The sequence below is a fragment of the Paraburkholderia mimosarum LMG 23256 = NBRC 106338 genome (assembly GCF_000739815.1).
Taxonomy (GTDB): domain Bacteria; phylum Pseudomonadota; class Gammaproteobacteria; order Burkholderiales; family Burkholderiaceae; genus Paraburkholderia; species Paraburkholderia mimosarum.
In genome coordinates, this window is sequence record NZ_BBJJ01000033.1 from 1 (window position 1) to 56,509 (window position 56,509).

At 65.1% G+C, this 56,509-nt stretch carries 49 protein-coding genes and 2 pseudogenes; 22 read left to right on the forward strand and 29 right to left on the reverse strand.

Annotated features, from left to right (window positions below; genetic code table 11):
- Window positions 1–175: 175 nt before the first annotated feature.
- Window positions 176–2,737: a hypothetical protein gene (locus tag BMI01S_RS22620; RefSeq protein ID WP_028229952.1), complete on the reverse strand. Its 2,562-nt coding sequence runs from the start codon at window positions 2,735–2,737 to the stop codon at window positions 176–178.
- 656 nt (window positions 2,738–3,393) lie between these two features.
- Here BMI01S_RS22620 and BMI01S_RS22625 point away from each other — a divergent pair.
- The gene (locus BMI01S_RS22625; protein WP_028229953.1) at window positions 3,394–3,699 is read left to right on the forward strand and encodes a HigA family addiction module antitoxin; all 306 of its coding nucleotides are present in this window, start codon (window positions 3,394–3,396) and stop codon (window positions 3,697–3,699) included.
- Window positions 3,700–4,465: 766 nt separating this feature from the next.
- Here BMI01S_RS22625 and BMI01S_RS40990 read toward each other — a convergent pair.
- On the reverse strand, window positions 4,466–4,726 hold the full coding sequence (locus BMI01S_RS40990) for a hypothetical protein (RefSeq protein WP_154671133.1): 261 nt from the start codon (window positions 4,724–4,726) through the stop codon (window positions 4,466–4,468).
- Window positions 4,727–4,753: 27 nt separating this feature from the next.
- Here BMI01S_RS40990 and BMI01S_RS22630 point away from each other — a divergent pair, with 27 nt between their 5' ends.
- On the forward strand, window positions 4,754–5,293 hold the full coding sequence (locus BMI01S_RS22630; protein WP_154671134.1) for a 3'-5' exoribonuclease: 540 nt from the start codon (window positions 4,754–4,756) through the stop codon (window positions 5,291–5,293).
- Window positions 5,294–5,489: 196 nt separating this feature from the next.
- On the opposite strand, the gene BMI01S_RS44050 is transcribed toward BMI01S_RS22630, so the two are convergent.
- Complete coding sequence (locus BMI01S_RS44050) at window positions 5,490–5,999, reverse strand: plasmid mobilization protein (protein ID WP_407668922.1); 510 nt, start codon at window positions 5,997–5,999, stop codon at window positions 5,490–5,492.
- A gap of 26 nt (window positions 6,000–6,025) precedes the next feature.
- On the opposite strand from BMI01S_RS44050, the gene BMI01S_RS22635 reads away from it, so the two are divergent.
- On the forward strand, window positions 6,026–6,349 hold the full coding sequence (locus tag BMI01S_RS22635; protein ID WP_028229955.1) for a hypothetical protein: 324 nt from the start codon (window positions 6,026–6,028) through the stop codon (window positions 6,347–6,349).
- Window positions 6,350–6,673: 324 nt separating this feature from the next.
- Here the strand turns inward: BMI01S_RS22635 and BMI01S_RS22640 are convergent, their stop codons facing one another.
- Window positions 6,674–8,545: an FRG domain-containing protein gene (locus BMI01S_RS22640; RefSeq protein WP_161635513.1), complete on the reverse strand. Its 1,872-nt coding sequence runs from the start codon at window positions 8,543–8,545 to the stop codon at window positions 6,674–6,676.
- A gap of 308 nt (window positions 8,546–8,853) precedes the next feature.
- Between BMI01S_RS22640 and BMI01S_RS39230 the strand changes: the two are divergent.
- A pseudogene (locus BMI01S_RS39230) lies at window positions 8,854–9,327 on the forward strand (T6SS effector amidase Tae4 family protein); the annotation flags it as partial.
- 608 nt (window positions 9,328–9,935) lie between these two features.
- Window positions 9,936–10,598 (forward strand): SymE family type I addiction module toxin, encoded by a 663-nt coding sequence (locus tag BMI01S_RS43860; protein ID WP_306303732.1) that lies wholly within the window; start codon window positions 9,936–9,938, stop codon window positions 10,596–10,598.
- Between the two features lie 74 nt (window positions 10,599–10,672).
- Here BMI01S_RS43860 and BMI01S_RS22645 read toward each other — a convergent pair whose 3' ends face one another.
- The 3 genes and pseudogenes from BMI01S_RS22645 to BMI01S_RS22650 form a co-directional block, all read right to left on the reverse strand.
- Window positions 10,673–10,867 (reverse strand): hypothetical protein, encoded by a 195-nt coding sequence (locus BMI01S_RS22645; protein WP_174480127.1) that lies wholly within the window; start codon window positions 10,865–10,867, stop codon window positions 10,673–10,675.
- A gap of 16 nt (window positions 10,868–10,883) precedes the next feature.
- Window positions 10,884–11,187, reverse strand: a pseudogene (locus BMI01S_RS39245) (type II toxin-antitoxin system Phd/YefM family antitoxin).
- A gap of 151 nt (window positions 11,188–11,338) precedes the next feature.
- On the reverse strand, window positions 11,339–11,785 hold the full coding sequence (locus BMI01S_RS22650; RefSeq protein ID WP_028214617.1) for an SRPBCC family protein: 447 nt from the start codon (window positions 11,783–11,785) through the stop codon (window positions 11,339–11,341).
- Between the two features lie 160 nt (window positions 11,786–11,945).
- On the opposite strand from BMI01S_RS22650, the gene BMI01S_RS22655 reads away from it, so the two are divergent.
- The gene (locus tag BMI01S_RS22655) at window positions 11,946–12,239 is read left to right on the forward strand and encodes a hypothetical protein (protein ID WP_028214618.1); all 294 of its coding nucleotides are present in this window, start codon (window positions 11,946–11,948) and stop codon (window positions 12,237–12,239) included.
- A gap of 266 nt (window positions 12,240–12,505) precedes the next feature.
- Here BMI01S_RS22655 and BMI01S_RS22660 read toward each other — a convergent pair whose 3' ends face one another.
- The gene (locus tag BMI01S_RS22660) at window positions 12,506–12,814 is read right to left on the reverse strand and encodes a DUF4148 domain-containing protein (protein WP_028229957.1); all 309 of its coding nucleotides are present in this window, start codon (window positions 12,812–12,814) and stop codon (window positions 12,506–12,508) included.
- A 270-nt stretch (window positions 12,815–13,084) separates the two neighbouring features.
- Here BMI01S_RS22660 and BMI01S_RS22665 point away from each other — a divergent pair, with 270 nt between their 5' ends.
- The 6 genes from BMI01S_RS22665 to BMI01S_RS22690 all read left to right on the forward strand — a co-directional run bounded on the left by BMI01S_RS22665 (window position 13,085) and on the right by BMI01S_RS22690 (window position 19,276).
- Window positions 13,085–13,336, forward strand: a complete 252-nt coding sequence (locus tag BMI01S_RS22665; protein WP_028214620.1) for a BufA1 family periplasmic bufferin-type metallophore — start codon at window positions 13,085–13,087, stop codon at window positions 13,334–13,336.
- 43 nt (window positions 13,337–13,379) lie between these two features.
- A complete protein-coding gene (gene bufB / locus BMI01S_RS22670) occupies window positions 13,380–14,234 on the forward strand; it encodes an MNIO family bufferin maturase (RefSeq protein WP_042290662.1) in 855 nt (284 codons plus the stop codon).
- Entirely contained in the window at window positions 14,231–15,022 is a 792-nt protein-coding gene (locus BMI01S_RS22675) for an HvfC/BufC N-terminal domain-containing protein (RefSeq protein WP_051381293.1), read from the forward strand. Before bufB ends, BMI01S_RS22675 begins: the two co-directional genes overlap by 4 nt.
- Before the next feature lie 308 nt (window positions 15,023–15,330).
- Window positions 15,331–16,845 carry a sensor domain-containing diguanylate cyclase gene (locus BMI01S_RS22680; protein WP_036044208.1) on the forward strand — a complete coding sequence of 505 codons (1,515 nt, stop codon included), beginning with the start codon at window positions 15,331–15,333 and terminating at the stop codon, window positions 16,843–16,845.
- Window positions 16,846–16,936: 91 nt separating this feature from the next.
- Entirely contained in the window at window positions 16,937–17,560 is a 624-nt protein-coding gene (locus tag BMI01S_RS22685) for a DUF2239 family protein (RefSeq protein WP_028229958.1), read from the forward strand.
- A gap of 411 nt (window positions 17,561–17,971) precedes the next feature.
- Complete coding sequence (locus BMI01S_RS22690; RefSeq protein WP_028229959.1) at window positions 17,972–19,276, forward strand: solute carrier family 23 protein; 1,305 nt, start codon at window positions 17,972–17,974, stop codon at window positions 19,274–19,276.
- 82 nt (window positions 19,277–19,358) lie between these two features.
- Here the strand turns inward: BMI01S_RS22690 and BMI01S_RS22695 are convergent, their stop codons facing one another.
- Window positions 19,359–21,026, reverse strand: a complete 1,668-nt coding sequence (locus tag BMI01S_RS22695) for a Na+/H+ antiporter (RefSeq protein WP_028214624.1) — start codon at window positions 21,024–21,026, stop codon at window positions 19,359–19,361.
- Between the two features lie 530 nt (window positions 21,027–21,556).
- Here BMI01S_RS22695 and BMI01S_RS22700 point away from each other — a divergent pair.
- Complete coding sequence (locus tag BMI01S_RS22700) at window positions 21,557–22,822, forward strand: EAL domain-containing protein (RefSeq protein WP_028214625.1); 1,266 nt, start codon at window positions 21,557–21,559, stop codon at window positions 22,820–22,822.
- A 108-nt stretch (window positions 22,823–22,930) separates the two neighbouring features.
- Here the strand turns inward: BMI01S_RS22700 and BMI01S_RS22705 are convergent, their stop codons facing one another.
- The 7 genes from BMI01S_RS22705 to BMI01S_RS22735 all read right to left on the reverse strand — a co-directional run bounded on the left by BMI01S_RS22705 (window position 22,931) and on the right by BMI01S_RS22735 (window position 32,388).
- Window positions 22,931–26,554: an indolepyruvate ferredoxin oxidoreductase family protein gene (locus tag BMI01S_RS22705; RefSeq protein WP_028229960.1), complete on the reverse strand. Its 3,624-nt coding sequence runs from the start codon at window positions 26,552–26,554 to the stop codon at window positions 22,931–22,933.
- Window positions 26,555–26,850: 296 nt separating this feature from the next.
- On the reverse strand, window positions 26,851–27,789 hold the full coding sequence (locus BMI01S_RS22710; RefSeq protein ID WP_042290690.1) for an ion channel: 939 nt from the start codon (window positions 27,787–27,789) through the stop codon (window positions 26,851–26,853).
- Between the two features lie 332 nt (window positions 27,790–28,121).
- Window positions 28,122–28,367 carry a hypothetical protein gene (locus tag BMI01S_RS22715; protein WP_028229961.1) on the reverse strand — a complete coding sequence of 82 codons (246 nt, stop codon included), beginning with the start codon at window positions 28,365–28,367 and terminating at the stop codon, window positions 28,122–28,124.
- 94 nt (window positions 28,368–28,461) lie between these two features.
- A complete protein-coding gene (locus BMI01S_RS22720) occupies window positions 28,462–28,683 on the reverse strand; it encodes a hypothetical protein (protein ID WP_028214627.1) in 222 nt (73 codons plus the stop codon).
- Between the two features lie 217 nt (window positions 28,684–28,900).
- Entirely contained in the window at window positions 28,901–29,875 is a 975-nt protein-coding gene (locus tag BMI01S_RS22725) for a carbohydrate kinase family protein (RefSeq protein WP_028214628.1), read from the reverse strand.
- A gap of 4 nt (window positions 29,876–29,879) precedes the next feature.
- Window positions 29,880–31,208 (reverse strand): AGE family epimerase/isomerase, encoded by a 1,329-nt coding sequence (locus BMI01S_RS22730; RefSeq protein WP_238328105.1) that lies wholly within the window; start codon window positions 31,206–31,208, stop codon window positions 29,880–29,882.
- A 124-nt stretch (window positions 31,209–31,332) separates the two neighbouring features.
- Window positions 31,333–32,388 carry a LacI family DNA-binding transcriptional regulator gene (locus tag BMI01S_RS22735; RefSeq protein WP_042290667.1) on the reverse strand — a complete coding sequence of 352 codons (1,056 nt, stop codon included), beginning with the start codon at window positions 32,386–32,388 and terminating at the stop codon, window positions 31,333–31,335.
- Between the two features lie 229 nt (window positions 32,389–32,617).
- Between BMI01S_RS22735 and BMI01S_RS38685 the strand changes: the two genes are divergently transcribed.
- Window positions 32,618–32,773 carry a DUF3309 family protein gene (locus BMI01S_RS38685; RefSeq protein WP_036020952.1) on the forward strand — a complete coding sequence of 52 codons (156 nt, stop codon included), beginning with the start codon at window positions 32,618–32,620 and terminating at the stop codon, window positions 32,771–32,773.
- A gap of 137 nt (window positions 32,774–32,910) precedes the next feature.
- Here BMI01S_RS38685 and BMI01S_RS22745 read toward each other — a convergent pair whose 3' ends face one another.
- Together BMI01S_RS22745 and BMI01S_RS22750 are read right to left on the reverse strand one after the other, a co-directional pair.
- Window positions 32,911–34,761, reverse strand: coding sequence for an EAL domain-containing protein (locus BMI01S_RS22745; protein ID WP_028229962.1), 1,851 nt, complete (start codon window positions 34,759–34,761; stop codon window positions 32,911–32,913).
- 391 nt (window positions 34,762–35,152) lie between these two features.
- Window positions 35,153–36,199 carry a bile acid:sodium symporter family protein gene (locus BMI01S_RS22750; RefSeq protein WP_028229963.1) on the reverse strand — a complete coding sequence of 349 codons (1,047 nt, stop codon included), beginning with the start codon at window positions 36,197–36,199 and terminating at the stop codon, window positions 35,153–35,155.
- Between the two features lie 629 nt (window positions 36,200–36,828).
- Here BMI01S_RS22750 and BMI01S_RS38185 point away from each other — a divergent pair.
- From BMI01S_RS38185 to BMI01S_RS22765, 3 genes are all read left to right on the forward strand, one after another.
- Entirely contained in the window at window positions 36,829–37,407 is a 579-nt protein-coding gene (locus tag BMI01S_RS38185) for a hypothetical protein (RefSeq protein WP_051381295.1), read from the forward strand.
- 513 nt (window positions 37,408–37,920) lie between these two features.
- A complete protein-coding gene (locus BMI01S_RS22760; RefSeq protein WP_028229964.1) occupies window positions 37,921–39,018 on the forward strand; it encodes a porin in 1,098 nt (365 codons plus the stop codon).
- A 197-nt stretch (window positions 39,019–39,215) separates the two neighbouring features.
- Window positions 39,216–40,175 carry a LysR family transcriptional regulator gene (locus BMI01S_RS22765; RefSeq protein WP_028229965.1) on the forward strand — a complete coding sequence of 320 codons (960 nt, stop codon included), beginning with the start codon at window positions 39,216–39,218 and terminating at the stop codon, window positions 40,173–40,175.
- A gap of 39 nt (window positions 40,176–40,214) precedes the next feature.
- On the opposite strand, the gene BMI01S_RS22770 is transcribed toward BMI01S_RS22765, so the two are convergent.
- A complete protein-coding gene (locus tag BMI01S_RS22770) occupies window positions 40,215–41,180 on the reverse strand; it encodes an NAD(P)H-dependent flavin oxidoreductase (protein ID WP_028229966.1) in 966 nt (321 codons plus the stop codon).
- Window positions 41,181–41,470: 290 nt separating this feature from the next.
- Between BMI01S_RS22770 and BMI01S_RS22775 the strand changes: the two genes are divergently transcribed.
- The gene (locus BMI01S_RS22775) at window positions 41,471–42,364 is read left to right on the forward strand and encodes an alpha/beta fold hydrolase (RefSeq protein WP_028229967.1); all 894 of its coding nucleotides are present in this window, start codon (window positions 41,471–41,473) and stop codon (window positions 42,362–42,364) included.
- 46 nt (window positions 42,365–42,410) lie between these two features.
- On the opposite strand, the gene BMI01S_RS22780 is transcribed toward BMI01S_RS22775, so the two are convergent.
- Window positions 42,411–42,884 (reverse strand): Lrp/AsnC family transcriptional regulator, encoded by a 474-nt coding sequence (locus tag BMI01S_RS22780; RefSeq protein WP_028209234.1) that lies wholly within the window; start codon window positions 42,882–42,884, stop codon window positions 42,411–42,413.
- Window positions 42,885–43,043: 159 nt separating this feature from the next.
- On the opposite strand from BMI01S_RS22780, the gene BMI01S_RS22785 reads away from it, so the two are divergent.
- Entirely contained in the window at window positions 43,044–43,952 is a 909-nt protein-coding gene (locus tag BMI01S_RS22785) for a DMT family transporter (protein ID WP_028229968.1), read from the forward strand.
- Window positions 43,953–44,066: 114 nt separating this feature from the next.
- Window positions 44,067–45,368, forward strand: a complete 1,302-nt coding sequence (locus tag BMI01S_RS22790; protein WP_028209236.1) for a DUF445 domain-containing protein — start codon at window positions 44,067–44,069, stop codon at window positions 45,366–45,368.
- Between the two features lie 190 nt (window positions 45,369–45,558).
- Here the strand turns inward: BMI01S_RS22790 and BMI01S_RS22795 are convergent, their stop codons facing one another.
- The 7 genes from BMI01S_RS22795 to BMI01S_RS43135 are packed head-to-tail and all read right to left on the reverse strand — an operon-like array spanning window position 45,559 to window position 49,806.
- Complete coding sequence (locus tag BMI01S_RS22795; RefSeq protein WP_028229969.1) at window positions 45,559–46,491, reverse strand: MBL fold metallo-hydrolase; 933 nt, start codon at window positions 46,489–46,491, stop codon at window positions 45,559–45,561.
- Window positions 46,488–46,937, reverse strand: coding sequence for a MaoC family dehydratase (locus tag BMI01S_RS22800; RefSeq protein WP_028209238.1), 450 nt, complete (start codon window positions 46,935–46,937; stop codon window positions 46,488–46,490). Before BMI01S_RS22800 ends, BMI01S_RS22795 begins: the two co-directional genes overlap by 4 nt.
- Complete coding sequence (locus BMI01S_RS22805) at window positions 46,934–47,212, reverse strand: DUF1289 domain-containing protein (RefSeq protein ID WP_306303733.1); 279 nt, start codon at window positions 47,210–47,212, stop codon at window positions 46,934–46,936. The genes BMI01S_RS22800 and BMI01S_RS22805 overlap by 4 nt, the downstream gene beginning before the upstream one ends.
- 7 nt (window positions 47,213–47,219) lie before the next feature.
- On the reverse strand, window positions 47,220–47,723 hold the full coding sequence (locus BMI01S_RS22810; RefSeq protein ID WP_028209240.1) for a YbaK/EbsC family protein: 504 nt from the start codon (window positions 47,721–47,723) through the stop codon (window positions 47,220–47,222).
- Window positions 47,724–47,767: 44 nt separating this feature from the next.
- Complete coding sequence (locus BMI01S_RS22815) at window positions 47,768–48,691, reverse strand: hydroxymethylglutaryl-CoA lyase (protein ID WP_028229971.1); 924 nt, start codon at window positions 48,689–48,691, stop codon at window positions 47,768–47,770.
- A gap of 39 nt (window positions 48,692–48,730) precedes the next feature.
- A complete protein-coding gene (locus BMI01S_RS22820) occupies window positions 48,731–49,678 on the reverse strand; it encodes a 2-hydroxyacid dehydrogenase (protein WP_028209242.1) in 948 nt (315 codons plus the stop codon).
- Window positions 49,675–49,806 carry a hypothetical protein gene (locus BMI01S_RS43135; RefSeq protein WP_255217819.1) on the reverse strand — a complete coding sequence of 44 codons (132 nt, stop codon included), beginning with the start codon at window positions 49,804–49,806 and terminating at the stop codon, window positions 49,675–49,677. Before BMI01S_RS43135 ends, BMI01S_RS22820 begins: the two co-directional genes overlap by 4 nt.
- 223 nt (window positions 49,807–50,029) lie before the next feature.
- On the opposite strand from BMI01S_RS43135, the gene BMI01S_RS22825 reads away from it, so the two are divergent.
- Window positions 50,030–50,824: an RBBP9/YdeN family alpha/beta hydrolase gene (locus tag BMI01S_RS22825; protein ID WP_081723305.1), complete on the forward strand. Its 795-nt coding sequence runs from the start codon at window positions 50,030–50,032 to the stop codon at window positions 50,822–50,824.
- 5 nt (window positions 50,825–50,829) lie between these two features.
- Here BMI01S_RS22825 and BMI01S_RS22830 read toward each other — a convergent pair whose 3' ends face one another.
- Window positions 50,830–52,086 carry an acetate/propionate family kinase gene (locus BMI01S_RS22830; protein ID WP_028229972.1) on the reverse strand — a complete coding sequence of 419 codons (1,257 nt, stop codon included), beginning with the start codon at window positions 52,084–52,086 and terminating at the stop codon, window positions 50,830–50,832.
- Window positions 52,083–53,024 (reverse strand): bifunctional enoyl-CoA hydratase/phosphate acetyltransferase, encoded by a 942-nt coding sequence (locus tag BMI01S_RS22835; RefSeq protein ID WP_028209244.1) that lies wholly within the window; start codon window positions 53,022–53,024, stop codon window positions 52,083–52,085. Before BMI01S_RS22835 ends, BMI01S_RS22830 begins: the two co-directional genes overlap by 4 nt.
- A gap of 537 nt (window positions 53,025–53,561) precedes the next feature.
- Here BMI01S_RS22835 and BMI01S_RS22840 point away from each other — a divergent pair.
- Window positions 53,562–56,327: a DUF3141 domain-containing protein gene (locus BMI01S_RS22840; RefSeq protein ID WP_244145281.1), complete on the forward strand. Its 2,766-nt coding sequence runs from the start codon at window positions 53,562–53,564 to the stop codon at window positions 56,325–56,327.
- Window positions 56,328–56,509 lie beyond the last annotated feature (182 nt).

A 56,509-nucleotide genomic window follows, 5' to 3' on the forward strand; every position in this document is an offset into this window, starting at 1 on the left:
AGTCAATGCATTCCTTCTTCAGGAGGGCCAACAGCGTATCGCGAGTGCCGGCGGGTCCGCCGTCGACCAGTACATGGCGGGGCCGTTCCGGGTCCCCATAACTGACGAGCAACGCATCACCGTGCTCAGCTTGGATAGCTTTGATTCGAAACATGTAGGTCTCCGTTTCGCTCAATTACTCGCAGCCGAGCTGCATGTCTGCATCGCCGAATGCCACCAAGGCCAGTCCAAGCGCGATCTCGTCCGTCAGGAAAGCGCACCGCAGGGTGCGCATAATCTCCCCGACTAGGACTGGCGCCTTCGAATTGGCCGCCTCGCGAAATCTGACTGCAAGATCACGCGCCGCACGATTAGCATGGCGACCGAGCACCTCTGTCATCGCCGCTACGACCATTCGCGCGCCATGCCTCAACAACACCGCCGGCAACGTGCCACCGGGCAAGTCTCCGTGACCAGTACCACATCCAATCGCGATCGCCACTGGTGCGCCGTTCCCGACATGCTGCGGTTTTATACCGGCTAGGTTGAGGCCAGCCCGGTCCTCCAGAAAGAGTTGTGATTTGTCCATGTGGACCACGAGCAGCAGCAGCGATGGGGAATGCACGGCGACGTGTTTTTTCCAGTCGTCCCACGTGGGAATCCTTTCCACACCCAATGATGCCGCGATGTGATGGAGTCGCACCACCTCATGCGGAGCAACCTCCTCATCTTCGAATTCGTCAGCGCGGTCGTCGGCTGCGAAGGCGATTTTGGACAGGTCATTGATCTCCATGCGTGCCTGTGCTCGCGATGCGCCCGGCCTCCAAAGGGGCGTGCGTTGCTGAGGGTTCCATGTGTGTCGCTCGACAATCGCGGACACGCCGACAAAGCCCATAGGACACAACTGCACAGCGGCCTCGCGAATGGCACATCCAGGAATGGCACAACCATTCTCCAAGCACTGAGTCCGTTCTGAACACAGTTCCGCGTCGCTCGACTCCGGCACAGTGCCCTCGTAGAGATACTCAATCGGGAAAAAAGCATTGCTCTGCGTTACCAGCTGGACGCGTGTAAGTTTCTTCGGCCAAGTGGGCACGTGCTCGCGGAGGTGAGTCAACAGCAGAGAACCTTGATTCGCCAGATCAAGGAGCAACGGTGCTAGCGGCGCCTCGGGGTCGACAACAGCCTGTTGAAGGATAGTCAACAGCTTATGGCGGGCTTTCTCGGTGTCGGTGTCTGTTAGCGGGGAGAAAATCGGATCGCCTTCAGCGGGAATCAACGTAACGCTCGGCTGGTTCCCCAAGCTGTCGTTGACGAGCAAGGCCAAGTCGAAGGGCGCCTTCTCGCGATGAACTGGTGTCACCACATTCTCGACGAAGAAGTGGATCGCCCTTCCGGGCGCTGATTGAAGGCGAGCGGTTTGGAGAATTCGAGCGCCGTCGCTCACCAGTAGGCGGAGATCGACGGGACCGTTTCCGGCGGCGCGAGGAAACGCAACAGCCTCAGAGTCCCCTGTCCTTTTAATGGACATCGACCGGGTGACAGGAGCACTTCCGACCTCAAGCAGGTGGACCTTCAAATCCTTGCGGTCGCCATCCCATTCAACCTGCTGATCTGGAAAGTCCGGGCGAAGCCTATGTAGCGGCGTACGGCGGCGGATATCAACGACGATGTCCACCATGCCTTGACGAGGCCAAGTCGCGACCCGCTGATCCCCCTGCTGGACTCGGGCATCCAGTACCCTCTCCATTGGTGGGCCGGGGCGCTCGACATCGGACTCAAAAGGTTCGTCATCGGGGACTTCCAGTTCCCACAGCGGCAGTGCGGCGCGTTGCGCATCATATGGTCCAAGATCGTTACGGCGCGGAGCTTTATCCTTAGTTCGACTCTGACCCAAGAATCGGGCACTAGTCACGAAGAACGTTTGCGTTGATACCAAAATTCGGGCGCTGGAATTCGTTTGCGTATTCGCTTCAGAAATGGCGTCTGCGAGCGGCATTTCATGCTCCCCCCACGACGTCAGATGAAGTTGGAGCCAATTGGCAAACTGTTGGTCATTGGCGTCGACATGAATCACACACTGCGCGCGCAGCCGCTCTCGGAGACTTTCGACTTGGGCCAGCAGGTTCCCCTGGCTGCCATGGAGGATCACGACTCGCGCCGCGACCATGCTACCCAGCTCTGCCAATGATTTAGCAACGACGATGTCGGCAATCTTTGCATCAGGATGCAAGTCGACGTGGCGAGACAGCGCATCATCGCCGCGAAGGCGATCGAGTGCGAACGGGGTGCCGGCGATGACGCGCCGCGGCGCGTGATTCGCTGCCGCAGTCATTGGGAAACGCGGTCGAGAGTTCCGCGGCCAGTCCACGAAGACTCGATCGCTCACAACAGTCGAGAGTTCAAGGGCCACCGAATTGACGGTTTCGGCGTCTCCCGGCCAGCTCCATACCGACCTCACCACCTTTATGCTCAGTCTGAGGCGAGACAGATACAAACTCTCAAATGCTCGCGCAATCGAGACGGCGACCCACGGGTCAACCCACTGGTCGGCCTCCATCACGCTCGCGTCGCCCCCCCACTTAGCGACACCATTCGTCGGTACTACGCGGTTGAGCGCGTCAAATGCCGCGCTAGGGTCATCCCACCAAGTCCAATCGTTGCTCTCAAGCAGAATGCCGAGCCCTGCCAGCGCGGCGGGGCCAAGTTCGGCGTCCTCTTCGCCCAGCCATTGTATGTACTTGTCTTTGTTGTCCATTCTGAAGTACTAGAGATACGTCCGCCGAAATCCTGCGGGGAAAGTGGAGGCCAACTGGTCCCGGAAGTAGCGACTGGAACGCGTCGAACTCGCATGCTGTATTGCCACGAACAAATGGGCGGAACGGCGTTGCGCTACGAATCACTGCGCCGCGCAATCCGCCGCGGAGACGTGGCCAATGCGGCCGCAGCGTCGACTGCTGCAACAAACTGCTCCACACCTTATTCGATAACGGTTTCGTTCGCGCAAAATTTAGCCGCCTGAATATTTATCGTGTCCGGAGTCATGCGGATGGATCGGTCTCCGACTACAAGGTCCATCAGGTGCGGATGATAGGTTCTTACTGGCTGCGACTCCGCAGAATCTGAGGCGAACGGTGAAGTGATTGATGCCCAAGCAGGAGGAATTGGTGGCTGCGGCTGCTTGATATGCATTGCGGAGCGAACCCCAGAAAAACGGCACGATTGGAAGAAGCACTGAGCGCGTCGATTGGTTGTCATTCAAAGCCCTGCTTACGCCAGCGCTCAAAATGGCTGTCTGGGTATTGCAGGTAGGATGGGTTCAACTCGACGCCCAACTAAGGCCAACGTCAACGCCCAATCGTCAAGTGTCGCTTGTCACTTGACGAACAGGGAGCTCCCCGTTATTGTGTTCAGATGGTTGATTCCGATTTTCCTCATCCGGGCGAGCTGGTTCGTCAGCAGTGTTTGGTGCGCTTCGAATTGAGTGTCACGGATGGCGCACGCGTGCTGGGTGTCAGCCGTCAGGCATTAACGAACCTGATTACCGGCAAGGCTGGCATTTCCCCTGAAATGGCCCTGCGGCTGGATCTGGCTTTCGGTGGAGGGGCAGAAATCTGGCTACAGCGACAGCTGCTGCATGATCTTGCCTCGGCGCGCAAGCGGCTCGCCGAACTGAAAGTCATGTCGGTTGCCTTGGAGCGACAACACGCGCTCTTCTAGTTCTCGATGGTCGAGAGGTGAGGAGGCCGGTCTATGTGACTATTAAATTTAGGACTACGATATGCAATCGCCACCGAGATTGACCGATGACCATGTGGACGGACTATTCGATGCGAGTCATAGACCTGAAGACGTCGTGATGCCATGCGAGCGATGCGGAGCAATGCCAGCCGTCAAGGTGAATCTGACTGGCGAGGTCAAACGGCTGTGCGTGGCATGCAACCGGCGCTACTACGACAGCAACTGGGAGATTTGGGACAGCTAAGCCACACGAGGTGGACTTTCGACCGATCTAAGACGATCAGGGCAAGCCGATTCTGTGGTGTGCGGACGCCCAGCTGCCGACATTGCCTGACAGTGGCGGCCTGAGCTCAGGGTGTATGGTGTACAGAATCCCGGTTCCGCTTACCCAACAGGGATCGCTAGGCAGAGGTACGAGCGGGAATATGCATTCGCAGTCAAGCAACTACGGGAACGGGAGGGCCGCATTATGGATGAACTATGGCCCTATCTCGCTAAGATCGAGGCGCTAGAGAAAGAGGTGAGGAAGTTGGACCGCAAGATACGGAAAGCGCAGTCCGGTTCGAAGAAACATCCGATCGGACGACAGCCGATAGCATAATGTGGGCTCCACTCTCTTGTCACGTCTCCGCGGCGAGCGGCCGGCAGGTACGCACCGGGCTGTCCATATTTTCACTAGTGAAAATGGTGGAGAGGCGTCATAGCGCGTTTTTGTCGGATGCCACAGAACGTGAAGACATCCCGATTACACGTGCAAAACAAACGCCTGGCATGATCGGGCGTCACCTTTGATGGGCTGGCCGACAGCGTTGGAGTATGGCGTGGCCTGCAACGCCAGCAGTTCCGTCGTCGATTGATCGGCGGCGATCGACCTATTTCGTTGAAGGATCGCGGCTTCGCGCACGGGCGCGGTCATGTTTGGTAGTACGGCTTCTGCACATTGCGGCGGGCGCTGTCCACTGGATTTTGTCCCGCTGCTATTTTCACTGGTGAAAATGGTGGGCATCTTCACTACCACCCGGGAGCGTTGGGCATGCCCCCGGAGAAACCGCGGCGAGATCTGACAAAGGTAAAAATGATGACAACAACGACACATGGCAGACCGGCCCCACGTAGCCCGTGGAAAACCCGCTACTTTCTAGACACAGAGTTCACAGACTTCGATACAAGCGAACTCATCAGCGTTGCAATAGTCGGAGAGGATGGCCGAGAGTTTTACGGTGAGCGCTCGGACTTTGAGCGGAAGCATTGCAGCGATTTCGTCTGCGAGGTCGTGTTGCCCCAGCTCGGCAGGTTTCCGGGCCGATCAATGCAGTTGACACAGCTTCGCAAAGAGTTGCTGGCGTGGCTGCTGCTTGTGCCGGAAAAGCCCGTACCCGTTTTGTGCTACGACTTTGCTGGCGACTTTGAACTTGTCATCGATTTGATGGGAGGAGCGTTGCCGCGCGGCTGGAAGCACGAAAATGTGGTGCAAAAGCTCGATGTGATGCGCCGCCTCGAGTACATTGCCGCTCACGGTGGACAACATCACGCGCTGCACGATGCCCGCGCAAATGCCTATGCCTTTCGCTAACGTGTCCGTTGACACCGAGCGTCTACCGTCTTATTAGCTCGCCCGGATCCGCCACTCGCTTGCGAAGTACACAGGCGCTAGGCTTATCCGATCGCATTCGCTTACTCACGCGGTACATCTGCTTCGCAATCGTCGTCACACCATCCGTTCGAGTACCTTGACGCACTCGGCGCCAATGAGTCGAAAGCTTTCGGCGTCAAATTCTGCCTCCCCGGCTGCAATTGTGCTCCGTAGATGTCCGACCGTTTCTGCCAGTCTTGTTATCGCGAGAATTGCGTCGGTGTCGTAGCGAACAGCGATGCGACGTCCTAGCGCGCAGCGTCCGTCGGACATACTCTGAGGTAGTGAGCCCGGACTTTTTCGCTCTATGTCCAATATCCACTAGCTCTTCCGGCATTAACCGGAGTTCCAACCGCGCCTTACGCGCGTTGTCTACTTTTCCGAATCCCATTTGCCTGTACCTACCTCTACCTTTGAGTTCCCAATTGTTTTCGGCGAAGCCGGGGTCTCGGGGCGAAGCCCTGAGTATCCCCAGAGGGTTGCGACGGGCGCGAAGCGACCTAGTAATCACCCGTGTGTATGGACAAACTTTTGTTTGTCCGTACACCTGGCATCCTGTCCCGCAGTTGTCTCCGAGAATTGACATGTGTCGAAGGCGATTTGAAGACGTCTTGCATATGAAACGACGGCGTAGTGTAGATTGCATTGCTAGAAGTAAAACTTCCGACGACAATGGCTACCGCACAGAAAAAGCTTACCGCCGCCCAGCGAATTTGCATCCTTCGAGAGTTCGAAACATTGGACCCTTTCTCAATTCCGCTGGATGACTCCGAGAAGGTCGCGCGAGAGAGAGCGCTGTTTTGGATGCTGATGCCGGAGGTCCACGCCATGCGAAAAAGCAACATGGCGTTTGTCAAGATTGCCGTAAGGTTACGACGGCTGGGACTGGATTTGCCCATCGCGACCTTGCGGGAGAATTACTACGAGATGCTTCCGTCCCTCGAGACCCACTTGGAAGACGACGGCAAAACACCGGGACGAAATATTCATCAGTGATGGCCCGAGGTCGCCGAATTGCAACCTAACCAACAGGGCAACCGGTCCGAGTCAGCCACCGCTTGAGCTGCCCACCGCGATGGGCGGGTATTAGCCCAACTGGCTCCATCAGCCGGCGATCACCCATCGCGGAGCATCACCGTCTCCGTCCTGAACTGGCTTGATTTTCACCAGTGAAAATCACGGCCACACGTGGTGAAAAAATCCGACTGCTACTAAAAAGCAAAAACACCCGTGAAACTCGGGATTTGCCACTATGTTTTGTGGAAAGCGTGCCAGCGGTAACGACAGTCGATTTGCGTTCGATTACAGCCTGGCGGCGGTCTACACCTTGGGATGAAACCGAGTCACGTACTTCGCCCAACGATCATGGTCCGTCTCAGCAAAGTCGAGCATCAACTGATAGGCTGGGTCCTCAGCTGGGGGCGGGAACAGGCTCTTAAAGGACACATCTAACTCATAGTTGGCCGGTTGTAGTCTGAACACACAGACGACCGTTTCTGCCAGTCTGTTTTGATGGTCGCTGTGGCCGCCGTGGAAAAAGCGAGCGCTTTGCGCCTGCGGCCGCTTCGCTGAGAATCCGAATTCGGCAAGTTCTTGGCACTCGATCAATGACGGTGCAACGGTGTTCGTCACAGCTTGGCACACCACGACTATCGGATAATCTTCCTGGTTTGACGGCCAATCCGCAGCCTGGAGCGGGTCGTAACGGAAATCGCCAGTCGTCTTGTTTCTGTCGAAGACGTTGGTTGCAAACCAGATTGCCACCTCAGGCCGAAGCGTGACATCCAGCCCGTGGGTCGGGATTCCGTAGTGTTGCGCGAGTGCCATCACCGCATAGTCAAGCTTGCACGACGGCGACGATGCCTCTGCGCGCCAGCGCTCTGTGCGCTCAGCAATGCTCGCGCGATCTCCGGCATAAATTCGCTGCTCGAGAAATCGCCTTAGCGCGAAGTGGGCCTCCTCATATACGTAGGCGCGTTCGCGGGCGGCAGTGGTGATGAGCGAAGGCTCCGCAGAGCACGAATTTGAGAACAAAAAGCGTTGCACTGCTGGATCCCGGCGGATGAGATGCAGCTTGCGTTGACCACGAAAAAAGATCCCGCCATCGCCGCGCTGGGGGATGTGACTCAAGATCTCGATCAGTTCCTGTGTACTCGATACGTTGATAACCGGCGCACAGTAATGTTTGCATCTCACTTGGTCGGCGGCATCCAGATTTCTGTAGAAATCCGCGTAGTGATCCCTCAGTACATTGGCGGCACCATAGACTCCGCGATTATCCAAGTTCTGTGCGCGAAATGACATCCGATAGTACTTGTCGACCAGTACACCAGAAAAATTATTTGGATTGCCAAACGAATCTTCAACTTCCAATCCCATCGTCGCGGGCGGGTTGGACGAATTATATTCATCCAAGGGCAGCGAGCCAAACACAGTTTGGTCGCCTTGAGCGTCAACAAGTGACCGATAGAGCCTTTCTGGAACACCAATCAGACCGCTGCTGTCAATTGCAGCGATATCGGCTTCCATGCCCATCTGTTTTAGTTGGTTGTCGTTGACACTAGCATCACGGATCTGCTTGATCGTAGCGTGATACAGGAAGTACTGGACATTCATCGCTCCGCCCAGCCAGGCGCCCAGCGCCGCCATTGCATAGTGCTGGCTCGTCGGGAGATTGCGGGGATACTCGGCAAAGATAGATAAATTCTCCCTGGCAAATCCCTTCCGCTCAAGGTTCTCGCCGGCGGTGCTCAACTGGTCCTCAAGGATCGCCTTGTACAAGTAGAGCGTGTTTGTCAATTGCCCGAACCACGTGGCATATGCCATTGGCCAGACGCTGTCTGATCGCCACATAAGGTGTTTATAGACGACCGTTAGGCCAGACCTCGCGACGTGTCCTATGGGCTGTCGCTTGAGCATCCACCCTCGACCGGACCGCTGAAGATGGCGCTCAGGCTCTAGCGCACGTACAAACTCCGGCGTGATGTTCAATCCGGAAAGGAGACCTCCAAAGCTTGCGATGAGTGCCGCCCTCTTATGCGGCACAGCCTCCAGCCGCAGTCCGATATGCGATCCGTCTCTCTGGACGGTCGGAGCTCCGAGCGCTTTGTTCAGATGCCCGACATCGATTGCGCCCAAGGGCGTTTGTAAATCTCCAAACACTTTGAAGAACGTCAATTCTTGCTCGGTCATGCTTCCCCCTATGTAGGTGCCCATTGTCGACGATTATGGAATTGAGATCGAGGCCGCCATTTTGATCTCGCATTGTAGTTTTCCATAGCTGGAAAAGCGGGCAAAGGCCCAGCGGGCTGGTGCGCGTAACGCGGCGGGGGGCAACCGCTTGTAGTTTGTCCACCGGCCGTCAGCGGTGCGCGAAGCGCATTCTCCACAAGTCCACGGGCACCAACTACCGGTAGAAGTTACAGGAACCTTTACAAGCAAACCTTACAGGTTTAGGGGGGGGCCGATTTAACGCTGCAGAAGGGTCCGATTTAACGTGGTTGAGCGTCACGCTTCACCGCGTCGGAATCGAAATGAAGTCGTTTTCCGCCAAGCTGGTCAAGCCTATGTCGAGGCAGCCTGGCATCGGGCGTATTCTTCTCGATGGAAAGCCCACTGCGACGCGAGCGGACGAAATGGGGCAGTGGCTAAAAGCGCAGCCATTTGCTGGCTTATCGAAGCCTCAGGACATCACTGGTTCAGATTGGGAAAGCAAGGTTAAAGGCCGAACCGGGATTATCCAGTTCTCTCGCTATTGGACTCGTGCGGGTGAAAGCGCAGCGAATGCGAGCGGAGGGCACATTGATTTGTGGAATGGGTCGCGCTTGACGATTAGTGGTGGGTTCGATGCACTAGCAACGATCGGTCGACGACTCGGTGTGAGTTCGTTTAGACAAGGTGCAACTGTTGTGTCAGATGCTAGTTGGTCGGATCTTGGTGGATCTAAGTCAATTCTCTTTTGGGAAATCAAGTGAGGCGATGCGTAGCTGGACTGGGCGGATTCATTTATGGCATTGGCCTAACATGGATTTGCGTAGTCGCGTTGAGTCACTTTGATTGGTTTCGCGATCCACAGAAGGTCGCTACGGGGTGCCATGAGTTAGGAAAATGCGCTACGCCGTGGTGGGACGCTTTGTTTCTGTGCGGATATTTGTTTGGGCCGGCTACTTTGTTTACGGTATTGAATATTCGTGCGTGGCGCAGATGGAGCCTGAATTGTTGGGCCTATTCAGCGGCCGCACTGACCCTGGCGGTGGTAGCTTTATACTTTTTGGATGTACTCGTTCAGCGCCTCTAGCACTATTGCCCCGTTCGATCTGCGCAACTCAGACAACAGACCCGAGTAAGCGATAAGCCGCGGAGAAACGAGAGCCTCGCTCGCTAACGTGAGGTTCTTTCATTTCAACGCGATTCGTGAGCGTTGCGCTTACCGTCAATCTGTCATGCGTCAAATTAACCTAAAAATAGAATCTGGATAAGAGCAATGCAACATTTTTCCACTCCAATTTTTAGTACAATGAATCAATAAATCGACCTTCAGTCCATTTGGTGTCGGTTCATATGCTCTCGCGCGAGGAGCGATGTGAAAGATGAACAGTTTCACCGCGAGTTCGGAGAGCGAGTCGCCAGCGCGCGCAGAGCACATGGCATGACCCAGCAGGAGTTGGCCGATGTACTCGGCGTTGCGCAGCAAACGCTGGCGCACTGCGAAGGCGCGCGCTCGCGTGTGCCGGCATCCATGTTGCCAACGTTAGCGGAACTGCTGACGTTTACCTTCGAGGAACTGCTGGACAGCCCGGCCGCTCTGCCGCGGACCAAGAACAGCTCGATGTCCCGCAGGTCGCCGCCATTGAACAACTACCCAAGACCAAGCAGCAGTTCGTCTCACAAATGTTGGACACCGTGCTTGCACAAGCGCGGAGGTAGAAGGAGTCTCAATGCAGTAAACGAAGCGCGGGCTGTGAGTGTTACCAGCACTCACAGCCCGCTGACCAAAACCAACTCACAGCAGGAGTTGATCATGGCTGACGCCAATCTTAATGCATCGCGCGCTCATCCCGAGCGCCGCGTAACCATCCAGCAGTCTTGGCGGTACCGCAGCCTGAGCTCGCGGACAAGAACTGACCCGCCGCTTTACCCATGGCTCAAGCTAGCGGGCCGCTGGCTCGAACTCGCAGGCTTTGAAGCAGGCCAGCGCGTCAGAGTCACGGTGGAGGACAAGCGGCTTGTGATCACACCAGATTGACCCGCACGTCGGGGCAAACCGCGTACCACTTGAAGAAGGCTACGAACCCGCAGGGTTCGTGGCCTTCACGCCTCCTACCGGGCGAGCCGTTTGAGGAACAGACGTCCCATACCTGGATAGTGTTCGAGATCCGGGATGACGGGATTCGTCAACTCGCCCAGCAGCGCATCGAATGCCTGAGGGGGCACGGCTTCCGACAGGAACACCTCGACTTCCTTCAGGTCGCGCTCGAAGTTGGCCGTGAGCTTGACGGAGTGGCGGGCTGTCACGGCAAGAGCGGGGCGGTCAACCCCTAGCCTTCGGCGTGCGGCGGCGTTTGATCGCAGCCAGAGTGTTGCGTGCGTCTTTCACCTTGCCGGTAGCGACGTCGGCCAAGCCCTTGCTTGCGTCGTCAATCAGCAATAAATGAATGTGCTCGCGCTCCAGTCGATGGTAATGATCGAGTCGCTGGACATCGATGATGGCAACGTAGCTTTTCGCCGTTTTTGGTGATGATTTTCTCGACGCCTGCCTTCGCCTGCGCGGCTAGCTGAGACAGGTTCGCCCTGGCTTGAGACATCGAAATCACGTCACACGAAGAGATTGCCATCGTTTCCTCCCTGAGCTGCACCGGAAGTACTAAATCTACGTACATCATAAAGCGCGCCGACGTGTACCAAAGCGAAGTGCCCGGCGGTACCGCAGCGCCAGCTTCTGGACAAGAACCGGCCCTCCGCTTTACCGCGGGCTCAGTTTTCCCCTCACTGCCTCACCTCCGCCTCCACCAGCTTCGCAAGCAACGCCAGCGACTCCTGCCACCCCAAATAACACGCCTCAACCGGAATGACCTCCGGTATCCCTTCCTGCACGACAGTCATTTCCGCGCCAAAAAACACGGCCCGCAGGTCCACAGTCGTCTGCATGGTCCCAGTCAGATGCTGATCCTCGAACACGCCGGTATAACGCAGCCGCTCGTTCGGCACGAGCTCGAGATATTCGCCGCCAAACGAATGACCGTGACCGGTCGTGAAATTCGTGAACGACATCCGGTAATGGCCGCCCACTTTCGCGTCGAGTTCATGAACCGTGCAGGTGAAGCCGTTGGGCGGCAGCCATTTCGCGACCGCGCTGGCGTCGAGAAAGGCGCGATAGATGCGCTCGGGCGGCGCGCGCAGCACGCGATGCAGGCGAACGGTGTTCGAAGTCATATCGAAGCTCCCAGAGACGTGGGTCGGGTTTGTGTCGCCATGCAATAGTAGGCCACCCGCTCAAACCGATCGCCTAAACTTCCCAATACCGAACGCCCGGCCGCTCATCCCCGGCCTGGCACAGCCCGCAGCCGCCTATCCGCGGCACCCGGAGGTCACCATGAGCGCTCAACCGCTTGCGATGCATCAGGTCGACTACGAAGGCTTCGAGATCCACGTCAGCGCGACGCCAACCGACGACGCAGCGAACCGCTACACCTACACCGCCTATGTCTGCCATCCCGGCGCGAATCCCGCGAAGCCGGGGCACACGGTCGCCTACCACGCAGACGGCGACGAGACATGGCGCAGCGAACAGGACGCCATCGACGAAGCGGTGCACGTGGGCCGCAGCATCATCGATGGCACGCACCCCGATCTTTCCGTGCTTTCACTCGTGACCCACGGGTTCTGAGCGCAGCGAGCGGGTAGCACGCGCTGAAAAAAGCGGGCCACACGCAACGCAAGGAGAAAGGGGAAAAAGGCCCGGACCGCAGTCCGGGCAAAGCCACCGGATTTCCGGTGGCGGAGGTGGCTTTTCGTGGGGTTGCCCACCTTTGCTGCGGTGCGCGTTGCACGCACGGCGCCAAAAAAACGGCGGGCCCGCTCTCTCTCAATGAGGAGAGCGGGCCCGCTGGGCGAAACGACGCAGTGCGTAGGCACTACGCGTGAGCCGCAATATTACTGGCCGAAGTAGGTCGGCTTGATGTTCGGTGCGCGGTCGCCGGCCTGCGTGCTGCCGTTCGTCGATGCGCCGTAGGCCGCGGCTTGAGCCGTGTCGTTCTGCTGGGCGACGCGTGCCTGGGCAGCTTGCAGGTCTTCGGGGTAGTACGGGCTCGAGAGGCTCGGACGGTAGCCCGCCTTCTCCAGCTGAACCAGCTCGGCACGCACTTGAGCGCGGGTCACGGGCGCCTGGCTCGCTTGCGCGAACGAAAGGGCCGGAGCGGCGAGGACAGTAGCGGCGAGCGCAGCAGCGATCAGATTCTTCATGGTAACAACCTCCAAAGATTATGTTGTCGGTCGGTAACAATCTCGTTGTCCGAACCGTTGATGAGACTTTATTGCACCGCGCCCCAAAGAAAAACACGGCAAACGAGCAAACATCCTTACCGGAACTGCAATAATTGCCGACTACTGCGGCCAGTCTCTCCGGTCGCCCTCCAGCACCGTGAGGCAAAATAGCCCGCGTAAGGCCGCGCGCCGGCCGCGCTGTCCTATCGTTCATTTCAAATCCCATTTCGACGTTCAAGGAGAAACGCCATGAAGAATTCACTGGGCCGTCAGGCGCTGATTGCGGCTGCGCTGGCGGGGCTTGCGACGGCCGGCGCGGGCGTCGCCCAGGCAGACGACGCCGTGAATTGCTATGGCGTGGCCAAGGCCGGGCAGAACGACTGCGCGAGCAAGACCGGCGTGCACGACTGCGCGGGCCAGGCGAAGGTCGATCACGACAAGGGCGACTTCAAGACCATGCCGAAGGGCACCTGCGAGAAGCTGGGCGGCACGCCCGAATGATGAGCTTCGTGGTTGAGGTGCCAGGCGTAACGGATCGCGCGAGATGAGCGCGCCGGCCGCGCCGCGTGGCGTGGGCATTGGCCTGCGTCACGCGCATTACGAGGCCTTCATGGCTGGACCGCCTGATGTCGACTGGGTCGAGGTCCACAGCGAGAACTACTTCGGCGACGGCGGCTACGACCTGCACGTGCTCGAAACCGTGCGCCGTGATTTGCCGGTGAGCCTGCACGGCGTGGGGCTTGGCCTCGGCTCCGCCGCGCCGCTCGATGCGGCGCATCTCGCGAGTCTCGCGCGGCTCGTGGCGCGTATCGAGCCGGCCGTGGTTTCCGAGCATCTATGCTGGGGCGCGAGTGCGCACGGTGCGCTGCATGATCTGCTGCCGATGCCGCTCACGCACGCCTCGCTCGATCATTTGAGCGCGCGCGTCTCGCAGATGCAGGATGCACTGGGCCGCGCCGTGCTGATCGAAAATGTTTCGGCCTACGTACGGTTTCGCGGCGATGCGTACAGTGAGGCCGAATTCCTCGCGGCGCTCGCGCAGTGCACGGGCTGCGGGGTGTTGCTCGACGTGAACAATCTGTACGTGAACCAGTGCAACCACGGCGAGGACGCGCTAGCAGCGTTGGCCGCATTGCCGCCGCGGATCGTAGGCGAGATCCATCTCGCGGGGCATCGGGCTACGCCAGTCGCCGTAATCGACGATCATGGCTCGCGCGTCGCACCGGCAGTCTGGTCGCTGTATGAGGCTGCGCTTGCGCGATTCGGCGCGACCCCCACGCTCATCGAATGGGACACCGCGCTGCCCACGCTCGACTTGCTGCTGGACGAAGCCCGTCTTGCGCGCGAACGCCTGGTCACGCACACGCAGGCGCAAGTCGCGGCGGAGCTACGCTCGTGACCGCACGCGACACACTGGAGGCGATGCAACAAGCCTTCGCCGCCGCACTCGACGATCCCACCGTCGATGCGGCGCTAGCCGGCCAGATGCTCCCGGACGATGCCGCGCTGCTGCACGAGCGCCTTGGTCTCTACCGCGGCAACGTGCGCGCCGCGCGTCGCCTCGCGCTTGCGAACGCCTATCCGGTGCTCGCCGCGCTGACCGGCGAGACGTACTTCGAAGCCATGGTGCTCGCCTACTCGCGTGCGCATCTTTCGCGCGATGCGGATCTGAACCGCTTCGGCACGCAACTGCCCGAATTCATCGAGCGCTATGAAACCGACGTGCGCTACGCGTATTTCGGCGATGTCGCGCGGCTCGAATGGGCATTGCATCGCGCTGCCTACGCGGCCGATCATCCCGTCGACGTCGCGCCCCTCGACGCGCAGCAATGGCAGGCGCTCGGCGCCGAGCGCCTTGCGCAGGCGCGTCTGGCCGTGCATCCCGCGTGCGTGGCGCTCTCCTTGCGCTTCGACGCCGGCGCGATCTGGCGGGCGCATCAAGCGGGCGGCGCGTGGCCGGCCCGTGTGGAGGTGCCGTCGTGGGCGCTCGTGGTGCGTCCGCAATGGCGTCCCACGGTCCTCGCACAGACGTGCGCCGCGCACGCAGCCTTCGTCGCGCTGAACGATGGCGCAACACTCGACGCCGCGCTCACGCAAGCGTTCGACATCGACCCGGCCTTCGACTTCGCCGGCCAGTGGCGCACGTGGATCGAGGCGGGCGCAATCGTCGGCGTGCGCAGTGACTGAGTACTCGTGATAAAGCAGAGGAATCCAAACTAACCGGAAAGCCGGGCCAATCTGATAGCGATTTATTCAGGAGAATAGCCCGCAAAAATAGTCCCCTCGCTGCTGGTGACCGGACTTGCCCGCATAGCCACGCTCCCCGCGTCATGCGACGATGAATGCCCAGGCACAGCGTGCGCCCGCTTGCCGATTTGCGCTCGATGCATCGCGGCGCGCGCAGCGCCGGACATCGTGCGCGACCGTGCGCGGCAAGCGTCCGCCGAGGAACTCCGCTCCGGCGCCACCGCAAGGCCAGCTCCCGAAGGCCCGACATGACGACCCGCCGACCCAACACCGTGCTTGCGATCGGCATTGCGCTCGCCGCAGTGCTGACGCTCGTCGCCGCGTGGGTCATGGCGCAGATGCGGCATGACGCGCTCGCGAGCGCCCGCGCTTCCGCGTCCAACATGGCGCTGCTCTTCGAGCGCGACACGGCCCGCAATTTCGACGTCTACGCGCTTTCGTTGCAGGCGATCGTCGATGCCTTCGACGACCCGCGCATCGCGTCGCTGCCCGCCGACATCCGAGAGAACGTGCTGTTCGACCGCTCGGCCACGGCGAAGCATCTCGGCGCGATCTTCGTGACGAACGCGGCGGGCGACGTGGTGTTCGATTCGCGCTCCGTGCCGCCGCGTGCGCTCAATCTTGCCGACCGCGATTTTTTCATCGCACAGCGCGACTCGCCGAACGTGGGCCTCTTTCTGGGCCGGCCGTTTATCCCGCGCGACGGTCCACAGAACGCGACCATCGGCCTGAGCCGCCGCCTCTCGAACCCCGATGGCTCGTTCGCGGGCGTCGTGGTCGGCACGATGCGCCTCGATTATTTCCAGCAGCTCTTCAGCGGCGTCGACATCGGCACGAACGGCGCGGTGCTGCTCGCGCTCGCCGACGGCACGCTGCTCATGCGGCGTCCCTACGACCCGGCGCTGATCGGCAGGAACATCGCCGGATCCTCGCTCTTCCGAAACTTCGCGCACGCGCAGGCGGACGGCTTCTTCAATGTCGGCCCCGTGGATGGTGTGCGGCGCTGGTACGCGCTGCGGCGCGTGCGCGGCTATCCGCTCGTGTTCAGCGTGGCCGTCGCGGCGGAGGACATCTACCGCGAATGGCGCGTGCGCGCCTGGATCATCGGCACGCTCACGGCGTTGCTCGACGCCTCGCTGATCCTGCTGGCCGTCATGTTCATGCGTCAGCTGCGCCGGCGCCGCGCGATCGAGGCCGAGCTGCGGATGCAGGCGGGCACCGATGCGCTCACGTCGCTCGCGAACCGGCGCGCCTTCGAATCGCGCGCTGACCACGAATGGGCACGCGCGCGCCGCTCGGGCAGCCCGCTCTCGCTCGCGCTGATCGACGTCGACCGCTTCAAGCTCTACAACGACCACTACGGCCACCTGGCCGGCGACGACGCGCTCGCCGCCGTGGCTCAAGCGCTCGGCGCGCACGCCCGCCGGGCGGCGGACTGCGCGGCGCGCTACGGCGGCGAGGAGTTCGTGTTGCTGTTGCCGGACACGGGCGAAGCGCAGGCGCTCGCGCTGGGAGAAAAGGTGCGCGCGGCCATCGAGGCGCTGGCGCGGCCGCACGCCGGGAGCCCGAACGGCGTGGTGACCGTGAGCGTGGGCGTAGCCTGCACGACACAGCGGGCATTTGGCGGCTGGCGCGCGCTGACCGACGCCGCCGACGCGGCGCTCTACACCGCCAAGCGCTCAGGCGGTAACCGCGTGGCGGCATGGCTGCCCACCGCCAACGATGACGTCCCCGGCGCAAAGGTCGAACGTCGCTCGGGCTGACAGCCCTTTAATATTACCCGGATGATATTGCACGAATTAATTTACCCGGGTAATATTCGAGCCATCATTGGATAGAACACAGGAGCAGGCCATGGTGGCGGCGAACGGTTGCACGGCATTTGCGGGCATGCGCTTGATCGCGCGAGGTGCGCCGCTCGAGGTAGCGCTGGCGGTCAAGGCGGAGCTTGCGCGAGAAGCGAATGAAGGCGCCGGCGCGGTGCTGGTTTTCGACGATCGCGACGCGCGTCCGGTGGAATTCGACCTGCGCGGCACGGAAAGCGACATCGAGGCGCGCCTCGCGGCGCAGGCGAGCCGCGAGCGGAGCGCAGCGGCGTCGGACGACGCGCCCGAAGCGACGCCGGATGACGCTCCGCGCGGCCGCGGCCGCCCGAAGCTCGGCGTGGTGGCGCGCGAAGTGACGCTGCTGCCGCGCCACTGGGATTGGCTCGGCGCGCAGCAAGGCGGCGCCTCGGTGGTGCTGCGCCGCCTCGTGGACGCGGCGCGCCACGCAGGCGAGGCGCGTGAACGCGTGCGTGCGGCTCAGGAAGCCGCGTATCGCTTCATGACCGCGCTGGCCGGGAATCTGCCCAATTACGAGGAGGCGTTGCGCGCGCTTTACGCGAGCGAGCGCGGGCGCTTCGAAGCCGCGAACGCCGCGTGGCCTCAGGACGTGCGCGACTATGCGCGAGAACTGGCGGACGCTGCATTCGAGTGACGGGCAATGTCAGCAAGCCGATCATGCGGGCAAAAAAAAACCGCTCGAGCAGGGGGCACGAGCGGAGAAATCGGAGAGTTTAAAACTTACAACTTACAACCTCTGCATGAGATGTCATGAGTCACGCAGCAACACCAGTGTAGGGCTGGCTTCCCGCGCCCAACATAGGAGAAGTCTTAAACTCGGTTCGGCCTTTGCTCGAGACTCAGCACTGGCTGCGGCCGGACGGCGATTCCAACCCTGAAACGCACAGGTTTTCGGACGCCTTACCTGCGGCTTGCCACGCGGATTGCGGCTCCGTACACTCCCGCCTGATCTGCATCAAGGGCGGCCAATGCATCGTTGTGCGCGCGCCAACAACCAGAAAACAACCAGAACCAAACCGCAACATCACGCCGACAAGAGGAACCCATGTCCGACTCCTATTTCCCCCGCTGGCGCGCGCAGACGGGTGGCGCCCGTGGCGTCGTGGCCCCCGACGAGCGCCTGCCCTGGCCGCAGATGTTCGCCATGGGCGTGCAGCACGTCGTCGCCATGTTCGGCTCGACGGTGCTCGCGCCGCTGCTGATGGGCTTCGACCCGAACCTGTGCATCTTCATGTCGGGTGTCGGCACGTTGCTGTTCTTCGTGGTGGTCGGCGGGCGCGTGCCCAGCTATCTCGGTTCGAGCTTCTCGTTCATCGGTCTCGTGATCGCCGTGACGGGCTATGACGGGCATGGCGTCAATCCCAACATCCCCATCGCGCTCGGCGGCATCATCGCGTGCGGCGTGGCCTACACGCTGATCGGCGTGCTCGTCTCGGCCATCGGCACCCGGTGGATCGAGACGCTCATGCCGCCGGTCGTGACCGGCGCGATCGTCTGCGTGATCGGCCTGAATCTCGCGCCCATCGCCGTGAGGGGCGTGAGCGGTTCGACCTTCGACTCGTGGATGGCCATCGTCACCGTGCTCTGCGTGGGCGCCGTGGCCGTGTTCACGCGCGGCATGCTCCAGCGCCTGCTGATTCTCGTCGGCCTGCTGATCGCTTACGTGATCTACGCGATCGTCACGAACGGCATGGGTATGGGCAAGCCCATCGACTTCTCGATTGTCGCGAACGCCGCCTGGTTCGGCATGCCGAAGTTCACCGCGCCCGTGTTCGATCCGCACGCCATGACGCTGCTCGTGCCCGTCGCCGTGATCCTCGTGGCGGAGAATCTCGGCCACATCAAGGCCGTCTCGGCGATGACGGGCTACAACCTCGATCGCTATGTGGGCCGCGCGTTCATCGGCGACGGCCTCGCCACGGTCGTCTCGGGCTTCGCGGGCGGCACCGGCGTCACCACCTACGCGGAAAACATCGGCGTGATGGCGGTGACGAAGATCTATTCGACGCTCGTGTTCGTGATCGCCGCGCTCATTGCCATCGTGCTCGGCTTCTCGCCGAAGTTCGGCGCCGTGATCCAGACCATTCCGGGCCCGGTGCTGGGCGGCGTCTCGATCGTCGTGTTCGGTCTCATCGCCGTGACGGGCGCACGCATCTGGGTCGTCAACAAAGTCGACTTCTCGGACAACCGCAATCTCATCGTCGCCGCCGTCACGCTCGTGCTCGGCGCGGGCGACTTCTCGCTCAAGCTCGGCGGATTCGGTCTGGGCGGCATCGGCACCGCCACGTTCGGCGCGATCATTCTCTATGCCCTGCTGCGCCGCAAGCCGGCGCAGGAAGCGGCGGTCTAGGCTTTCCGCTCGCGCGGCGCCGGTTCCGGCGCCGCGCTTTCTCTTCCGATTCCCGATCCGGGCGCGTGCGTGAGGCCAACGCTCATCCGCGATTGCGTCCGCGCGTCGTCAGCGCCGTTTCCGAGAGATCGACTTCGCGCATCAGCTTCGCCAACGTTTCGTCGTTGATCTGCATGCCGTTGCGCAGGGCGAGCAGCGTCGCGCGTTCGGCGCGCATCGCGGCGAGCCGCATCTCCAGCTCCAGCGCGTCGGAGCGTCGCGCGTTCGCGCTGCGGTCGCGGTCGGCGTCGAGCGAGGCGAGGCGCCGGCGGTAGATGTCCATCACGCGCGCGGTCGTGTCGGCGGCATGGGCGGCCTGCGCTTCCTCGAGTTCCTGGCTCACCTTCTCGTGCACCGCGTCCACGGCGCGGATCGCCGCCTGCGCCGCCTGGATGCGCGCGGCGCGCTCCTCGGCGGCGTGCGGCCCCTGTGCGGCGCGGCGCACGCCGCGCAGCAACAGCGGCAGGCCCACGATCGCCACCAGCAGCGAGGCGAGGATCACGCCCGTCGCGATGAAGATGGCGCTGTCGCGTCCCGGCAGCGGCGTGCCGTTGGCCAGCGCGATCGGCAGCGAGAGCACGCCCGCGAGCGTCACCGCGCCGCGCACGCCCGCCACGGTCGTGATCGCCACCGTGCGCAGGCCCGGCACCGCGTTCGCCACGCCGTGGCGCGCCGCATTGCGGCTCGCGATCCAGCGCAGCAGCCACACCCAGCCGAAGCGCATCGCATAGAGCGCGGCCAGCACCGCGGCGATATAGCCGAGCAGCCGCAGCATCTGCGCGTTGCTGGTGTGGTGGGCGTCGAGCAGCGCCTTGCCGAGAATGCCGGGGAATTGCAGGCCGAGCAGCGTGAACACCATGCCGTTGAAGACGAACTCGATCATCGACCAGGTGCTCGACGCGCGCACCCGCGTCGACACCGGCCCTTTGTGCGCGACGCTCGTGTAGTTCATCGTCATGCCGGCCGACACGGCGGCAAGCACGCCGGAGACTTCGAGGTGCTCCGCAAAGAGATACGCCGCGAACGGAATCAGCAAGGTGAGCACGACGCCGGGCGCGGGGTCGCCGTCGTCGGTCACGTTGAGAAAGCGCTCGGAGACGAAGCTGAAGATCCACCCGATCGCGGCCCCCAGGGCGAGACCGCCCGCCGCGATGAGCACGAAGCTGATCGCCGCCTCGCGCAGCGAGAAGTAGCCGGTGAGCGCCGCGGCCACGGCGAACTTGAGCGCGACGAGGCCGGAGGCGTCGTTCATCAGCGCTTCGCCTTCGAGGATGTGCATGAGTTGCGCGGGAATCCTGTCCTTGCCGGCGATGGCCGAGAGCGCCACGGCGTCGGTGGGCGAGAGCACGGCTGCGAGCGCGAAGGCCACGGGCAGCGAGATCTGCGGCACGAGCCAGTGCACGAAGTAGCCCACGGCGACCACGGTCAGCAGCACGAGGCCCAGCGCGAGCATGAGGATCGCGCGGCGCTGCATGAAGAACTCGCGCTTGGGCATGCGCCAGCCGTCCGCGAACAGCAGCGGCGGAATGAACAACGCCATGAAGATATCGGGATCGAACGTGACGTGCGGGTTCACCAGCGGAAAGGTGAGCAGCGCACCAATGCCGATCTGCACGAGCGGCAACGGCAGCTTGACGGGCATGATGCGCGTGACGATGCCCGACACGGCGACGGCAAGCAGCAGAATGAGAACGGTGAAAAGGATGTCCATCGGGAAGCCGAAAGCGGAGAAGCGGAAAGCGACGTGGCAGGGGCGAAGCGAGGAAGCACGGGAGAGCGATGCCGGGATGCGCTTCGCGCGTGTTGCGGCACTGCGTTCTGGCGCGTATTTGGGTGTCGCCGATCGCGGGACAGTTTAGCCCGATGAGCCCGCATGCCGCGCCGAAGCGCGCAAGGCTTCGCGCAGGAAGCGCTGCGGACCCGGCCCCCATTGGTCGACGGCGGCCGCCGGGCTGGCGACAATCGATCGCCTTGGGCGCGCAATCACCAAAGCAAACGCGCGGAGAAAGGCGCACGATATCGGTGCACCACGTGAGATCTCGCGCGGTGCACGGCGCGCCCTTTCGCGGCGCACGCGATCGGGGCCAGCGCACGATTCGATGCGTGCCAGATCGCGGTGCGAGCGAGCACGGACCTTGCTTGATCCCACCGTGACGCAACGGAACCAAGGCTATGGGCGACCGCGCGGGCCCTGCGAGGGCCGTGCGGAACGCAGCGTCTTCCTAAGCGCTAGAGGATGGCATGATCACAGAGCAGCAGGACAAAACGGCCGTGGCCCCCCACGGTTTCGATCTCAGCGTCACTTCGGGGCTGCAGCGCTACAGCGCCCATCACGGCGACCTCACGCTCACGAGCGTGTTCCAGCCGGTGTTCAGCCTCTCGCACATGCGTGCGGTGGGCTATGAAGGGTTGCTGCGCGCGCACGATGCGCTCGATCGCCCGGTGTCGCCGCTCGACGTGTTCGGCGATGCCGCACGCGTCGGCGATGCGCTGCTGGTGGACCGGCTCGCCCAGGGGCTGCACCTGGAAAACTTCGCGCTGCTCGGCGCGGAGCGCGAATGGCTCTTTCTGAACGTGCATCCCGGCACGCTGATCGAGTCGTATCACACCGCGGCGCTGCTGGCGAACCTGCGGCGCCTGAACATCGCGCCGCGGCGCGTCGTGCTCGAGGTGCTCGAAGACGAAGGCACCGATCTGGAGGCGCTCGCGCAGGCCGTGGCGTCGTTTCGCGAGCGCGGCTTTCTCGTGGCGCTGGATGACTTCGGCGCGGGCAACGTCGACATCGGCCGCGTGTGGCAGCTCAATCCCGACATCGTGAAGCTCGACCGCATCATGCTCATGCACGCCCAGCACCGCGCCGACATGGCCGCGACGCTGCCCGCGCTGGTTGCGCTCCTGCACGACGCGGGCAAGCTCGTGCTGATCGAAGGCGTGGAAACGGAGCACGAGGCGCAGCTTGCGCTCGCCTGCAACGCGGACTTCGTGCAGGGCTTCTTCTTCGCGCGGCCCGCTCCCGGGCTCACCGACGCCGCGCACGTGCAAGGCGTGATCGCCGAGGCGACGGAGCGTTTTCGTCAGCAGACCGAAACACGCGAGCGAGGCGAGACGAGCCGGCTCGCACCGTACCAGCGCGCGTTCGAGCGCGCCGCCGAACGGCTCTCGGACGGCGAGCCGATGGAGGAAGTGTGCTGGAACTTCCTCGCGCTCGATCACGCGGTGCGCTGCTATCTGCTCGATGCGGACGGCAGGCAGGCGGGCCGTAACGTGGTGCTGCGCGTCGACCGAGCGGAGCGCGACGCGCGCTTTTTGCCGCTGGAAGACGCGCAAGGCGCGAGCTGGCTGCGCAGGCCGTACTTCCGCGCGGCGCTCGTCACGCCGGGGCGCGTGCACGTGACCGGGCCGTATCTGTCGATCAACGAGGCGTTGCCGTGCGTGACGCTTTCGATCGCGGTGCAGGTGGGTGGGCGCCTTTGCGTGCTGTGCGGCGATATCGACTGGTTCGAGTAGCCGCGCGTCTGCGAAGCCTTGCTCGATGCGTGAACCATGAAAAAAGCGCGCGCCGTCCAGACGAACGGCGCACGCTTCGCGCTTCCCATCACATCGGTTAAATCGGCGTCACTTCGCGACCACCACCGGAATGCCGCGCAGCGCGCCCGCGCCCTTGAACGAGGCGAGTGCCTCTTCCACAGCAGCGCTCGTCTTCACGTCGATGCCAAGGCGCGCCGCCAGTTCGCGTTCGCTGCGCTTGACCGCCGCGACGTTCGCGAGCTTCACGTGGCCGTAGCCGCGCACGCGCTGATGCAGACTGGCGAGCTTCGCGACGTCGTCAGCGTTTTCGGCGGTGAGGCGCGCGAACGCGCCGCGCAGCGTCGCCTCGTAGTCGCCGGCGAGCGCGCGCTCCATGCGGCGCTCCAGCGTCTTGCCGAACGGATCGAGCCACGTGCCGCGCACGCTGCGGCCCTTCTTCAGCAACCCGAAGGCGCTCCAGAGCCACTGGCCGAACTGCATCTTGCGCGGATGCTGGCCGTTCTTCCCGCGTGCGATGAGCGGCGGCGCGAGGTTGAACTTCACGGTGAAGTCGCTGCCCGCCGTGCCTTCGAACTGCGCTTCGAGCGCGGCGCGGAATGCCGGGTCGGTGTGAAGTCGTGCGACTTCGTATTCGTCCTTCACGGCAAGCAGACGATAGAACGTCGTGGCAACGGCGCGCGCGAGCGTTTGTTCCGCACTCCTGTCCGCACTGCGAGCCGCATCAACCAGGGCGCGATACCGCTTCACGTAGCTCGCGCCGCCATACGCGAGCAGACGCGCTTCGCGATCGGCAATCAGTTCGTCGAGCGTTTGCGTGAGCTTGCGCGCCGTGGCCTTGGCCGCTGCTGCCTGGCGGGTGTCGAGCGCTTCGAGCGCAGCGGGATCGGCGGCGGCCATGCGGCCGATCGAGAACGCGAACAGATTCGCCTGCACGGCCACGTTGTTCAGTTCGATCGCGCGCGTGAGCGCCGCGAGCGAAACCGGCACGAGGCCGAGCTGCCACGCGAAGCCGAGCATCACGATGTTCGCGCCGATGGTGTCGCCGAGATAGCGCTGCGCGAGTGCCTGAGCATCGCATGCGGCGAGCGGATCTTGCGCCGGCGTTGCCCCGTTGGTCGCCGCATGACGCATCTTCGCGAGCAGCGCATCGGCGTGCAGGTTCGCATCGGGGTTCTGCACGAACGACGCATTCGGAATCTCGTGCGTATTCACGACGATGCGCGTGCGGTCATGGCGCACGGTCTGCAGCGCGTCGGCGCTCGCGCCCACCACCATGTCGCAGGCGAGCAGCAGGTCGGCCTGCTGCGTGTCGATGCGCACCTGGTTGAGCAGCGCGTCCGTCGCGGCGAAGCGCACGAACGACAGCACCGAGCCGCCCTTTTGCGCGAAGCCCATGAAGTCGAGCACCGAAGCGCTCTTGCCTTCCAGGTGCGCGGCCATGCTGATGAGCGCGCCCACGGTCACCACGCCCGTGCCGCCCACGCCGGTGACGAGGATGTCATAAGGCGCGTTGTCGAGATGCGTGGCCGGAACGGGCAACGCCTTCACGCGGGCAGCGAGCGCCTCTGGATCGAATGCGGCGCCCGCGGCCTTCTTGAGCTTGCCGCCTTCGATGGTCACGAAGCTCGGGCAAAAGCCGTTCACGCACGAATAGTCCTTGTTGCACGAAGATTGATCGATGCGGCGCTTGCGGCCCAGCTCCGTTTCCACGGGCTCGACCGATAGGCAATTCGACTGCACGCCGCAATCGCCGCAGCCTTCGCACACTTCCTCGTTGATGAAGAGGCGTTTGTCGGGATCGGGGAACTCGCCCTTCTTGCGGCGGCGGCGCTTTTCGGCGGCGCAGGTCTGGTCGTAGATCAGCACGGTCACGCCCGGCGTTTCGCGCAGCTCGCGCTGCACGGTGTCGAGCTCGCTGCGGTGATGGAACGTCGTGCCCTTCGGAAAGAGGCCGTGATGGCCGTCGTACTTCTCGGGCTCGTCGCTCACCACGACGAAGCGCGAGACGCCCTCGGCCTCCACCTGGCGCGCGATCTGCGGCACCGAGATGCTGCCGTCCACGGGCTGGCCGCCTGTCATCGCCACGGCGTCGTTGTAGAGGATCTTGTACGTGATGTTGGTCTTCGCCGCCACGGCCTGGCGAATCGCAAGGATGCCTGAATGAAAGTACGTACCGTCGCCGAGGTTCTGGAACACGTGCGGCATCTTCGTGAACATCGAGTGCGCGGCCCAGTCCACGCCTTCGCCGCCCATCTGGATGAGACCGGTGGTGTCGCGCTCCATCCACGAGGCCATGAAGTGGCAGCCAATGCCGGCCTGCGCGATCGAGCCCTCGGGCACCTTCGTCGACGTGTTGTGCGGGCAGCCCGAGCAGAAGTAGGGCGTGCGGCGCACGGCGTCGGCGGCGTTCGAGAGGATTTGCGGCGCGACGAGATCGACCACGCGCTCGCGGCGGTCGAGCGCGGGCCGGTGCTTCGCGAGCCACGCGGCGAACACCGGCAGGATGCGCGAGGGGCGCAGCTCGCCAAGCTCGGAGAGCAGCAGCGTGCCGTCTTCGGCGTGCTTGCCGGTCACGGTCGGGCGCGCGCCTTCCTTACGGTTGTAGAGATCGTCCTTGATCTGCTGCTCGATCACCGGGCCCTTTTCCTCGATCACGAGCACGTCGGTGAGGCCCGAGACGAAGGCGTCGATGCGCGACATCTCCAGCGGGAACGACAGGCCCACCTTGTAGATGCGCACGCCTGCGCGGTCGAGGTCTTCCACCGAGAGATCGAGACGGCGCAGCGCCTCCATCAGGTCGAGGTGCGCCTTGCCGCAAGTCACGATGCCCACGTTCGCGTGCGGGCTCGGCGCGATCCACTTGTCGATGCTGTTCATGCGCGCGAAGTGGCGCACGGCATCGAGCTTGGCGGCGAGACGCTGCTCGATCGCGAGACTCGGCAGATCGGGCCAGCGGTTGTGCAGGCCGCCAGGCGGCGGCGTAAATCCTTCGGGCGCTTGCCAGTCCGTTTTCAACGCATCGAGATCGACGGTCGAGCCCGACTCCACCGTTTCCGAAATTGCCTTGAAGCCCACCCACGCGCCCGAGTAGCGCGAGAGCGCCCAGCCATACAGGCCGAATTCGAGCATGTCGGCCACGTTCGACGGATTCACGATGGGCATGTGCCACGCCATCATCGCGAAGTCGCTCTGATGCGGCATCGACGACGACACACAGCCGTGATCGTCGCCGGCCACCACGAGCACGCCGCCGTGAGGCGACGAGCCGTAGGCGTTGCCGTGCTTGAGCGCGTCGCCGGCGCGGTCCACGCCCGGGCCTTTGCCGTACCACATGGCGAAGACGCCTTCGACGGTGCGCTCGGCGTCCGCTTCCACGCGCTGCGTGCCGAGCACGGCCGTGCCGCCCAGTTCCTCGTTGATGGCGGGCAAAAAGCGCACGTCGGCGGCTTCGAGCAGCTTCTTCGCCTTCCACGCCTGCTGGTCGACCATGCCGAGCGGCGAGCCGCGATAGCCGCTGATGAAGCCCGCGGTGTTCAGGCCGTGCGCGCGGTCGAGTGCGCGCTGCATCAGCGCGAGGCGGATCAGCGCCTGGGTGCCGGTCAGGAAGATGCGGCCGCGCGTGGCGGTGAGGTTGTCGGTGAGCTTGTAGTCGGCGAGGGGCGGCGTATCAAGCGGCGAGGGCGTGTCGCCGAACGCGGGGCGCGCGGTCATGTGGGGAGTCTCCGTGTTTATCGAACGCACTCAGTGCAGAGCACCTGGTGCGATCCCATGCAGGGCTGTCGAATGCAGTAGCGCCTACTGCGATCCCATGCCGGGCTTGCTGTCGTACGCCCTCCGTGGAGAGCGGCAAAAGAGACTCTATTTTTTCTCGCCGATGCCGGAAATTTTTTGCTAACTCTCCGGTGCCGCCGGTCAATTGCGCGAGAGCCTGCCCACGTCAGCGGGATTTGGAGAGAGATCTTCCCTGTGCCGTCGCGCGCCCCTGCGCATCGGCTTTCGTGCGCCCGTCAGATCGTACGAGGCGCATAAGGCTTCGCGCCATCGAACGGGACGACATCGTGAAAGTGGGCGTAGTCCATCGTGCTCACCTCCCCCACGTCGCTCATGAGGTCCACGTAGCGGTAGTGCCAGCGGATCTGCTCGTCCGACCAGCTGTAGCGCGCCTGCATGGTCTGCGCGGTCGACTCGTCGGAGCCCTCGATCACGACGTGCAGCGTGGCTTGCTGGTCGGCGAGCATCTCGGGCGTCATGCCATGGAGCGGGCTCGCCTCGTCGATCACGTGCATGAGATTCCAGCCCAGCGTGAAGAGCGGATGCTGTTCGCGCACGAGCTTGAGGTCGTGGATGCGCCGCAGGCGATAGCCGTCCGACGAGGTCTCGACGCGGATGAGCCGCAGCTTCGCCTGCGCTTCGGTAATGACGTTCTGGCGGGCATTGGCCGCGCGCGCCATGAGCGTCATGCGGCCTTCGATGGGATGCACCACGACCTGGCGGGCGAACATGATCTTCGCGCGGGGGCGCGAGAAGCGTGCGAAGACGAGCCCGGTGGCCAACGCGATGCCCGACATGCCGACGAAGATTTCGAGCGTCGCGACGATGTGCGCGTAGAGCGTTTGCGGATGCATGTCGCCGTAGCCGACCGTCGCGAGGGTCTCCACGCTGAAGAAGAAAGCGCCGAGAAAGCCGTCGGGGTACTGGTTGGCGATGGGCCTGGCGCCAAGCTGGTAAAGGCAGGCGAACACGCCGTTGAGGAGCAGGAAGAGTCCCGCGAGCAAGGCGAAGAACGCGGGCCAGCGCATGGTGAGCGCCGAATGATAGAAGTCGCCCCAGGTTTGGGGCATGCCGTAGACGAGCACGTCGCGCCCGCCGATATGCAGCTTGCGCGGCGTGCCGCGCCGCGCGCCTCGCTTTGCTCCGCTCGGGGTTTCGGCCTTGCAGGCGTCCATGTCCACGCCCGGCGAATCATTGGGCGCGGACTCGGCCTGCTGGGCGGCTTCCTGGTTTGCGACGCGCTCCGGCGTTTCGGGCGTCATGATGGTCCCTGCGGGTCTGAATCGAGAAGGGAAAGCGTAGCAACGCCGGAGGGACGGGACAAGCCGGAGGTTGAAAAGGACACCGAAACCGTGCGCGGCAGTCCGGTAACACGGGAGCCAAAGTGCAGGCCAAAGCGGGAAGGCCGCCAGCGGACGCTAGCGGCAGGACGCGCCGCCGCGCCGCTGGCGCTGCGGCGAACGCGAGCGCAAGTGCAAGAGATTCGCGGCTGCACTGCACGGCGGGCTTACGGAAACCCGTGCGGCTTCGGTATGCCCGCGCCGTGCTCGATATCGGCGATCGCCTGGCGGCGTGCGGCATCGACGGCTTGTGTGGGCGCTTCGTAGCCCGCGTTGCCGCCTACCGTGACCCACGGCTGTACGGCCTTGTCGCGATGCGTGATCTGATACTCGGCGTCCCAGCGAGCGCCCTGGAGTTCGAGGGGATGCACGTGGATGGCGTAGACGCCGTAAAGGAAGAGCTGTTCGGCCATGCTTCACCTCCTGTCGACCGCAAGGGCTTGGTTCCGTGCAGAGCACCCGGTCCCATGCAGCGCTGTCAACATGCCCTGAAAGGGCGTTGGCGACCTACAGTTCGAGCTCGCCAAGAATACGATGCGCCAACGCCTTGGCTTCTTCGAGAGCCTCTTCCGGCGTGCCCGACGCGGCCTCGACTTCATACACCGCGTTTTCGAGTTCCTCGCCGTCGTCGCGCGCCAGGGAGACCAGGCCCTGGTACTGGCCGGCATTCATGGGCCGCACAGAGGCGACGGCCGTGTAGATCCCCTTGGTGTAGGTGACGTCTTCCATAACGTGCTCCTCGCGAAGGAAAACCCTCGACGTGGGCCGTGCGTGACGGCCGCGCAGCTCGGGCCGCGCGCTGCGCGCATCACCCGCAACAGGAGGGAAATTCCATGCTAGCACGTTGCCCGCGCGGCTGCGGGGCACGCATATGACGGCGGCGCGGCGCTTTCGTGTCAGCGCCGCGTCGCCCGAAGAGGCGATGTGCCGCGGGCCGCCGCCTTCCTTAATCGGCGAGCAGCGCGACGACTTCGTCGAGCGTCGGCGAATGCGCGCCGGGCCGGCGGCACGCGGCCGCGCCCGCGGCGAGCGCAAAAGCGAGATGCTGACGCCAGTCGCGTTGCGGTGCGCTCATCAGGCTGAACAGCAGCCCGCCGATGGAAGCATCGCCCGCGCCCACGGTGTCGGCCACCTCGACGCGCGGCGGCGCCGCCTCGATCATCTCGTCGCCGACGTAGAGCGCGGCCGCCTGTGCACCGCGCGTGACGAGCAGCGTGGCGGCCGGATTGAGCGCGCGCACGGCTTCGATGGCGTCGGCCTCGCTCGTGCCGGGAAACAGCATGCGCAGGTCTTCGTCGGAGACCTTGATGAGGTCGGCGAGCGCGGCCATGCGGCGCAGGATCGGCTCGTAGCCGTGCGCCATCAGGTTGCGGTAGTTCGGATCGAAGCTGATCTTCACGCCGGCCGCGCGCAGTTCGGCGGCGAGCGTGGCGAGCGTTTCGCCGAGCGGCTGGCGCACGAGGCTGATGCAGCCGAAGTGCGCCCACTTCGCGTGCGCGCGCCAGCCTTCGGGCAGCTTCGCGGGATCGAAGGCGAGATCGGCGCTGTTCTCGCCGATGAAGTAGTACGCGGGAGGATGCGTCTGATGCACGATCGCGAGCAGCGGCGGGCGCTCCACGCGTTGCATGAAGCGCATGTCGAGGCCGGCGGCCACGCTCGCGTTCCACAGTTCGTCCGAGAAGTTGTCGACGCCGAGCGACCCCACGCACGCCGTGGGCAGCCCGAGACGCGCGACCGCGCGCGCGACGTTCCATCCCGCGCCGCCGGGGTGGGCGCGCCAGTGCGAATCGGCGCCAGGCTGGGTGCCGTGCGGCGCGCCTTCGGGCGCGGGCACGCGCACGAGATCGGTGAGGATGTCGCCGGCCGAGATGAAGGCCGGGAAGCCGGACGAGAAGTCCGGGCCAGTGCTGCAGGTGCTCATCGTCTTAGTCCTCGGCTGGGGTCTGGCTGGTCGTGACGCCGGAGGTCGCGACTTCCTCGCGACCCACGACCGGCGCCATGCCGCGTCCGGGCAGCGCGTTCAACGCTTCGTAGCACGCGCCCATGGTGTGATAGTCGGTCTTGCCGGCTGGGCTCTTTTCGTCGCTGTACTTGCGGTTGTCGCAGGTCAGGATGCGATACCACGCACCATAGCGATGATCGACGAAATGCGCCCAGCTGTAGCGCCAGATCTCGTCGTACCAGTCCCAGAAGCGCTCGTTGCCGGTGCGCTTGCCGAGCAGCGCCGCCGTGGCGAAGGTTTCGGCCTGCACCCAGAAGTACTTGTCGTGATCGCATACGGTGCCGTCGGGGCCGAAGCCGTAGTAGAGGCCGCCGTGATCGTTGTCCCACGCGTGCGCCATGGCGGCGTCGAAGAGTTCGATCGCGCGCGGCAGCAGCCAGGGCAGCGGCCGGTGCCGTTCGAGCAGCAAGAGGAGCTTCGCCCACTCGGTTTGATGGCCCGGCTGGAAGCCCCACGGGCGGAAGATGTTCGAGCTGTCTTCCTCGTTGTAATGCCAGTCGACGGACCAGTCCGCGTGAAAGTGCTCCCACACGAGGCCCTGCGAGAGCTTCGCCTGGCGCAGCGTGATGTTCGACGCGACGCGCTCCGCACGGTCGAGATAGACGAGATGGCCCGTCGCCTCGTAGGCCGCTAGCAGCGCCTCGGTCGTGTGCATGTTGGCGTTCTGGCCGCGATATCCGGTGACGATCCAGTCCGCGCTCGCCTCGTCGGCGTAGAGGCCCGCCGCGCCGTCCCAGAAACGGTGCTCCATGAGCTCGAAGGTCGCGCCGATCATCGGCCGCGCTTCTTCGATGCCGGCCATCGCCGCATGCGCGTAAGCGAGCAGCACGAACGCGAGGCCATAGCAGTGGCGCGTGGCGTCGAGCACGCGCTTCTTGCCGTCGCGCCAGTCGATCTCCCAGTCGTAGCCCTGCAATTGCGGGTCCCAGTGGCCGTCGCGCAGAAACTGCAGGCCGTGGCGCGCGTATTCCAGATGCTGCGGATCGCCGAACTCGCGATACGCCATCGCATAGTTGAAGACGAAGCGGCAGCTGCTCACGAGGTGCCGCGAGTGGGCGTTGTAGATCGAGCCGTCGTCGCGGAAGTAGTGGAAGAAGCCGCCCGAGGCGTCGAGCACATTCGGCGCGTAGAAGCGCAGCGTGTCCTGCACGTGGCCGAGCAGGAAGCCGCGGTCGCGAAAGCTCGCGACGCCCGGCACGGAACCGGCTTGTGCGAAGGCGGGAGAGGCGGGGGAGGCGGTGTCGGCGGTCATCGTCATGGCTTTCTCTTCTGGCTTGGACGTGGCTTCAGCGAGGTTTCAACGCGTTTTCAGTCTGTTGTCAGCGCAACTCCAACGCAATTTCAAACGCAACTCCAACGCAAATTCGCGGGGCGCTTCAGGCGCTCTGCGGCGTGCCTGCAGTGGGGCGGATCGCGTACGCGGCGACGAAATCCGGTGACGCCGCACCCAATGTGCTTGCACGTGCGACGAGCTGCACGGGCAAACGGATCTCGCTGGCGGCGGGCGTCTCTTCGAGCAGCAGTTCGACGCCGCGCCGCCCGAGCGCTTCCTTGTCGACGGCGATCGTCGAGAGCGGCGGCGAGGCGTGCGTCGCGCCCGCGATATCGTCGAAACCGATGATGGCGATGTCCTCGGGCACGCGCAGGCCATTGGCAAAGCACACGCGCATGGCCGCGAGCGCGGCGGCGTCGTTGTAGGCAAAGAGCGCGTCGGGCAGCGGGCGCGACGCCGCGCGCGCGGTGTCGATCAGGCGCTGCATGGCTAGCGACGCGCCCGTGTCGGGATCGAGCCCGCCGTCTATCGTCGTTTCGAGCGACGGGTCGAACAGGAGCCCCGCCTCGAAGAACGCGCGGCGATAGCCGAGCGCACGCTGCGCGATGCTGTAGTGCGCGAGCGAGCCGCCGATGAACGCGATGCGCCGCCGCCCCAGCTCGAACAGATGCTGCATGGCGAGCGCCGCGCCCGCCGCGTTGTCGATGTTCACCGAGCGCAGGCCCGGCGCCCACAGGTCGATCAGCACGAGCGGCCGTTGCAGCGCGACGAGCGCAGCGAGCATTTCCGGCTCGACGAAGCCCGCCACGGCGATGGCGTCGGGCGCGTGAAGGCGCAACTGCTGGACGGTGTCGTCGGCGGGACCGGCGGTGAGGAGCGCGGGCACGATGCCGTGCTCGCGGCAGGCGTCTTCCACGCCGTGCAGCACGTGCGAGAAGAACGGGCTCGCGGCGAAATTGTTGTGCTGGCGGTGCAGCAGGAACGTGAGCCGGCGGATGCGCGGGCGCAGCTGCGCGCAGTCGTAGCCGAGCGTGCGCGCGACTTCGACGATGCGCTCGCGCGTGGCTTCGGAAAGGCCCGGCTGGTTTTTCAGCGCGCGCGACACCGTGCCGATCGACACGTTGGCCGCCTGCGCGACGTCACGAATGGTTGTCCCCATGATTCCTGGCTTGCGATGGCGCGAAGCGTTTTCCCGGAGTGGCCGGGTGTGCGGCGATTGTATAGTAAAAATCCGCGAACGAAACCGAAGTCAGCGCTGTATTCCCCCGGTAAATACCCGTAAACGTGGAGATAAACGCAATTTTCTTTGTTTAGTAAATGTTACTAAACACGTGCGGGCACGGTGGTTGCGAAAACGAGAACACTGACATTCGACTTACGGAGGCATCATGCTCGGCACCCTGCTTCTGGTCATTCTCATCCTGGTGCTCGTTGGCGCGTTCCCCGCCTGGCCGTACAGCCGCTCGTGGGGCTACGCGCCGTCGGGAACGATCGGCATCGTCCTGATCATCGTCCTCGTCCTGGTGTTGATGGGCACGATCTAGCGACGACACGCTTTCGTCGCAGCAGCATCCCGAAAGCAACGCGAACGCGAAAGCGCGACGGGCCGGCCGCGCGGCACGGGCCGTGCGGCTGGCCCATGTTTTTGCCGGGCTGCCGGGGGAGGGCGGGAGGTCAGTCGCTACGACGCGCGGGCGGCTTCGCCGGCGAGGCCGGGCGTGGGGAGCAGATCGGCGCTCGTGCTGCCGTCGATCACGACGAGCCCCGTCGCCTCCTGTTTCGCGCGGCGCTTGGCAAGGGCCGCGAGCGAGGCGATCGCGTCGCTGCTGTGCCGCGCGCCTTCGCCCGCCGCGATGTGCACACAACCTATCGCCATCGTCACGAAGCTGAAGAAGGTCGCGTTGCCGTGGCGATCCTCGCCGTGGATGCCGCCCCCGAGCCGGTCCTCCGGCGCATAGAAGCGCTGCGCGCCTTGGTTGAACGTTTCGATGGCCCGGCACGCGCGCGCGTGCCAGTTCTCGCTCTGGAACAGGATCAGGAAGTCGTCGCCGCCCACGTGGCCGAGGAAGTCGCGCGTGGGGTCGCACGTGTCGGCGAGCACCGTCGCCGCGAACTTCAGCACTTCGTCGCCTTGCCAGTAGCCGTACTGATCGTTGAAGGGCTTGAACTGGTTCAGGTCGACGTAGCACGCATGAAAGCCCGCATCGTTCGAGAGCAGACGCTCGATGTGCGAGCTGATGGGGATGTTGCCCGGCAGGAACGTGAGCGGATTCGCGTAGCGCGCAGCCTGGATGCGCACTTCCGTCACGGCGCGCACGAGGCTTTCGCCCGTGCCGAGCCCGGCGTAACGGCCGTTGTCGGTGATGACGAAGCCGTCGGCGAGGTAGCGCTGGTCGTCGCTCGCGAGGAGCGTCGCCATCTGCTCGACGGTCATCGACTGCTCGATGAGCACCGGCTGGGCGTTGGCGAAGTGCAGGCAGGGCTTCTTGCCGAACAGTTCGCGGTGATACGGCAGCGCATAGCGGTCCATGAACGCACGGCGGTTGATGAGCGCGATGGGCGCTTCGTTTTCCACCACGGCCACGGCGTGCAGGTCGGGCAGGCCGTTGAACAGTTCGAGGACGTCGTTGTTGGTCGCGTGGCGCGGCAGCGCGGGGGCGCGCACCAGCATCTTGCCTGCGGGCGCGCCGCCGCCCGCGGGTTGCGCGGCGCCCGCGCTGCGCGTGGCTTCGGGGAACACGGCGATGTGGTCCGCGCGGATCGCCTCGCGCGCCTCGGGCGCTAGCACGCGCAGCGGCTCCACATTCGGGCGGCCGAAGAAAAAGCCCTGGCCGCAGTCGATGCCCATGTCCCGCAGCACGATGAGGTCTGCGGCGTTCTCGATGCCTTCGGCCACGAGGCGCGTGCCGCTCGCCTGCGCGAAATGCTGCATGGCGCGCACGGCCTCGAACTTGAGGGCGTCGTTGGCGATGTCGTGAACGAAGAAGCGGTCGATCTTCACGACATCGGGCTGCAGCTGGACCCAAAGACCGAGGCTCGCGTTGGCCGTGCCGTAGTCGTCGAGCGCGAACTGGGCCCCCGAGGCGCGCAAGGCCTCGACGACGGGGGCGAAGTTGCGCAGGTCATGGATGGCGCTTTGCTCGGTGAGCTCGATCACCACGCGCGTGGGGTCGATCGGGCCGTCGAAGAGCGCGCCCGCGGCGTCGTCTGCGGCGGTGAGCTGGCGCAGCGCGTCGGCGCTGAAATTGAGGAACAGCTTGCCGGGGCAGTCGAGCCCGGCGAACGTCTCGATGCAGATGCTGGCGGCCGCGCGTTCGAGTGCGGCGGTGCATTGCTCTTCGCCGGCGCGTGCGAAGAGGGCGGCGGGCGTTTCGAGCGGCGAGCCGGCTGGCCCACGGATGAGCCCTTCATAGCCGAGGATCGCGCCACCCCCGAAGTCGACGATGGGTTGGAAAACGGCGCGCAACTGGCGCTGGGCGATCAGTGCCCCGACGCCGGGTGTGGCTTGCAGGAATGGCGCGGGAGCGGACATGAACAGGCCGGAACGGGCGAAGACGTTGAAATTAACGGCATATGATCGGATGAATTAAATGAATTTTTGGTGACAGCGCCACGGATGCGTGGCCTGGTGGCGCGGGAGAGACGCGCAAAGCGCGGGAGAAGAGCGGCGCGGGTGCGCGCAGTGGGGGCCCGCTCGGGCGCCCTGGGAACTCTGCCGCGACGTTCGCGGCAGAACGCAGCGGAGCAGGGGCGCAGCGGCATTGCGCACAGCGCCACAGCGGCATAGCGCAGCGCACTGCGGCAGGCAGCGGCACAACGGCACAACGGCACAACGGCACAACGGCACAACGGCACAACGGCACAACGGCACAACGGCGCCCAGCGGCCTTTGGCGGCCCGCCCGGCGCATCGACGAACGAAGCTCAGCGGCGGACAGCCGTCGCGGTGCGCTCGCTGGCCCCGGCGCGCGACTCGTCGCCCGCGCTGGCGGCGCGTTCGGCGCGCATGTCGCGAGCGCCCCAGCGCTGCGCGAGCGCCGCGCACACCATGAGCTGGATCTGATGGAACAGCATGAGCGGCAGCACGACCGCGCCCACGGCATTCGACGCGAAGATCACCTTCGCCATCGGCACGCCGGCCGCGAGACTCTTCTTCGAGCCGCAGAAAATGATGGTGATCTGGTCGGCGCGCGAGAAGCCGAGCTTCTTGCTTGTGAACATCGTGATGCCGAGCGCGAGCGCGAGCAGCACGGCATTCACCACGAGCAGGCCGCCGAGCGCGGTGAGCGGAATGTGATGCCAGAGCCCTTCGTTGACGGCCTCGGCAAACGCGCCGAACACCACCAGCAGGATCGAGCCCTGATCGACGAACCTGAGTACGCCCTTGTTGCGCTCGATCCAGCGGCCGATCACCGGGCGCAGCAGTTGGCCGGCCACGAACGGCACGAGCAGTTGCAGGACGATGTTCCATACGGTGTGCCACGCCGAGCCGCCGCTCGCGCTCTGGTTCGTGACGATGAGGCTCACGAGCGCGGGCGTGACGAAGATGCCGATCAGGCTGGACGCGGAAGCGCTGCAAACGGCGGCGGGCACATTGCCGCGCGCGATCGACGTGAACGCGATGGACGACTGCACCGTGGAAGGCAGCGTGCAGAGGAACAGCACGCCGGCGTAGAGCGCCGGTGTGACGAGCGGCGAAAGCACCGGCTTGAGCGCGAGGCCCAGCAGCGGAAAGACCACGAACGTGCTGAGGAGAACGACGAGGTGCAGCCGCCAGTGCGTCGCGCCGGCGATGATCGCCTCCCGTGAAAGCTTGGCGCCGTGCAGGAAGAACAACAGTCCGACGGCCACGTTGGTGAGCCAGTTGAAACCGGTGGCGGCCTGGCCGTGCACCGGGAACAGGCTCGCAAGAATCACCGTGCCGACGAGGCAGAGGGTGAAGTTATCGGGCAGGAATTTCGGACGTGCCATCGGACAATCTCAAGTGCGCGCCTGGGCGCCTCGCTGCGCGCGGAATCGATGTGCTCGCAACGGTTAATCAGGGCATCTATTTCAGGGCATCTATTGTCGGCGCAAGCCGATTGAAAAAGCAAATTCATTTGAGGCATTGATTAATGACTGTTCGGCATGTATCGACCCTTTGAAGGGTTCTTGAAGCGCCATTTCTGAAGCCTGACTCGTCGACGCGCGAGGCGTGTTCCCGCGACGAAAAAGTCTTCAGGAGTCCCCCCATTCTTCATATGTTCCGACGTGGGAACGGCTTGGCTCGCCCCTTGATCGCACGCGCCCGGAAAGCCTTGTCCGGCGGCCTTCGGAGGCCGCCGGGGAGGCAAGAAATCCCTTCAGTAACATGGTGTTACAACCCTTCGGGCGGCATAACATCTTTTGGCTCGACACCCATAGGGCACGCCCATAAATTACCGTCAATGGGAAGTTCGAACCGTTGCGACGGCAATCGTTACGCGCGGTGCGGTGGGCTTCCCGGGACTGGCCCGCCATGGCCCGAACGGCGGGTTGCCATGAGGAAATCGTCGGGCAGGTGAAACGTCACAATGCGCGCAGGGTTGTCGAAACTGGGACAGTGGGTCTTGGGGGCCGGGTTGGCGGCCCTCTTTGCGCTCGCCCATGCGCAGCCCGGTTTTGCGGGGCATGGCGGCGGCGGCTTTGCACGCGCGCAGAGCCTGCCATCGATGTCCGTGCGCACCATGTCTCCGGCACCCGCATATCGCGGCGGTACGGCGTGGGGCGGCGGTTACCGTAGCGCGGTGTACGGCGGCCAGCCGGCACCCGGCTTCGGCCATGCTGCCGCGGGCTATGGGCCTTCCCCCATGCGCGTAGCGGAGCAGGGCGGCCGGCACGATCGCGCTGGCGGCCGTGCGCCGAACCAGTGGCAAGGGCAGGTCCAGCAACAGGCGCCGCATCGCACGTATAGCTACGGCACGCCGTTCGGGGGCGACTACGGCGGCTATCGCGGCGATCCCCGTCGCAATCCCATTACGCCGGTCAGTGCGGAGACGCGCCCGGTGCCGCATCCGCCGGCCGATTCACCGGTGCGCGCAGGTTCGATTCGCGAAGATGTCGCCCGCTACAACGAGGAGCGCGGCGGCACGTTCCGTCCTTTCCAACGCAACGGCGGCGAGGTTCCTCGCCCGCCCATGCCCTCGCCGTACCGGAACTGAGCGCGCCGTCTCGCGGCTGCTTTCCGTTTTTTCCTCCCCGACGTTGCCCCTCCGTTTCGAGTGCTCCAGGCACTGACCTGTCGAAACACGTCCAAAAAATTCCGTTCAGCGCGCAGTGAAAACTGACGCGTGGATACCACACCTTTTTGCAAATCCCTCGTCACCGGGAAGCCTTTCGTCTCAAATCTCGTTTTCGTTTTTGCGGTGCGTCATTTTGGGCTCCGCTAGACGCGCGAACGCCCCGCTGCGTACGGGGTTCTCGGGAAACGCTGAGGAGTGGTGCGGCGCAGTGCAAGCCATCCCCCGAAGCGGCAAAAGCGGGACGAAGCCTGGCTCGCCAACGGGAAACTAATCCGCCCCGTATACCGGCGATAACAGCGCTTATTTTTGACCGGAAAAATGGTCCGCAAAGATGGGATCCGCCAAGACGGCCATTCCTGTGAACCCCGAAAAAAACACAGCCCCGCGCGAACGCCTCAGCCGCCGATTTTTTTGACAAAGACTGGAGAACCCATGAATACAACGGTCAGCCACGCGCTGCGAACCACCCTGAAGGCGAGCGCGCTCGCCGCCGTACTCGCTGCCGCCGCGTCGTCGGCGTTCGCGCAATCGAGCGTCCAGCTTTACGGGCAGGTCGACGAGTGGGTCGGGGCGACGAAATTTCCGGGCGGCCAGACGGCCTGGAACGTGAGTGGCGGCGGCATGTCCACGTCGTATTGGGGGATGAAGGGTTCCGAGGATCTGGGCGGCGGCTACAAGGCGATCTTCACGCTCGAAAGCTTCTTCCGCGCGCAAAACGGCCAGTACGGCCGCTTCGCCGGCGACACGTTCTTCGCGCGCAACGCGTATGTCGGCCTCGAATCGCCGTACGGCACCGTCACGGCGGGGCGCCTCACGACGCAACTGTTCGTCTCGACGATTCTCTTCAACCCGTTCATCGATTCGTACACCTTCTCGCCGATGGTGTACCACGTGTACCTCGGCCTCTCGACGTTCCCGACCTACACGACCGATCAGGGCGTGGTGGGCGACTCGGGCTGGAACAACGCCGTGCAGTATTCGACGCCCGACTTCAACGGCCTCTCGGGCTCGGCGATGTACGCGTTCGGCAACCAGGCGGGCCAGAACGGCTCGAAGAAGTGGAGCGTGCAAGGTCTGTACTTCCACGGCCCGTTCGCGGCCACGGCCGTCTATCAGTACGTGAACTTCAACAACACGCCGGGCGACATCGGCAGCATCGTGAGCGGCGACACGACGATCATCGGCCTGAAGAGCCAGGGCGTGGCGCAGGTCGGCCTCTCGTACGACCTCAAGTACGTGAAGTTCTTCGGCCAGTACATGTACACGGCGAACTGGCAGCATGTGGGCAGCTGGCACGTCAACACCGCGCAGGGCGGTGTCACCGCGCCAGTCGGTCCGGGCACGGTCATGGCTTCGTACGCGTACTCGCGCAATGGCGGCGGCCTGAACCAGACGCGCCAGACGGCGGCCATCGGCTACGACTATGCGCTCTCCAAGCGCACCGACGTCTACGCCGCTTACATGTACGACCACTTCGACAACATGTCGAGCGGCCAGACCTACGGCGTGGGCATGCGCGCGAAGTTCTGATCCGCGCCGCCCGAAAAGTCGACGGTCGATGCAAAAACCCCGCGCTGCTCGCAGTGCGGGGTTTTTGCTTTCGGGGCCGCTCAGTACGATTCGATGCCCGGCGCGCGTCTGTGCGTTTGAACACCAGCATTTGATAAAGCGCGCACAATAGCGGCCATTGATTCCTGTCTGTTTACGTTCGAAGTGAAGGCCGCGCGATGGATACCCTCGTCAGCATGAAAGTGTTCCGCCAGGTGGTGGAGGCGGGCAGCTTCGTCGCGGCGGCCGAGCGCTTGAGCATGTCCGCCGCGATGGCGAGCAAGCATGTGATGCATCTGGAGCAGCAGCTTGGCGCGCGTCTGTTGAACCGCACCACGCGGCGCGTGGCGCCCACCGAGGCGGGGCGCGAGTATTACGAGCGCGTGGCCCAGGCGCTCACCGAACTCGACGAGGCGGGCCAGGCCGTGGGCGCCGCGAGCGTCGTGCCCCAGGGACGGCTGCGCGTGTCGTCGCTCACGGCGTTCGGGTTGCGTCATGTGATGAGCGCGGTCGCCGACTACGCCGCGGCATTCGCCCAGGTGACCGTCGACATCACGCTCTCCGACCGCGTGGTGGAGTTGATCGACGAAGGCTTCGACGTGGCGATCCGCGCCGCGCCTTCGGGGCTCAAATCGTCTTCGCTGATCGCGCGGCCGCTCGCCACCGCGCATATCGTGCTGTGCGCCTCCCCCGAGTACCTGCGCCGCCACGGCGCGCCGAAGGACGTGGCCGATCTCGCGCGCCACAACTTCGTGCATTACGCGGGCGCTTCGGCGCAGGAACTATCGCCGTTCTCGGAAGGCGCCGGGGCCGCGGGCGTGAAGCCCAAGCCGGGCGGCAACCTCATCGTCAACCACCTGGAAGCGCTGCGCGTGGTGGTGCTGCAAGGCGGCGGCCTGTCGATGCTCGGCACCGAGGTGGTGGGCGACGACATCGCCGAAGGCCGGCTCGTGCCGCTGCTCGTCGATGCCTTGCCGCCGCGCGAACTGCCCATCTACGCCGTGTACGCGAGCCGCCGCCATCTTTCGGCGAAGGTGCGCTCGTTCGTCGATTTCCTCGCCGCCCGTTTTTCGGAGCACGAGCTATGGCCGGGCGTGGAGGCGATCCGCGCGGCGGCACTCAGGGCCGACGCCCGATGAATCGACAACAGTCAAGGTTGAAAGCCGCCTGGTCGACGCTCAGCAGCCGATGCCCAGCCGCGCCTTCGTCTCGTCGTACTCGAGCCTGAGGCGCCCGACGAGTTCGGCCACCGAGGGTACGTCGTCCATCAGGCCCACGGCCTGGCCCGCGCCCCATACATCCTTCCAGGCCTTTGCTTTCGAGGTGCCCGCGCCGAAATCCATCTTCGATTTATCCGACTCGGGCAGCGCGTCGGGATCGAGCCCGGCGTTCACGATGCTCTCGCGGAGGTAGTTGCCGTGCACGCCCGTGAAGAGGTTCGTGTAGATGATGTCGGCCGCCTTCGCTTCGAGGATCGCGTGCTTGTAGGCCTCCGCGGCATGCGCCTCCTTCGTCGCGATGAAGCGCGTGCCCATGTACGCGAGGTCCGCGCCCATGGCCTGGGCGGCGAGGATCGAGCCGCCGTTGGCGATCGCGCCCGACAGCACGAGCGGCCCGTCGAAGAGGCGCCGCACTTCGCCCACGAGCGCGAACGGCGAGGTCGTGCCCGCGTGGCCGCCCGCGCCGGCGGCCACGAGGATCAGCCCGTCCACGCCCGCTTCGAGCGCCTTCGCCGCATGGCGCAGATTGATGACGTCGTGCAGCACGACGCCGCCGTAGCCGTGCACGGCGTCGAGCAGTTCCCGCGGAGGTGCCCGCAGGCTCGTGATGAAGATCGGCACCTGATGCTCGACGCACACGCGCACGTCGTGCTCGAGCCGCGCATTCGACTGATGCACGATCTGGTTCACGGCGATCGGCCCGATGACGGCCTCGGGGTTCGCGGCCTTGTGCGCGGCGAGTTCGGCCTGGATCTGCGTGAGCCATTCGCCCAGCAAATCGGCCGGGCGGGCGTTGAGCGCCGGGAACGATCCGACGATGCCCGCCTTGCACTGCGCGAGCACCAGCTCCGGGTAGCTCACGATGAACATCGGCGAGCCCACGACGGGCAGCGAGAGGTTTTGCAGGACGGTGGGCAATGCCATGTCGGAGGCCTCCTTGCGGCGCTCGGGTGAACGGCGGGGCGGATATACGCGACTGCGGCGCGGCTGACGAAGCGCGATCTGGCTGAGACGGTTCAGCCGTGCCGGCGCTTGCGACGGGGTGCGATTGTTGTAAACGGTCGTTCGATTATAGGCGTGGCGTCGTTCGGGCATCCCACGGGCTGGATTCGAGGGAGTATTCGGTTTCTACTGCTGTGGGACCCAACGCGCATTTTGGATCCGCGCTCGCCTCATACAATCACCGGGGACCAACATATACAAGAGACGACCCCATGCCCTTCGACGGATTCGAGCCTTTCACCGTGCGTACCGCGACCGGCGTTGACATCTGCGGCGTGAAGGGCGGCGACGGGCCGCCGCTGTTGCTGCTGCACGGTCATCCGCAGACGCACATGATCTGGCACCGCTGCGCCTCGGCGCTCGCGCAGCACTTCACGGTCTTCGCGACGGACCTGCGCGGCTATGGCGCGTCGTCGAAACCGCCCAGCGACGGCACGCACGCCGCCTATTCGAAGCGCGCGATGGCGGCCGATCAGGTCGAGGTCATGCGCCATTTCGGCCACGAGCGCTTCCTCGTGTGCGCGCACGACCGCGGCGCGCGCGTCGCTCACCGCATGGCGATCGACTTTCCTGCTGCCGTCGAGCGGCTCATGCTGCTCGACATTGCGCCCACACTCGCCATGTACGAGCAAACCGACCGCGAGTTCGCCACGCTCTATTTCCACTGGTTCTTCCTGATCCAGCCCGAGCCGCTGCCGGAAACGCTCATCGGGGCGAACCCCGACGTCTATATCGAGCGGGTGATGGGCAGCCGTCACGCGGGTCTCGCGCCGTTCGCGCCGCCGGCGCTCGACGCCTACCGCGCGGCGCTGCGGCAGCCGGGAGCCGTGCACGCGATGTGCGAGGACTACCGCGCCGCGGCGACCATCGACCTCGAGCACGACCGTGCCGATCTGGAGCGCGGCAACAAGGTCGCGTGCCCGCTGCGCGTGCTGTGGGGCGCAGAGGGCGTGATCGAGCGCTGCTTCGACCCGCTTGCCGAGTGGCGCAAGGTGGCGCGCGACGTGAGCGGGCGCGCGCTGCCGTGCGGCCACTACATTCCCGAGGAAGCGAGCGAGGCGCTCGTCGCGGAGATGCTGGCGTTCTTCGAAACCACGGAGCCATGAGTGGCTGCGCAGGCCCGCGCATGCGCTGGCGGGCCGCGCGCTGATTTCAGCCGAGCGGCGGCAGGCGGCGCGGCACCGGCGTCGACTTGACGATGGCCGTGCTGGTTTCGGCGCGCTCGGTGACTTTCGCGAGGATCTCGTCGAGCTGTTCGATCGAATGCAGATAGAGCCGGGCGATGAAGCAATCGTCGCCGGTGACCTTGTCGCACTCGACGAACTCGGGAATGCGCCGCAGCACTTCCTCCACCAGATGCAACTGTCCGGGCAGCGGCTTTACGCGCACGATCGCCTGCAGCGTATAGCCCAGCGCGCGCGGATCGATCTGCACCGTATAGCCGCCGATCACCCCCTGCGCTTCGAGCCGGCGCAGCCTCTCGGAGGTGCTCGGCGCCGAAAGCCCGATGTGCTTTGCGAGGTCCGCCACGCTCGCGCGGGCGTCCTCGGCGAGCGCCGCGAGCAGCATGCGGTCGATGTCGTCGAGCGGGGCCGCGGTGGGCGGCGCTGGGGTGCGTCGGTTCATGATTGTGCGGGTGCCTCGCCAGGTTGGCCTTTCAATCGAAGGCAAATGTTGTCTCCGGCCTAAGTTTAGCCCTGTATTCCTCGCATGGCAGCCGATAAACTGGCTTGCAGATGAGATGGGCCGCACGCGCGTTAGCGGCCACAACGAGGATGCAATCGCATGGCTTCCACCACCCCTGAAATTCGCCGCGGCGCCGCCGAAATGATCGTTGCGATGCTGATGTCCGGCACCATCGGCTGGCTCGTGGTCGCCTCGCGGCAGGCCCCGATCAACATCGCGTTTTTGCGCTGCGTGCTGGGCGGCGCGACGCTCGCGCTCGTGTGCGCGGCGCTCGGCCTCCTGCGCCGCAAGCACCTGCCGCCGCGCGTGCTGGCGCTCGCCGTGCTGGGCGGCGCGGCGATCGTCGCGAACTGGGTGCTGCTGTTCGCCGCCTATTCGCGCGCTTCGATCTCCATGGCCACGGCTGTCTACAACACCCAGCCGTTCATGCTCGTCGGCCTCGGCGCGCTCGTCCTGCGCGAGCGCGTGAGCGCGTCGACCGTCGCCTGGCTCGCGCTCGCCTTCGTCGGGCTCGTCTGCGTGGTCGAGGTGCAGCCCGCCGTGCTGGCGGTGCCCGGCGAGTATCTGCAAGGCGTGGCGTGCGCCGCGGGCGCGGCGTTTCTCTACGCGATCTCGTCGATCATCACGCGCCACCTCAAGGGCACGCCGCCGCACCTCATCGCGCTCGTGCAGCTCGCCTTCGGCGCGCTCGCGCTCGCGCCGTTCATCCGCTACGGCACGCTGCCCGCCACGCCGCTGCACTGGGCGCAACTCGTCACGCTAGGCGTCGTGCATACGGGCATCATGTACGTGCTCCTCTACGGCGCCATCCAGAAGCTGCCCACGGCGATGACGGGCGCGCTCTCGTTCATCTATCCCGTGGTCGCGATCCTCGTGGACTGGTTCGCGTTCGGCCAGCGCCTCGCGTGGATCCAGGTGGTGGGGGCCGCGCTCATTCTGATCGCGGCGGCGGGCGTGAACCTCGGCTGGCGGATCGTGCCGCAGCGGCGCGGCGCGCGTTCGGCCTGAGGCGTGTCGTCGAGCGCCGCTCGCGCGCAGCGGGCGTGTGCTGGGCGCGGGCGCATGCCTCTGGCGGCTACGGCCGCATAATGTCGCGGTTCGAACCTGCGACCTTTACCCCGCATGACACACCCTCACGCCAGCCACGACGAAGCGGAGCTCGCGCGCGCCAAACGCCGCGCGCTGCGGTTGCTGCTCGGCGCGGCGCTCGTTTTCGTCGGCACGGCGCTTTCCCCGCCCGGCATCGTGATCGACGGCGTGAAGGCCGTGAGCGAAGCCGCCATGGTCGGCGCGCTGGCCGACTGGTTCGCCGTGGTCGCGCTGTTCCGCCGCGTGCCGATTCCCTTCGTTTCGGCACGCACGGGGGTGATCCCGCGCAACAAGGACCGCATTGCCGACGAACTCGCCGGTTTCGTGCGCGACAAGTTTCTCGATGTGGGCTCGCTCGTCGCCCTGATACGCCGCCACGATCCGGTGCAACGGCTTTCCACGTGGCTCATCGCGCCTCGGAACGCAGAGCGTCTCGGCGGCTACGCGGTGCGCATGATGTCGGGCGTGCTCGGCCTCACCGACGACACGCGCATCCAGAACTTCATCCGCGACGGCCTCTACGCGGCGCTCGACCGGGTCGATCTCTCGAAGTCCGCCGGCGCGCTGCTCGACACGCTCACCAAAGACGGCCGCCACCAGGAACTGCTCGACCGGTTGCTCGACCAGGTCGGCGCGCTGCTGCGCGAGGAGGGCACGCGCGCGTTCGTGGCGGGGCGCATCGTGGATGGCCTGAAGGGCGAGTTTCCGATCAGCGAGAAGTTCCTGCCTTCCGAGTGGATCGGCGAGAGCGGCGCGCGCGTGATGGAGAGCTCGGTGAACCGGCTGCTGCTGCAGGTGGCCGAGGATCGCGAGCATCATCTGCGCCGGAAGTTCGACGAGGTCGTGGAAAAGCTGATCGTGCAGCTGAAGAGCGATCCGGCCTTCCTGCGCAAGGGCGAGGAGCTGAAGGCGAGCCTGCGCGAAGGCAGCGCGCTCAACGACTACACGCGCGCACTGTGGGACAGCCTGCGCACGTGGCTGCGCGACGATCTCGCGCGCGAGGACTCCGAGCTGCACGCGAAGGTGGCCGCAATGGGCCGCTGGCTAGGCGGGACGCTGGCCGCCGACGCCGACCTGCGCGCCTCGATCAACGCCCACCTCGAAGATGCCGCGCGCGCAATGGCGCCCGACTTCGCGCGCTACCTCACGCATCACATTCGCGACACGGTCAAGAATTGGGACACGCGCGAGACGGCGCGGCTCATCGAGCTGAAAATCGGCAAGGACCTGCAGGAGATTCGCGTGAACGGCACGGTGATCGGCGGGGCGATCGGGCTCGGACTTTACTTGTGCTCGCATCTCTTCGAGCTGCTACGGTTGAAGCTCGGCTATTGAAATTGATTCGGATTCCAGATTAACCGGGCGCCTTTGCCTGCGTTCGTTGGTCATTTTTAGGGAAATCACCGATGCTTCGCCGATGATGGCGCGAGTATCATGCCTTCGACAGTTTGATCACGTCAGAGCTAATTCCAACGCTCGTCCGGAAACGGACGAGCGTTTTTTTATGGCTTTCCGGCGCGCGCGGCTAGACTGCCGCCGCCGGCGCTTCGAGGTGCTCGCCATTCACGACGAGCGCGCCGCTCTTCGCCAGTTCACCCGTCAATTCACGCAGCAACCCGGGCCAGGCGGCGCGCGGGGCTAGCCGCTGCGCGGCGGCGCGCATGGACGCCGCGCTTTCGAGCATCGCCACGAGCGAATCGAAGCGCATCGCGCGCACTTCCAGCAGCTTGAAGACGATCAGCACCTTCAGCGCGTTCTTCGCGTTGCGCGCCGGCTCGGCGCGCAACCAGGCGAGGCGCGAGAACGCGCGCTCCAGCGCCGCCTCGACATTCGTGAACGGCTTGCCGTGCCCGGGGATCACCGTGCGCACGTCGAGCTTCGCAATGGCTTCGAGCACCGCTTGCTGCTCGGCGAAGCCGCTTTCGCCGTCGAGTTCGGGAAAAATCACACCGAAGCCATGCTCCCACAGCGCGTCCGCGCTGATGAGCACGCGCGGCGCGCTCGCGTAGAGCATCACCGAGTCGGGGTCGTGCCCAGGCGCGCCGATCACCTCCCACTCGAAGCCGCCGAGCGCGAGGCGGTCGCCCGCCGCGAGCGTGCCCGTGAACGCGAATCGCTCGCAGGTCTGCCCGGTCGCGAGAAAGCTGAGGCGCGCTTCGTCCCAGTCGCGCACAGTGGCTGCGCTCGCGGCAGGGATCAGCGTGACGCAGGGCCAGTGCGCCTGCAGCCGGGCGTTGCCGCCGCAATGGTCGGAATGCAGGTGCGTGTTGACGACGACATCGAGCGCCCGCGGGCCCAGCGCATGACGCACGAGCGCAAGGGTCTGCCCGGCGTGCGTGGCGTAGCCGGTATCGACGAGCGCGGTGCGCGCCTCGTCGACGAGCAGCACGTTGTTCGACGAAAGCCAGCCGCGCTCGAATACGCGCATCGATGCCGGAAGTGCGGGCGCCGCGCTCATGCCTTCGCGTGCTCGGGCCGGGGCATGACGAGAATCGTCGCGCGGCCGACCATGAGTGTCTCGCCTTTCTGGTTCACGGCCTCGCCAGCGAGCTTCACGAGGTCGCCGTGCAGGCTCGGCTTCCACCAGGCTTCCTCGACGCGCCATTCGAACGTGAGCGTATCGGTCGCATGCGCGGCGCGTTTGAGCTTCATGTCGAACTCGAGCCCGAGCGGCTGCGCGTACTGCGAAAAGTGCGTGGCGAGCAGCGCCATGAAATGCGCGGTGGGCTGCGTGCCCGAGGCGATCAGGCCGCCGAAGCGGCTTTGCGCTGCGTAGGCTTCGTCGTGGTGCAACGGGTTCAGGTCGTTCACGAGCAGTCCGAACGATTTGACCGACTCGGGCGTGAGTTCGAGCGTCGAGCGAAACGTCTCGCCAATCGTCACGACACGGGCGGGCGCATTCATTGTTCCTCTCCCCCGGTCCGTGCTTGCGATGCTTCGTGCGACTCGAAGCGTTTTTCGAGCCATTCGGCGTGGCGCATCTCGATTGCGTCCCAGACGGCGCGTTTCGCTGCTTCGTCGAACGTGGACCAGGAGGCGATTTCGTCGAGTGTGCGCAGGCAGCCTTCGCACAGACCGCTCGCCTCGTGCATGCGGCAGATGTTGATGCATGGCGAAGGCGTCGGCGTCCTGGTGTCCTGATTCGCGGCCATGTCCTTGCGTACGTTCTCGCCGTTCATTGCGCCGTTATTCACTGCGCAGCGCGACGTCCACCACCGGCGCGCCCGTCAACACGGCAAGCTCTTGCGGAGAGAGATTGAACACCGCATGCGGATGGCCCGCCGCCGCCCACAGGCTTTCCAGTTCGAACAGGTCGGCGTCGATGAGCGTGACGGGTGTCGTGGCGTGCCCGATCGGACAGACGCCGCCAATCGCGTAGCCCGTCTTTTCGCGCACGAACTTCGCGTCGGCTCGGCCGACTTCGCCTACGTGCGCGGCCACTTTCTTTTCGTCCACGCGATTCGCGCCGCTCGCGATCACGAGCACCGGCGCGTCGTCTTCGCGGCGGCGGAACAGGATCGACTTGGCGATCTGCGCGACTTCACAGCCAAGACCCGCGGCCGCTTCCGCCGAAGTCTTGCCCGTTTCGGGCAGCATCACGACCGGCTTGGCATGGCCGCGCTCGCGCAGCATCAGGGCGACCCGGCGCGCGGATTCGGGCAGGGCATCGAGGTTTTCGGAGGTTTGCATCATGCGTTCATTTCCTTCGTACTGCGATTCAACTAGTCGATGCATCAGGCGCAGGCGGCTGCGCCGCGCGCCTTCGCGAGCAGCGCCTTGCCCGCGCGCGAAACGTTCGGGCGGCCGATGGCGTTCGAGATGAAGTCGCCCGCCGCGACGACCTGGTTCAGGTCGATGCCCGTATCGATGCCAAGGCCGTTCATGAGGTACAGCACGTCTTCGGTCGCGACGTTGCCCGTGGCGCCCTTCGCATACGGACAGCCGCCGAGGCCCGCCACGGACGCGTGGAAAATGGCGATGCCTTCTTCGAGCGCGGCGTAAATGTTGGCGAGCGCCTGGCCGTAGGTGTCGTGGAAATGGCCCGAGAGGCGCTCACGCGGGAACACCCGCGTCACCGCTTCGAACACTTCGTGCACGCGCTTCGCGGTGCCCACGCCGATGGTGTCGGCGATATCGATCTCGTCGCACCCGAGCGCGGCGAAGCGCTCCACCACGTCGACGACCGAAGCCACCGGCACCTCGCCCTGGTACGGGCAGCCGAGCGAGCACGACACGCTGCCGCGAATGCGGATGCCGTGTTCTTTCGCGGCCTGTGCGACCGGCACGAAGCGCTCGATGCTTTCCGCGATCGAGCAGTTGATGTTCTTCTGCGAAAACGCTTCGCTCGCCGCGCCGAAGATCACGATCTCGTCCGCGCGCGCGGCGAGCGCACCTTCGAAGCCGCGCAGGTTGGGCGTGAGGACCGAATAGATCGTGCCTTCGCGGCGCTCGATGCCGGCCATGACCTCGGCGCCATCGGCCATCTGCGGGACCCATTTGGGCGAGACGAACGAGGCGGCCTCGATGTTCGGAAAGCCAGCGGCCGTTAGCCGGTTGACGAGTTCGATCTTCGTTGCGGTGGGAACGAATTCCTTCTCGTTCTGCAGGCCGTCGCGCGGGCCGACTTCGACGATCTTGACTGCGGTGGGGAGTGTCATCTTTTGTCTCCAGCTTGTATTCGGAATGCTTCGCCAGGCTCAATAGCCGCGCCCGACATGGACGATGCCGCTCACCGTCTCGCCGCGTGCGAGTGCGCCGATCTTGTCGGCGACCTGCGAGATCGCTTCGTCGCGCAAGGTGAGCGCCGAGCTGTGCGGCGTGATCGTGATGCGCGGCTCGCGCCAGAACGGATGATCGGGCGGCAGCGGCTCTTCGCGGAACACGTCGAGCGTCGCCGCCGCGAGCGTGCCGTCGGCCAGGGCATCGAGCAGATCCTGTTCGGCGAGATGCGTGCCGCGCGCCACGTTCACGACGTACGCGCCGCGCGGCAGCCTGCTGAACGTGCGCGCGTTGAGCACGCCTTCCGTGTCGGGCGTGGCGGGCAGCAGGTTCACGAGCACCTTCACGCCATCGAGGAAGGCGTCGAATTGCGGCCCGTGCAGCTCGCCCGAGAACGTCTCGATGCCCTCGATCGTCTTCGCGCTACGCGAAAAGCCGCGCACCGGCACGCCGAGCGAGGCCACCGCGTGCGCGACCTGCGCGCCCAGCACGCCAAGGCCGAGCACGCCAACGGTGAACGTTTCGTGCGGATGCGGCGCAAGCACGTGCCATTCGCGGTGCGCCTGCGCAAGCGCATAGTCGTCGAAGCGGCGCAGGTAGCGCAGCACGGCGTGCTGCACGTATTCGCTCATCTGCCGGCCCATGCCCGAATCTTCCAGCCGCACGAGCATGGCGGTGCCGGGCAGCGTGCCGGGCCGCTCGCGCTCGTGCGCGAGGATCGCGTCGACGCCCGCGCCCAGATTGAAGATGGCGCGCAGTCCCGGCACGCCGAAGAGTTCGCGAGGCGGGTGCCAGACCACCGCGTAGTCGGCGGGGGCGGTGTCGCCGGGCTGCCACTCGCGCAGCTCGGCGTCGGGCAGGGCGTGCGCGAGGCCGTGCAGCCACGCGGAAGCGTCGGTTTGCGGGAACCAGAAAATGATTTTCATGATGGGTCGACCTGTCCCTGGTAACGGCCGTGCGACTCGGGCGTGCGCGTGTGGTCCAGTTCCGCGGCGGGAAGCGCGGAACGAAACGGCAGCAGCGGACGCTGATCGAGGCGCGTGGCGTGCGACATGGGATTCCTGGAGCGGGTGCGGCACGATGCGGCCGCGTGCACGGGCACCATTCTACTTTTTCAGGGCCGCAGCCGCCGGGCGAATCGCGGGCCGGTGGCCCGCGACGCGCCCGGCGCCGGTCCGCGCGGAGGGTGCCGAAAAGCTAAGCAAAAAAAATTGGTTCGGCGTGCAAGGCTCGCAGGCCACAATCGATTCACGCCGTGATCCAGCGAGGAAAAAATCATGCTTTCGTGCGCGCAAATGCGTTGGCCGCCCCGCCTCGTCACCGTGCCCGGCCTGCACGGCAGCGACGGCGCCCACTGGCAGACCTGGCTCGAACGCCAGTTCGCGCGCTCGCTGCGCGTGGAGCAGGACGACTGGGACGCCCCCGACCTCGCGGTCTGGAGCGCGGCGCTCGCGCGGCGGCTGGCCGGCGAGCGTGGCCCGTTCCTGCTGGCCGCCCACAGCTTCGGCTGCCTCGTGGCGGCGCATGCGCTGTCGACTGGCATGCTCGGCCAAAGCGGCGGGAGCGCTAACGGGGCTCGAGACGGTAAAGGGACTGCGGGCGCCGATATCGCGGGCGTGCTGTTCGTCGCGCCCGCGAGCCCCGAGAAGTTCCGCTTTGCCGGCGCGTTCGAGGCGCGGCGGCTTTGCGTGCCGTCCATCCTCATCGGCAGCGAAACCGATCCGTGGATGCCGCTCGAAGGCGCCCGCGCGCTCGCGCAGCAATTGGGCAGCACCTTCGTCAATCTCGGCGACGCAGGGCACATCAACACGGCGGCAGGCTTCGGTCCGTGGCCGCGCGCGAAATACTTCGTCGATACCCTGGTGCACGGCGCAGCGCCGCAGCGGTTGCGCGACGAGGCATTCGACGAAGTCGGCCAGGCGGTTGCCGGGGACGGTGCTGCAGCCACGCGCGACGGCCTCGTCGCCAGTCCCACGCTCACCGTATCGCGATGGTCCTGCGCACCGGCTCCAACGGCGTTCGCACCGACATTCGTCGATACAGGGCAGGGCGCGAAACTTGCGGGACGCTAGCGCTTCTAGCGCTTGAGCGCCTCGCGCAACAACCGCGCTGTATGCAGCGCGATCATCCCTTCCTCATCGGTGCGGATCGCAAAAACCGGCACGCGGCTATCGCGCGTGCTCACGCGTTCGTGGCCGTCGCGGCTGCCCGCCTCGTTGAGTTGCGCGTCGAGCGCAATGCCGAATAGCGGCGCGAGCCGCTCGCACACCTGCGCGCGGATGGGCGCGGCATGTTCGCCGATGCCGCCCGTGAACACGAGCCCATCGAGCCCGCCCAGCACGACGGCGAGCTTGCCCACGTCCTGGGCGATGCGATACGTATAGAAGTCGATGGCGAGCTTCGCCTGTTCGCTGCCGCTCGCCAGCAGTTCGCGCATGTCGCTGCTCACGCCCGAGAGCCCCTTGAGGCCCGACTCGTGATACAGCACTTTCTCGATCGCGTGGTAATCCATGCCGCGCGCCATCATCCAGAGCACCGCGCCCGCGTCGAGCGCGCCGCAGCGCGTGCCCATGGGCAGGCCGTCGAGCGCGGTGAGGCCCATGGTCGTCTCGACGCTCTGGCCGTCCTTCATCGCGCACAGGCTCGCGCCGTTACCCAGATGCGCGACGACGACGCATCCGCGTGCGATATCGGGCGCGACCTGGTGCAGGTGCTTCGCGATGTATTCGTACGAGAGGCCGTGAAAGCCGTATCGGCGCACGCCTTCGCCGTAGTAGCTGTACGGCAGCGCGAAGAGCTGCGCCATGATGTCGTTGCCCGCGTGGAACGCGGTGTCGAAGCACGCCACCTGCGGCAGCTCGGGCGCGGCCTCGCGCACCGCGCGGATAGCCGCGAGGTTGTGCGGCTGATGCAAGGGCGCGAGCGGCGTGAGCGCATCGAGCTCCTGGATCACGTCGTCGTCGATGAGCACGGCGTCGGCATGGCGCGCGCCGCCGTGTACCACGCGATGACCGATCGCGGCGGGCGGCGTGTCGCGCAGGCCCACGGCGAGCACGAGGCGCAGGAGGCGAAACGCAGCATCGTGATCGGCGACCTGGGCGACGGGAAACTTCTCGTCGACGATCAGGCGGCCGTCGGCCATGTGCGCGACCACGCGCGGCGCGACGCCGATCCCTTCGATCTGCCCGCCCGCGCCATGCAGCGCACGCGAGCCGCCCTCGACGCGCGGATCGTCGATCACGCGATACACCGAGCACTTGATGCTCGATGAACCCGCATTGACGACGAGTACGACATGGCCGTCCGCGGCCGGCTGGGCTGGAACGCTGCTCACAGGATCTCCGTGGCTTTGCGGGCGCGCCGCGCGTGCGCGACGAGCACCGCGATCGCGCAGCTGCCGATGCGCGAGCGCACGCTGTCGGCGCGGCTCGTGAGGATGATCGGCACCCGCGCCCCGAGGACGATGCCGGCCGCTTCCGCGCCGGCCAGGAAGGTGAGCTGCTTGGCGAGCATGTTGCCCGCTTCGAGGTCGGGCACGAGCAGGATGTCGGGGTCGCCGGCCACGGGCGAAGTGATGCCCTTGATGCGCGCGGCCTCGGCGCTGATTGCGTTATCGAAGGCGAGCGGTCCGTCGAGCACGGCGCCCGTGATCTGGCCGCGGTCGGCCATCTTGCAGAGCGCGGCGGCGTCGATGGTGGAGGGCATCTTCTCGGACACCGTCTCGATCGCGCCGAGAATCGCGACCTTCGGCGTGCCGACGCCGAGCGCCTGCACGAGCTCGATCGCGTTGCGCACGATGTCGGCCTTGTCGGCGAGCTTCGGGAAGATGTTGACGGCCGCGTCGGTGATGAAGAGCGGTTTGTGGTACGAGGGCACGTCCATCGCGAACACGTGCGAAAGGCGGCGTTCGGTGCGCAGGCCGTTGGCGCCGAGCGCGACTTCATGGAGCAGTTCGTCGCTGTGGAGGCTGCCTTTCATGAGCAGCTCGGCTTCGCCCTGGCGCACGGCGAGCACCGCGCGTTCGGCGGCGGCGTGGCTGTGCGGGGCGTCGAGGATGGCGATGCCGTCGAGGCGCAGGTCGGCTTCTTCGGCCACGGCGCGGATCTTCGCCTCGGGGCCGACGAGGATCGGCACGATGAGGCCGAGGTTCGCGGCGTCGAGCGCGCCCGTGAGCGAAGAGACGTCGCAGGGATGCGCCACGGCGGTAGGCACCGGGTCCAGTCCGCCACAACGGGCGAGCAGGATCGAATACTTGTTGGGCGATGACGTCATGGCTTTCTCTCTCGCATGCAAAGCTGCCCACAGCCTGAGGACACGCGCCTGTGCTTCATGCTGCGGCGCGCAACGCGCTTCCAGTGTAGACCAGTGTCCAAGAGGCAGTCGCCCACGTGCACGCGAGGCCGGCCAGGCATCCGCACGCGGCGCATTGCGGCGGACTGGCGCGCCTGTCATGGTTCGTTCACGGGGCGTTGCCATCATGGGTCCGGCCCATTGGGACGGGCAGCGCCTTGACTTCGGCCAGTCCGTCGCCTAACTTTTGGTATTCCGCAGTGCAGCATGATCCGGCGCTCTTCCGCTTTTCATCTCTCGCGGCCGTCAGGCGCCCAGCATGCTTGCGCGCCGCGCGTGCGTTTTTTGCCGGCCTTTGCCCGCAAAGCGGACCTCCCGAGGGCGATCCGCGGCCGGAACCCCCGCACGTCTCGGGCATGAGTGCCTGCGCCTGCGTCGCGCAAAGAGCCGTGGCCCCGCCAGTCCGGCGCAGGCTTGCCGCGAGGCGGGTATGCGCCCCCCTAAAAGGAGATTCGTCTCGTGGCAGTTTCCCCCTCCTCGCCGCTGTCTTTACTTTTCACGTCGCCTTTTTCGTTTCTGCCCACGCTCGCATCGGGCACGTCTTCCTGGCCGTTTGCTCCCCTCTCGCCCCTCTGGCCCCTCTCAGCCTCGTCCCGCGAGGACACTTCGCCCCCCGCAGCGCTCAGCCAGGCGGCCTCGGCCGTGACGTCGGCAGTGAGCCGCGCATTCGGATCGGCGCAAACCGCGCCTGCGGTCGCGCAGCCGCTATATGACTACGTCTACGACGCCTGGCAGCGCAGCGTGCTGTTTCTCGACGCGCTGCGCGAGCGCGGCAACCAGACCTACGTGCACGAGCAGGCGGGCATGCCGCCGGTGCTCGCGTTCGACTATGACGTGATCGTCGATGGCCGCGAACTCGAGGATCCCTGCAATTACGCACTCCTGCGCATCAAGCCTGCTGAAGACGCGCCCACCGACCCGCGCATGCGCCCGTTCGTCGTGATCGATCCGCGTGCGGGCCACGGTCCCGGCATCGCGGGGTTCAAGATGGACAGCGAAGTGGGCATCGCGCTGCGCAAGGGCCACCCCTGCTATTTCGTGACCTTCTTCCCGGTGCCGTGCGAAACGCAGACGATCCAGTCGGTCGCCCAGGCGGAAGCCGTGTTCATTCAACGCGTGCGCGAACTGCATCCCGAGTCGGACGGTCTGCCGTTCATCATCGGCAACTGCCAGGGCGGCTGGGCCGCGGCGCTGCTCGCAGCTTCCGCGCCCGGGCTGGTCGGCCCGCTGATGCTGGCCGGCTCGCCGCTTTCGTACTGGGCCGGCGTGCGCGGCAAGAACCCCATGCGCTACTCGGGCGGCATGCTGGGCGGCTCGTGGATGTCGTCGCTCGCAGCGGACCTCGGCGACGGCCACTTCGACGGCGCGCATCTCGTGCAGAACTTCGAGAACCTCAATCCCGCCAATACGTATTGGGGCAAGCTCTACAACCTCTATTCGCGCGTCGACGCCGAGCGCGAGCGCTTCCTCGAATTCGAGCGCTGGTGGGGCGGCCATTTCCAGCTCAATCGCGCCGAGATCGACTGGATCGTGCAGAACCTCTTCGTCGGCAATCACCTCACGCGCAACGAGGTGTACGCGAAGAACGCGCGCGCGCCGGTGGACCTGCGCAACATCCGCACGCCGATCATCGTGCTGGCTTCGTGGGGCGACAACATCACGCCGCCGCAGCAGGCGCTCAACTGGATTCCCGACCTGTACGCGAGCGTCGACGAGATCGTCGCGAACGAACAGGTGATCGTGTACTGCCTGCACGACAAGGTGGGGCACCTCGGCATCTTCGTTTCGGCGAGCGTGGCGAACAAGGAGCATACCGAACTGTTTTCGGCGCTCGACCTGATCGACGTGTTGCCGCCGGGCCTCTACGAAGCAAAGATCACCGACTCGACGCCGGAAGCCGCGCGTCTCGAAGCGCTCGAAGGGCGCTACGAGATCCGCTTCGAGGTGCGCACCATCGAAGACATTCTCGCGCTCGACGACGGCCGCGACGACGAACAGCCTTTCGAGGTGGTGCGCCGCATCGCGGAGAACAACCAGCGCCTCTACGACCTGTTCGTTTCGCCGTTCGTGCGCGCGTCCAGCAATGCGTTCACCGCGCATGTGCTGCGCGAGTCGCATCCGGCACGTGTGGAGCGTAGCGTAATGAGCGATGCGAACCCAGCGCTCGGCTTTCTGCCCGCGATCGCCGAGGCGGTGCGCGAGCATCGCAGACCCGTCGCCCCGGACAATCCGTTCACGCTGCTCGAGAAGCAGATGTCGGCGAGCATCGAGGCATCGTGGGACGCATACCGCGATGCGCGCGATGCGTGGGTCGAAAGCGCGTTCTTCAACATCTACACCGCGCCGTGGGTGCAGGCCTGCGTGGGCGTCGCGCCGAACCAGCCGCTCGAGCCGATCGCGCCGCCGCTCATGGCGCTGCGCAAGGAGCTTGCGCACTACCGGCTGCGCGCGGCGCGCGCGCATCTCGCGAAGGGCACGCTCGTCGATGCGTTCATGCGCATTGCCGCGTATATCGTCGATGAAATGCACACGGTGCAGTATCGGCCGTTCCAGCGCATGCGCGAGCTGGCGCGCGAGTATCTCGGCGATCGTCAGCCGAGCATCGCCGAATTGAAGGAAGCGGCGCGACGCCAGGGCGCGATCGTTCAGCTCGACCCGCAGGCCGCGATCGAGGCCTTGCCCGAGATCGTGCCCGACATGAAGACGCGCCGGGCGCTGCTGGCGGCCGTGTACCGCATCGCGACCGTATCGGGACCGCTGGAAGGCGAGCGGCGCGAGCGCTATCGGCACGTGCAGCGTGCGCTGGGTGTCGAGCCGGGCAGCGAGAAGACGGGGCTGCCGCCTGTCGGTGGCGGCGAGTCGCCGGAGCGGGGCAGTGGTGCCACGGGCGCCGGCGACAGCACGGCGGGTGCCGGCGGTGGTGCACCACGCGTCGAGGCTTCCGCACCGGCAACGGAGCCTGAAGCCGCTCCTGCGCGCGCGAAGGCGTCCCGCGCGCGGGCTGCCGCGGGTGTCGAAGCCGCCGCGCCCGTCAAGCCCATGCGGGCGGCGCGCGCCGGTGCGAAGGCCAAGGCCACGGAAGCGGTTGAAGCCAGGAAGGCGCCGGTTGCCGCGAAAACGTCGGCGCGCCGTTCACGCGCGGCGTCCGCGCCCAAGTCCGTGCCCGCTCGGGCCGAGGGCACGACGGCCACGCGCCGCCGCGCGACGCGCGACGCGGACGAGTAAGCACGAAGGCACACGAAACAGGGAAGGCGCGGAGGGTTTCCTCCGCGCTTTTTTGTATCGAGTACGAAAAGAACAAGATTGCGCACCAAACCGCAACCGGATTCGCGGTTTTGAAGGGCCCCGAGCGGCAACACCGTGCACATCGACGGTGGCGCCCACATCATCGGTAGCGAAAACGCTTA

Coding starts and splice junctions, on each gene's coding strand:
- BMI01S_RS22665 (WP_028214620.1), top strand. CDS start 13,085: ATGAAGAATTCACTGGGCCGTCAGGCGCTGATTGCGGCTGCGCTGGCG.
- BMI01S_RS22795 (WP_028229969.1), bottom strand. CDS start 46,491: ATGAGCGCGGCGCCCGCACTTCCGGCATCGATGCGCGTATTCGAGCGC.
- BMI01S_RS22700 (WP_028214625.1), top strand. CDS start 21,557: ATGATCACAGAGCAGCAGGACAAAACGGCCGTGGCCCCCCACGGTTTC.
- BMI01S_RS22820 (WP_028209242.1), bottom strand. CDS start 49,678: ATGAAAATCATTTTCTGGTTCCCGCAAACCGACGCTTCCGCGTGGCTG.
- BMI01S_RS40990 (WP_154671133.1), bottom strand. CDS start 4,726: ATGCCCACCATTTTCACCAGTGAAAATAGCAGCGGGACAAAATCCAGT.
- BMI01S_RS22690 (WP_028229959.1), top strand. CDS start 17,972: ATGTCCGACTCCTATTTCCCCCGCTGGCGCGCGCAGACGGGTGGCGCC.
- BMI01S_RS22730 (WP_238328105.1), bottom strand. CDS start 31,208: ATGACCGCCGACACCGCCTCCCCCGCCTCTCCCGCCTTCGCACAAGCC.
- BMI01S_RS22625 (WP_028229953.1), top strand. CDS start 3,394: ATGGTTGATTCCGATTTTCCTCATCCGGGCGAGCTGGTTCGTCAGCAG.
- BMI01S_RS22780 (WP_028209234.1), bottom strand. CDS start 42,884: ATGAACCGACGCACCCCAGCGCCGCCCACCGCGGCCCCGCTCGACGAC.
- BMI01S_RS22685 (WP_028229958.1), top strand. CDS start 16,937: ATGGTGGCGGCGAACGGTTGCACGGCATTTGCGGGCATGCGCTTGATC.
- BMI01S_RS43135 (WP_255217819.1), bottom strand. CDS start 49,806: ATGTCGCACGCCACGCGCCTCGATCAGCGTCCGCTGCTGCCGTTTCGT.
- BMI01S_RS22640 (WP_161635513.1), bottom strand. CDS start 8,545: ATGACCGAGCAAGAATTGACGTTCTTCAAAGTGTTTGGAGATTTACAA.
- BMI01S_RS44050 (WP_407668922.1), bottom strand. CDS start 5,999: ATGCAATCTACACTACGCCGTCGTTTCATATGCAAGACGTCTTCAAAT.
- BMI01S_RS22810 (WP_028209240.1), bottom strand. CDS start 47,723: ATGCAAACCTCCGAAAACCTCGATGCCCTGCCCGAATCCGCGCGCCGG.
- BMI01S_RS22785 (WP_028229968.1), top strand. CDS start 43,044: ATGGCTTCCACCACCCCTGAAATTCGCCGCGGCGCCGCCGAAATGATC.
- BMI01S_RS22835 (WP_028209244.1), bottom strand. CDS start 53,024: ATGACGTCATCGCCCAACAAGTATTCGATCCTGCTCGCCCGTTGTGGC.
- BMI01S_RS22825 (WP_081723305.1), top strand. CDS start 50,030: ATGCTTTCGTGCGCGCAAATGCGTTGGCCGCCCCGCCTCGTCACCGTG.
- bufB (WP_042290662.1), top strand. CDS start 13,380: ATGAGCGCGCCGGCCGCGCCGCGTGGCGTGGGCATTGGCCTGCGTCAC.
- BMI01S_RS22715 (WP_028229961.1), bottom strand. CDS start 28,367: ATGGCCGAACAGCTCTTCCTTTACGGCGTCTACGCCATCCACGTGCAT.
- BMI01S_RS22750 (WP_028229963.1), bottom strand. CDS start 36,199: ATGGCACGTCCGAAATTCCTGCCCGATAACTTCACCCTCTGCCTCGTC.
- BMI01S_RS22655 (WP_028214618.1), top strand. CDS start 11,946: ATGAGCGCTCAACCGCTTGCGATGCATCAGGTCGACTACGAAGGCTTC.
- BMI01S_RS22765 (WP_028229965.1), top strand. CDS start 39,216: ATGGATACCCTCGTCAGCATGAAAGTGTTCCGCCAGGTGGTGGAGGCG.
- BMI01S_RS22745 (WP_028229962.1), bottom strand. CDS start 34,761: ATGTCCGCTCCCGCGCCATTCCTGCAAGCCACACCCGGCGTCGGGGCA.
- BMI01S_RS22695 (WP_028214624.1), bottom strand. CDS start 21,026: ATGGACATCCTTTTCACCGTTCTCATTCTGCTGCTTGCCGTCGCCGTG.
- BMI01S_RS22650 (WP_028214617.1), bottom strand. CDS start 11,785: ATGACTTCGAACACCGTTCGCCTGCATCGCGTGCTGCGCGCGCCGCCC.
- BMI01S_RS38685 (WP_036020952.1), top strand. CDS start 32,618: ATGCTCGGCACCCTGCTTCTGGTCATTCTCATCCTGGTGCTCGTTGGC.
- BMI01S_RS22770 (WP_028229966.1), bottom strand. CDS start 41,180: ATGGCATTGCCCACCGTCCTGCAAAACCTCTCGCTGCCCGTCGTGGGC.
- BMI01S_RS22760 (WP_028229964.1), top strand. CDS start 37,921: ATGAATACAACGGTCAGCCACGCGCTGCGAACCACCCTGAAGGCGAGC.
- BMI01S_RS22725 (WP_028214628.1), bottom strand. CDS start 29,875: ATGAGCACCTGCAGCACTGGCCCGGACTTCTCGTCCGGCTTCCCGGCC.
- BMI01S_RS22635 (WP_028229955.1), top strand. CDS start 6,026: ATGGCTACCGCACAGAAAAAGCTTACCGCCGCCCAGCGAATTTGCATC.
- BMI01S_RS22775 (WP_028229967.1), top strand. CDS start 41,471: ATGCCCTTCGACGGATTCGAGCCTTTCACCGTGCGTACCGCGACCGGC.
- BMI01S_RS22710 (WP_042290690.1), bottom strand. CDS start 27,789: ATGGACGCCTGCAAGGCCGAAACCCCGAGCGGAGCAAAGCGAGGCGCG.
- BMI01S_RS22790 (WP_028209236.1), top strand. CDS start 44,067: ATGACACACCCTCACGCCAGCCACGACGAAGCGGAGCTCGCGCGCGCC.
- BMI01S_RS22815 (WP_028229971.1), bottom strand. CDS start 48,691: ATGACACTCCCCACCGCAGTCAAGATCGTCGAAGTCGGCCCGCGCGAC.
- BMI01S_RS22630 (WP_154671134.1), top strand. CDS start 4,754: ATGCCCCCGGAGAAACCGCGGCGAGATCTGACAAAGGTAAAAATGATG.
- BMI01S_RS22735 (WP_042290667.1), bottom strand. CDS start 32,388: ATGGGGACAACCATTCGTGACGTCGCGCAGGCGGCCAACGTGTCGATC.
- BMI01S_RS22620 (WP_028229952.1), bottom strand. CDS start 2,737: ATGGACAACAAAGACAAGTACATACAATGGCTGGGCGAAGAGGACGCC.
- BMI01S_RS22800 (WP_028209238.1), bottom strand. CDS start 46,937: ATGAATGCGCCCGCCCGTGTCGTGACGATTGGCGAGACGTTTCGCTCG.
- BMI01S_RS22805 (WP_306303733.1), bottom strand. CDS start 47,212: ATGAACGGCGAGAACGTACGCAAGGACATGGCCGCGAATCAGGACACC.
- BMI01S_RS22705 (WP_028229960.1), bottom strand. CDS start 26,554: ATGACCGCGCGCCCCGCGTTCGGCGACACGCCCTCGCCGCTTGATACG.
- BMI01S_RS22660 (WP_028229957.1), bottom strand. CDS start 12,814: ATGAAGAATCTGATCGCTGCTGCGCTCGCCGCTACTGTCCTCGCCGCT.
- BMI01S_RS22720 (WP_028214627.1), bottom strand. CDS start 28,683: ATGGAAGACGTCACCTACACCAAGGGGATCTACACGGCCGTCGCCTCT.
- BMI01S_RS22680 (WP_036044208.1), top strand. CDS start 15,331: ATGACGACCCGCCGACCCAACACCGTGCTTGCGATCGGCATTGCGCTC.